30 protein-coding genes and 1 tRNA gene are annotated in these 50608 nt (G+C 59.3%); 14 read left to right on the forward strand and 17 right to left on the reverse strand.

Going from position 1 to position 50608, the window contains the following annotated elements:
• Window positions 1-197: 197 nt before the first annotated feature.
• A tRNA-Arg gene (locus NZK35_RS08290) sits at window positions 198-270 on the reverse strand.
• 235 nt (window positions 271-505) lie between these two features.
• On the opposite strand from NZK35_RS08290, the gene NZK35_RS08295 reads away from it, so the two are divergent.
• From NZK35_RS08295 to NZK35_RS08305, 3 genes are all read left to right on the forward strand, one after another.
• Entirely contained in the window at window positions 506-8227 is a 7722-nt protein-coding gene (locus NZK35_RS08295; RefSeq protein ID WP_259632065.1) for a tetratricopeptide repeat protein, read from the forward strand.
• 498 nt (window positions 8228-8725) lie between these two features.
• On the forward strand, window positions 8726-11686 hold the full coding sequence (gene purL / locus NZK35_RS08300) for a phosphoribosylformylglycinamidine synthase subunit PurL (protein ID WP_259632066.1): 2961 nt from the start codon (window positions 8726-8728) through the stop codon (window positions 11684-11686).
• 4 nt (window positions 11687-11690) lie between these two features.
• Window positions 11691-12764 carry an ATP-binding protein gene (locus tag NZK35_RS08305; RefSeq protein ID WP_259632067.1) on the forward strand — a complete coding sequence of 358 codons (1074 nt, stop codon included), beginning with the start codon at window positions 11691-11693 and terminating at the stop codon, window positions 12762-12764.
• A gap of 1 nt (window position 12765) precedes the next feature.
• Here the strand turns inward: NZK35_RS08305 and leuS are convergent, their stop codons facing one another.
• Window positions 12766-15600, reverse strand: a complete 2835-nt coding sequence (gene leuS, locus NZK35_RS08310; RefSeq protein ID WP_259632068.1) for a leucine--tRNA ligase — start codon at window positions 15598-15600, stop codon at window positions 12766-12768.
• A gap of 498 nt (window positions 15601-16098) precedes the next feature.
• Between leuS and NZK35_RS08315 the strand changes: the two genes are divergently transcribed.
• Window positions 16099-18726 (forward strand): DNA gyrase subunit B, encoded by a 2628-nt coding sequence (locus NZK35_RS08315; RefSeq protein WP_407699778.1) that lies wholly within the window; start codon window positions 16099-16101, stop codon window positions 18724-18726.
• A 207-nt stretch (window positions 18727-18933) separates the two neighbouring features.
• On the opposite strand, the gene NZK35_RS08320 is transcribed toward NZK35_RS08315, so the two are convergent.
• Both NZK35_RS08320 and NZK35_RS08325 read right to left on the reverse strand, forming a co-directional pair.
• Window positions 18934-19629: a CPBP family intramembrane glutamic endopeptidase gene (locus NZK35_RS08320; RefSeq protein ID WP_259632069.1), complete on the reverse strand. Its 696-nt coding sequence runs from the start codon at window positions 19627-19629 to the stop codon at window positions 18934-18936.
• Between the two features lies 1 nt (window position 19630).
• A complete protein-coding gene (locus NZK35_RS08325) occupies window positions 19631-20809 on the reverse strand; it encodes a ribonuclease D (RefSeq protein ID WP_259632070.1) in 1179 nt (392 codons plus the stop codon).
• Window positions 20810-20934: 125 nt separating this feature from the next.
• Here NZK35_RS08325 and NZK35_RS08330 point away from each other — a divergent pair, with 125 nt between their 5' ends.
• The gene (locus NZK35_RS08330) at window positions 20935-21765 is read left to right on the forward strand and encodes a (5-formylfuran-3-yl)methyl phosphate synthase (protein ID WP_259632071.1); all 831 of its coding nucleotides are present in this window, start codon (window positions 20935-20937) and stop codon (window positions 21763-21765) included.
• Between the two features lie 7 nt (window positions 21766-21772).
• On the opposite strand, the gene NZK35_RS08335 is transcribed toward NZK35_RS08330, so the two are convergent.
• Window positions 21773-22000: a hypothetical protein gene (locus tag NZK35_RS08335; protein ID WP_259632072.1), complete on the reverse strand. Its 228-nt coding sequence runs from the start codon at window positions 21998-22000 to the stop codon at window positions 21773-21775.
• Between the two features lie 304 nt (window positions 22001-22304).
• Here NZK35_RS08335 and NZK35_RS08340 point away from each other — a divergent pair, with 304 nt between their 5' ends.
• Entirely contained in the window at window positions 22305-23234 is a 930-nt protein-coding gene (locus tag NZK35_RS08340; protein WP_259632073.1) for a TraB/GumN family protein, read from the forward strand.
• A gap of 145 nt (window positions 23235-23379) precedes the next feature.
• Here NZK35_RS08340 and NZK35_RS08345 read toward each other — a convergent pair whose 3' ends face one another.
• Together NZK35_RS08345 and NZK35_RS08350 are read right to left on the reverse strand one after the other, a co-directional pair.
• The gene (locus tag NZK35_RS08345; RefSeq protein WP_259632074.1) at window positions 23380-24075 is read right to left on the reverse strand and encodes a lysophospholipid acyltransferase family protein; all 696 of its coding nucleotides are present in this window, start codon (window positions 24073-24075) and stop codon (window positions 23380-23382) included.
• A 114-nt stretch (window positions 24076-24189) separates the two neighbouring features.
• A complete protein-coding gene (locus tag NZK35_RS08350; protein ID WP_259632075.1) occupies window positions 24190-24492 on the reverse strand; it encodes a hypothetical protein in 303 nt (100 codons plus the stop codon).
• Between the two features lie 200 nt (window positions 24493-24692).
• On the opposite strand from NZK35_RS08350, the gene NZK35_RS08355 reads away from it, so the two are divergent.
• Window positions 24693-24965, forward strand: coding sequence for a hypothetical protein (locus tag NZK35_RS08355; RefSeq protein WP_259632076.1), 273 nt, complete (start codon window positions 24693-24695; stop codon window positions 24963-24965).
• A 249-nt stretch (window positions 24966-25214) separates the two neighbouring features.
• Here NZK35_RS08355 and NZK35_RS08360 read toward each other — a convergent pair whose 3' ends face one another.
• The 4 genes from NZK35_RS08360 to NZK35_RS08375 all read right to left on the reverse strand — a co-directional run bounded on the left by NZK35_RS08360 (window position 25215) and on the right by NZK35_RS08375 (window position 31576).
• The gene (locus NZK35_RS08360) at window positions 25215-26027 is read right to left on the reverse strand and encodes a lysophospholipid acyltransferase family protein (protein ID WP_259632077.1); all 813 of its coding nucleotides are present in this window, start codon (window positions 26025-26027) and stop codon (window positions 25215-25217) included.
• 18 nt (window positions 26028-26045) lie between these two features.
• Window positions 26046-29738 carry an efflux RND transporter permease subunit gene (locus NZK35_RS08365; protein WP_259632078.1) on the reverse strand — a complete coding sequence of 1231 codons (3693 nt, stop codon included), beginning with the start codon at window positions 29736-29738 and terminating at the stop codon, window positions 26046-26048.
• Window positions 29725-31035, reverse strand: a complete 1311-nt coding sequence (locus tag NZK35_RS08370) for an efflux RND transporter periplasmic adaptor subunit (protein ID WP_259632079.1) — start codon at window positions 31033-31035, stop codon at window positions 29725-29727. The genes NZK35_RS08365 and NZK35_RS08370 overlap by 14 nt, the downstream gene beginning before the upstream one ends.
• A gap of 82 nt (window positions 31036-31117) precedes the next feature.
• On the reverse strand, window positions 31118-31576 hold the full coding sequence (locus NZK35_RS08375; protein WP_259632080.1) for a MarR family winged helix-turn-helix transcriptional regulator: 459 nt from the start codon (window positions 31574-31576) through the stop codon (window positions 31118-31120).
• Window positions 31577-31782: 206 nt separating this feature from the next.
• Between NZK35_RS08375 and NZK35_RS08380 the strand changes: the two genes are divergently transcribed.
• The 4 genes from NZK35_RS08380 to NZK35_RS08395 all read left to right on the forward strand — a co-directional run bounded on the left by NZK35_RS08380 (window position 31783) and on the right by NZK35_RS08395 (window position 37012).
• A complete protein-coding gene (locus NZK35_RS08380; RefSeq protein WP_259632081.1) occupies window positions 31783-32862 on the forward strand; it encodes a Gfo/Idh/MocA family protein in 1080 nt (359 codons plus the stop codon).
• 714 nt (window positions 32863-33576) lie between these two features.
• Window positions 33577-33972 carry a hypothetical protein gene (locus tag NZK35_RS08385; protein ID WP_259632082.1) on the forward strand — a complete coding sequence of 132 codons (396 nt, stop codon included), beginning with the start codon at window positions 33577-33579 and terminating at the stop codon, window positions 33970-33972.
• A gap of 35 nt (window positions 33973-34007) precedes the next feature.
• Window positions 34008-35144: a WD40 repeat domain-containing protein gene (locus NZK35_RS08390; protein WP_259632083.1), complete on the forward strand. Its 1137-nt coding sequence runs from the start codon at window positions 34008-34010 to the stop codon at window positions 35142-35144.
• A 113-nt stretch (window positions 35145-35257) separates the two neighbouring features.
• Window positions 35258-37012 (forward strand): hypothetical protein, encoded by a 1755-nt coding sequence (locus NZK35_RS08395; RefSeq protein WP_259632084.1) that lies wholly within the window; start codon window positions 35258-35260, stop codon window positions 37010-37012.
• 168 nt (window positions 37013-37180) lie between these two features.
• Here the strand turns inward: NZK35_RS08395 and NZK35_RS08400 are convergent, their stop codons facing one another.
• Window positions 37181-38965 (reverse strand): tetratricopeptide repeat protein, encoded by a 1785-nt coding sequence (locus tag NZK35_RS08400; RefSeq protein WP_259632085.1) that lies wholly within the window; start codon window positions 38963-38965, stop codon window positions 37181-37183.
• Window positions 38966-39112: 147 nt separating this feature from the next.
• Window positions 39113-39790 (reverse strand): CPBP family intramembrane glutamic endopeptidase, encoded by a 678-nt coding sequence (locus tag NZK35_RS08405; RefSeq protein ID WP_259632086.1) that lies wholly within the window; start codon window positions 39788-39790, stop codon window positions 39113-39115.
• Between the two features lie 122 nt (window positions 39791-39912).
• On the opposite strand from NZK35_RS08405, the gene NZK35_RS08410 reads away from it, so the two are divergent.
• Window positions 39913-41229, forward strand: a complete 1317-nt coding sequence (locus tag NZK35_RS08410) for a sulfatase-like hydrolase/transferase (RefSeq protein WP_259632087.1) — start codon at window positions 39913-39915, stop codon at window positions 41227-41229.
• A gap of 28 nt (window positions 41230-41257) precedes the next feature.
• Here NZK35_RS08410 and NZK35_RS08415 read toward each other — a convergent pair whose 3' ends face one another.
• From NZK35_RS08415 to NZK35_RS08425, 3 genes are all read right to left on the reverse strand, one after another.
• Window positions 41258-43273 carry a T3SS effector HopA1 family protein gene (locus NZK35_RS08415; RefSeq protein ID WP_323379623.1) on the reverse strand — a complete coding sequence of 672 codons (2016 nt, stop codon included), beginning with the start codon at window positions 43271-43273 and terminating at the stop codon, window positions 41258-41260.
• A 4-nt stretch (window positions 43274-43277) separates the two neighbouring features.
• Window positions 43278-43511: a hypothetical protein gene (locus NZK35_RS08420; protein ID WP_259632089.1), complete on the reverse strand. Its 234-nt coding sequence runs from the start codon at window positions 43509-43511 to the stop codon at window positions 43278-43280.
• A 79-nt stretch (window positions 43512-43590) separates the two neighbouring features.
• Window positions 43591-45645, reverse strand: coding sequence for a S53 family peptidase (locus NZK35_RS08425; protein ID WP_259632094.1), 2055 nt, complete (start codon window positions 45643-45645; stop codon window positions 43591-43593).
• A gap of 244 nt (window positions 45646-45889) precedes the next feature.
• Between NZK35_RS08425 and NZK35_RS08430 the strand changes: the two genes are divergently transcribed.
• On the forward strand, window positions 45890-47395 hold the full coding sequence (locus tag NZK35_RS08430) for an FAD-binding oxidoreductase (RefSeq protein WP_259632090.1): 1506 nt from the start codon (window positions 45890-45892) through the stop codon (window positions 47393-47395).
• 1 nt (window position 47396) lies between these two features.
• Here the strand turns inward: NZK35_RS08430 and NZK35_RS08435 are convergent, their stop codons facing one another.
• The gene (locus NZK35_RS08435; RefSeq protein WP_259632091.1) at window positions 47397-48413 is read right to left on the reverse strand and encodes a methyltransferase; all 1017 of its coding nucleotides are present in this window, start codon (window positions 48411-48413) and stop codon (window positions 47397-47399) included.
• Window positions 48414-48536: 123 nt separating this feature from the next.
• Between NZK35_RS08435 and NZK35_RS08440 the strand changes: the two genes are divergently transcribed.
• Window positions 48537-50450: a RiPP maturation radical SAM C-methyltransferase gene (locus NZK35_RS08440; RefSeq protein WP_259632092.1), complete on the forward strand. Its 1914-nt coding sequence runs from the start codon at window positions 48537-48539 to the stop codon at window positions 50448-50450.
• The last annotated feature ends 158 nt before the right edge of the window (window positions 50451-50608 follow it).

Here is a 50608-nt window from a genome sequence, read left to right on the forward strand (position 1 = left end):
AGCCGTCCCTACCGCGACAAAAAATGAGACGTCGGGTCAGGGAATTCGACAGACAGGAAAATGGGTGACAAGAAAATGGGTTGCTGAGACGACCGACGGCGGAACGGTCCTACCAATAGAAAGCGATGCGGGGCACGCGCACGCCATTTTTCTGTCACCCATTTTCTTGTCTTGCTGCCGACACCTGCCATCTCCAGTACCCACGGTTGGATTCGAACCAACGGCCTAAGCTTTAGGAAAGCTCCGCTCTATCCCCTGAGCTACGCGGGCGTGTTTGTCGTTTTACACGTTTTACCTTGGCCATCATGCCAGGAAAACCAGCCTCGGCAAACCGCGCCCTTTCTTTGCGCGGAATTCGCCCTGCCTTGCGCCCCCTCCGCCCGTGGGTCCGTCATACTGGTGGTGGATGCGATAACGATTCCTCGCCGGGAGATTAGAGAGCGTGATTGCAGAAACTTGTTCGCCTCGTGTTTGGGTTTTCTTCGTTTGCGCCCTGGTTTTTGCCTTGATTCATCCCGGGAACCCTCCCGCCCGGGCGCAGGATCCGGATCCTGCAAAACAGACGAGGCTGTCCGAACAAGAGCGTGCGACCGCCGAAAAGTTTCTGCAGGTGCTGCTACGCCGCCCACGACCGGGGACGGCGCTGGACCGGGTCTACGGATTCCACGTCCAAAACGGGACGCTGGACGAATTCATCGCCTCGCTCGACGTCCCCGATGATGCCCAAAACGCTGGCCAGCAGCGGATGATCTTGGGTTTGTTGCAGGCTCAGCGCGGCCGTCAGGCACTCGCCGCGGAGGCCTTTGCCGAAGCCGAATCCCTGCTGGGCGATGACTACGCCAGCAGCTACTTCCTGGGGCGGTCGCTGTTGGCGGTCGGCCAGACCGAAAAAGCGGCCGCGGCACTGGAGCGGGCGATCGAGCGAAAACCCGCTCGCAATGAAGCGCTACCCATCTTCACCGAACTGGGTCGGATCTACAGCCGTGCCGGACAAAACGAAAAGGCAATCGAGGTTTGGCAAAAGCTCGAAGCATTGTTTCCAGGTGACACACGGGTCGGCAGCCAGATCGCCAGCACGCTGGCTGACGAAGGCAACGTCCAGGCAGCCCTGCAACGATTCGAGCGTCTGGCCAAGTCTGCACGCAAAGACGACGAGAAGATCGCGTTCGCGGTCCAGGCCGCCGAAATGCGACGTCGACTCGGGCAGACCGAACAGTGCACCGAAGCTCTAGAAGCAATCCTGGCCAGGCTGCGTCCGGGCAGTTGGCTTTACAGCGATGTCCGCAACCGGATCGAACAAGGATTCCTGAAATCCGGTGACTACGATGCCTTGGCGGACTACTACCAACAAAAACTTGCCGGCTCGCCCGATGATCTCGCGCTGCAGGTTCGACTGGGACGCATCCTGGTTTCCGCACAACGCATCGATGAAGCGGCCGAGACGTTGAGCAAGGCAGTCGAACGCGCACCCGACGACGCCGACGTGCGATTGGCGCTGATCGACGTCTTGGTCAACAAGGCAGACATGGCCGCCGCGGCCGATCAATTCGAACAGCTTGCCGAGCAAGATCCCGACAACCCCGACTACTTGCTTCGCTGGGGACAGATACTGCTGGAAGACGACACGCGGCCACTGGCGGCGCGACGAAACGCCGCCGCCGCGGTGTGGCAACGGTTGGCTGATCGCCGCGACGAAGACGCCGTCACGCTGTCCCAGATCGCCGATCGGATGCGTGGAATCGATCGTAAGCAAGACGCCATCGGGCTGTACGAGCAAGCCATCGAGGTGGAACCCGATTCACCCCAGTATCGAGAGTACTTGGGCGAATACCTTTATCGTTTGGACCGAAAAGATGAAGCGATCGAGACCTGGAATTCGATCGCCGAGGGTGACCGTCGCAGCCGTGACTCGCTGGTCCGCCTGGCCGAAATCTTCGCCACCTTCAAGGAAGACGAACGGTCCCTGACGGCTTGGCGAGAGGCATCGGAACTGGATCTGACGTTTCCCCAAGAGTTGCGGTTCGCGCAAAAATTGCGTGACGCCGAACAATACGACGAAGCGATCTCTCGGCTTGACGCGGCAGCGAACATCGCCGAGACGCCCGACGAGCAGGAACAGCTGCTGAAGGATCGGATCGCGACGTATCAGCAAGCCGGCACGCTGGCACAACAAATCGCACAGCGACAATCCGCCGATCCGACCGTCCAAAACTTGCGCACCCTCGCGATGATGCACGCGGCGGCGGGCCAATTGGCCGATGCCGAGGCGGCGATCCGCAGCGCGATCGAACAACAACCCGATGACCCGAACGTGTTGTTGGTCGCCGCGGAAATCTCCGAACGCCAGAATCGTTTCGCCGATGCCGCGTCAACGTTTCAAAAACTGGCGCGCGTCGACGTTCGCTTTCAGACCAACTATCTGCAACGCGTCGCGGATCTACAGATGCGGTTAGGCCAGGTCGACCAAGCGATGCAGACCTGTGACGCGTTGATCGACGCCAATCCGGCAAGCCCGGAATCGTACCAGTTTCTGGCGCGGCTGGCGTTGCGAGCCGGACGCGACGACCAGGCCTTCACGGCGCTGCGGCGTGCGATGAACGTCGCACCACGCGACAACGGCCCACGCCGCATGCTCGCCTCGGCCTTTGCGGACCGCTACCGCACCGAAGAAGCGGTTGAGCTGTATTGGCAAGCGATGCGGTACGAATCCGAAGCGGACGCCCGAATCGCGTTGGTCAATCGATTGGCGCCACTCTACGACCGCCAGAACGAGATGGACGCGTTGATCGCGCGGATCGACCAAATGGCACGCGACGACGTCGACGAGCGTACGGTCCAACTGATGGTCGCCGCGGCGCACGAAGCGGTCCGGGATTACGGAGCCGCGCGACAAGCCATTGATCGTCTGCTGGCTGGCCAGCCGCGTGATGTCTCGCTGCTCGAAACGATGGTCCGCTTGAGCGACGCGGCCGACGAGGTCACGGTGGCCGCCGAATTTCAAGAACGCATCGTCGCGATCGCCGACACACCCGAAAACCGATTCAAACTGGTCCAACTGCAGCTCGACGCCGGCATGATCGACATCAAGTCGGCGCTCAGCGACCGAATCGCGCTAGCCGCCGATCCAACCCGGTTGGGATCGATGATCCGCTCGGCGGTTCGTCGAGGTGATCGGTCGACGGCGATCGCGGTCTGCGAAGAAGCCGTCCGCCGGGATCCCGGTTTGTGGGACGTCAAACTGATGCTCGCCCAGTTGTTGCTTTACGAACGAGGTGACGATGAAACGCTCGACGGCGACAAAGCAACTTACCCTGCGCCGCACCGCCGCGCGATCGAACTGGCCGACGAGCTTCGTCAGTTGGATCTGCCACTGGACGCGTTACCGCCGGCGGCAAGAACGCGGACCACCGGCACATCAACCAGCACGTCGCGTCCGCCAGGTTATGCCACCAGTCCGAGTCGTTGGACGGGCAGCTCTTACACGTTGGCGCGAAACTATCGCGTCGGCCGCTACGCGAGCAGCAATTATTCCAGCATGTCGTCCAGTTACGCGACCATCGACCCGTCCTCGTTCGGGCACGCACGGGTCTTGGCCGCCGCCGTGGAAATGGTCGCGATCGCCAAACGTTTTCCGGCCGATGAAGCGAAAGCGAAAATCGATGCCTTGATCGAACAAACTGTTGCACTTCCAGCGGTCGACCAAATCGAAGACGCCAACTTGATTTGGGAGCACCGGGCACTCCAGTCGATAGCGGGGCCGCTGGCCTCGACCACAACATCCAGACCAGCCAGTGGGGACGACAAAGAACTCGCAGAAAAGCTGAATTGGCGACTGGCGGAATTGGATCCCAAGGAGGGAGCGGTCTCGCTGCGCAGCATGTTGATGGGGAAGATCCGCTCGACTGCGCAAAACGAATCCAGCAGCGACGACAACGCGGCGGCCGCCGACACGGACAGCACGTTGACGGAGAAACAATTGCAGCTCGTACTGGATCTGTACGAACAAGCCCAGGTCGACGCTGCGGCAAGCGGCAACACCGGCAGGTCCACCTCATGGTCGACGCTTGCGGATTATCGCGTCATCCTGTCGAACCACTTCAACGCCGTGGGTGACACGCCGCGGGCGAAACAATACGCCTTGCAAGCGCCGCCAGCGGACGCGTCGCTCAACGAACTCGTCAGCGCGATGTCGTACTACTTAAACCTCAATCAAGTCGACCAGGCTGACGCCTTGGTGGAACGGTTGATGCCCGCGGTGCGTGACGACACGACGGGCAAATCAGTGACGTGGAGTACCGTCACGGGGACGGCCGGCCATCTGGTGACGTCCGGACCACACGGCCCCGACTTTGTCGAGCGTCATCGAATGGCGATTCTCGACGCGGTGCTCGCCCAAGCGATCGAGCACAATAGCGTCTCCGCGCGGCGCAGCACCGCCCTGTCCAACGGAACTCTCAGCACGTACGTTCGCAGTTCGCAGAACAGCTACTATTCGTTCCAGGTGAAAGCGCCCCTGTCGTTGCAACTGTTGAACCAACAAATCATCAACGAGCTTTCCAGCCTGATGCCCAGCTCGGAAAGCAACGGCCAGCCCCGTGGCATCAAGGTGAGCGACGAGGTGATCGCCCACTTGGATCGACCGCTGACGGGAGCCCCGGTGCAAGAACAAAAAGCACGCCGTGTACTGGCCGCGTTCGCCTGCTGGTGGACGAAGCGTCCGGAGGAATGCTATTCCCGACTCAGCCGGCTTTGCCGCGAATTCCCCGATGACGTCGACTTGCGAATCGAACAGGCCCGGCTCGCCAGTGAGCTTGCCCAACCGCGCGTCGCCCTGGAGACGCTCGACTCGTTCGATCCGCTCGACAGCGGGATGCTGGTTCGTAAAGAAATGGCGGCGCTGAACTTGGCGTCGCAACTCGGCGATGTGGAGCGCGCCAAGCAGGCCGCCGAGCGTCTGTTCGGGTTGCGGATGGATACCAAGACTCACTTGGCCTTGGCCGATCAGCTCCGCCGACTCGGAATGAATGACAAGGCCACCGCGGTGTTGCGGCGTCTACGCGGGGGGCGTGCCCGCGATGAGCGAACCGAATTGCAGATCGCAAGCGCGTTTTTGGCCAACGACGACCAGGAAGCCGCTGCCGAGGTCGCCTACACCGTGCTACGAAAGCTGAACAGCGGTCGGGGATCCTCCAGCAATTCGGCGTACTACCGGCGACAAGCCGTCTCCATTCTGAAAAACGCCAAACGCCTTGAACCGCTGATTGAACAAGCGAAACGACGCGTTGCTGCGGCCCCCGCCTCGGTGCGTGCCAGGATGGAGTTGGCCGAACTGTACACCGCCGCGGGCAAACAGCGGGACGCCGAAGCGCTGTGGGGTGAGATTGCGAAGTCCAAACCGAACGATCCGAACCAATTGCTCGCACGGGCGGGTGCACTCTACAAAGCGAATCAATTCACGAAGTCGGCAGAGTTGTACCTGGACGCATTTGAGAAGGAGCCGCAACTGCTCAACCGGCATGTCTACGAGATGACCCGCGCGGTGGAGCGGAGTAGCGATTTCGACCCGATGTACGAGCGATTGCTGAAGCTAGATCCCGAAGCCATCCAAAGCTACCGACTCGACACGCTGCTGAACGTCGGGCGACGCAAACCCTTCACCGACGCCAAGCGGAAGTTCGTCGCCCATGCCTTGAAGAACTCGCAGTTCAAACGAGACTTCTATCGGTACATCGATGCGATCCCGGTGCCGGACCGAGAGAAGATTCCTGAAATCCGCCAGGCCATGATTGATGTCATCTGCGGCGACGATGCGTTTCAGACGGGATCGACGACGTGGCGTGTGACCAGTCGCTCGTCCGGCGGAACGGCAAACGGTCCGTTGAAAGACATCTTGGCGTTGCTCCGAAGTGACGACGAAGCGCGAGAGCGATTCGATGAAGCCGCCAAGAAGGCGCTTCAAGACGAGACGCTCGCCCCCTCGTCGCGGTTCTTGTCGGCGCTGGTGGACGTGGCCGACGATGTCAAACGTGACGCGGCGGTCGAGTCGATTCGTGAACTGATCCACTCCGACGCGGTTGTCGCGGCAAAAGGTGCCGACACATTGGCGATCAGCGGCGGATTGTTGTGGCAGGGCGGCCAGGTGCTGGAGTCGATTTCCGAGATCGAAGACAAGACATCCTTGCTGGTTTCGATCTATCAGGCCGCCGCGGTCGATCCGAGTGTCTCCAGGACCGACATGCGGTTTTCCGTCGGCGCGCGACTGGTCAACGCCCTCGCAAAGGATGGTCAAAAGGCCCGGGCCCGAAACGTCTTGCTCGATGCCTACGCGAAAACGGACCACTCGGCCGAGGATCAATACAACCCCGGCTACGGCGACTACCAAGAGATTCAAGCCTACCAATCGATCGCCGAAAAGTTGAATGAGATCGGGTTTCCGATCGACGCGTGGATCATCTTTCAACAATTGATCGCGAGCCCGGAACGGTTCGCCAACGCCAAACGCTGGGGCGGCGGCCTGTCGATCGAGGATGCGAAAAAGGCGACCGAGCAGGTACGGAAAAAAATCACCCCCGCGTCGTCGGCCGAGTACCTGGACGTTCGCCGTGAATCACTCGACGCCCCCAACGATGACTTGGCCATCCGATTGCTGGATCTGCCGCTGGAGATGATGCTCATTGCCGATGCCGAACCGGGGTTGCAAATCGCCATCGATTCGGCAGCCCAAACCGACCCGGGCCGCGAGACACTCGAAGCGTTTTACCAGTCGTTGGAATCACTTTCGGCGAAACGAACGAAAGATTGGTCGATTCCCGCGGCACAGCTGTTGGTCGCGATGAAAATTCGCCCGGAAGACGTGGACGGGTTGCATGACACGTTGGACGAACGCTTGCCCGATGTCGCAACGATCCGGGAAGCGATGGACACGCCCCAAACCGCCACGCTTGAACCGCTGACGGGATTATTGCTCGTCGCATCGGCCGCATCGAAAAGTGACTCCGCCGGGGCCGAAAGAATCAGCAAGAACGTCGGCAACTACCTTCGCGTTTTGGCGAGTTCGCTTAAGAAACCCGGCCTCGATCTCGCGGTCGCCTCGCTGGGTGGGGATGACGCGTCGCTTGCGGCGATGTTGGATTCGATCGAGACGTTATCGCAGTCCGGGGTATCACTGTTGAAGCCCCAACTCAATGCGTGTTTGAAGATCGCGAGGATGGTCGCCAAACGCGGTGACATCCAAAATTCGGCCAGGGCGTTGAAACTGGCACTGCAAAACGGGCCGCCGATCAGCTCCATTGGTAATGGAACCGACGCGTTCGCGATCAATACCAATCAAAACGTTTCCTCCACCCCCGTCGATGACGGCGTCCATGAACTGACACCGCGATTGTTGGAACTGATCGATTTATATTCCGACCTCACGGGAGAGAAATTGGGGCGGCGTGACCCGAACGCCGAGCTGGCATTGGATGCCGATGAAATGGATCAAGCGATGTGGCAGTCGCTCGATCAAGCGTTACGTGCGGTCGTCTTGCCGAGCGGTCAGCCAGGTATGGTCTATCCGTATGCCAAGCGAATCGCGTCTCGCACCAGCTACGACAATTATTCCAGCAACGACGATCTTCGGCCCCACTCGGTCTCGATCGCGATGGCGCGGGTCGCCGCGATCGCCGGCACCTCGGACACGCTGCTGGACTTGATTGCGTCACGGCTCGAGTCCGCGGCTGACAAGAAAGAAGCAGCCTCCGTCCTGGTCGACGCGGCATTGGCGAGTATGGACCAAGGCGAGGGTGATTCTGCTGAACTGACTGAAGCGTTGGAGCGTTTTGCCGAGTCCGTCGACGCGATCCTGCCGAGCGCCGAAGCGCCGGCGATCGAACCCGAACGGTTGTCGACGATTTCAGGCCAGGTTCAACAAGAATCGTACCAGAAGAGTGACATCGTGGATCTGATGGTCCGCACGCTGGCCCCACTGATCGCGGCGACCGACGGCGTCACGGACGAGCATCGGGCCCAGGCGGAGGAGCTGTTCGAGAGAACGGCGCGGTTGATTGATTCGGACAGCTACACGACCAACCGGCATCGCGAAATCGCCCGGCGGATTCGCGAGAAGGTGCTGTCAGGGGCAGACAAACCAGACGGTCACTCGGATGTGCAGCAGACCGACTCAGAAACCGTGTTGGGCCAGCAACTCGATGCGATCAAACGATGGTTTTTGGGCGGTGGTGGATGAAGGCGAGGTAACGCTGTGACGCATTTTTTGGCGGAACGGCGCGAGCGGGTTGTCGGTTTAATCAGGATCTGCTGAGTCAATGGTGAGCCGCTGGCCGTAAGGCCTCGGGCGGGCGTCGCTGTGCCCGGCCGCTAACCCGCCCGCGGCTCACAAAAACGACAGACCGCGAGCCGTCCGGTGACGCCCCCCCAGGGGCGGCGCGGAAGACCGGAGGGCTCGCGCCCTGCCGCTCACAAGAGATAGAAAGGCCCTCTCTGGCGTTTGCTTGCTGCGCAAACGCCGTCTCTCCCAGAGGGAGAGAATCTAAACGGGTTGCCAAAAGCTGCCATCATCCAATCGATATCCCAGACGGAGGATGACTTCGAGAATTGCACGACCTCCGAAGCCGGGGGCGAAGCGGGCCAGTGTTCTCGGCAATCGCCAGTGATTTCGATACACTCCGTGGCAGGCTGAGTTTTCTTCCCCGCACCGCTTTCATCCCCGCACCAGGACACGACGATGCCGCTGTGGCAGATTGACATTTATCCCGCCGAGAACGAGATCGACCGCGAGGGCGCCCGCACCAGCGAGGAAATTCATGAATTGGGCATCGGCGACGACGTCCCGGTCGTTTTCGCACGCGGTTTTTTGGTCCAGGGTGAGATCGATGGCGAACAGGCTCAGCAGATCGCCCAAACCCTGCTGGCCGACGCGGTGACCGAGCGGACCGTCGTGGCGGTCGCCGGCGATGCGGTGTTGAGCCAGCCGCCGGGCGATTCGAGCGACATTCGACTGGTCAACGTGTTGCCCAAACCCGGCGTGATGGACCCGGTCGCGGCCAGCACGATCGGGGCCGCCCGCGATTGCGGTTTCGACGTCCAGTCGGTCCGCACGATGCGAAAGTATTGGATCAGCGGTGTCGACGAGCCGACTTTCCAAACGATCTGCCGCCGCGCGTTGTCCAACGACTCGATCGAGCAGGTGATCGCCGGGCCGCTGGAAATGGAGCAACTCGATGTCGGCACGGCCTACGAATTCGAGCTCGTCCGCGTCCCGATTCGCAGCTTGAGCGATGACGAATTGGAAACGCTTTCGCGCGAAGGCCAGCTGTACTTGACGCTGGTCGAAATGCAGACGATTCGCGACCACTTCGTCGCGCTCGATCGCGATCCGACGGACATTGAACTGGAGACGATCGCGCAGACCTGGTCGGAACACTGCAGCCACAAGACGCTGGCCGGTCGCATTCATTACCGCGGGGTCGGCGCCGACGGAACGCCCGGCGGCGACGAGCGGCAATATGACAACATGCTCAAAGAGACCATCTTTGCGGCGACCCAAACGATCCGCAAGAACTTGGGCGACGACGATTGGTGCGTCAGTGTGTTCAAAGACAACGCCGGCGTGGTGACCTTTGACGACCAATTCCATGCTTGCTTCAAAGTCGAAACCCACAATCACCCTTCGGCGCTGGAACCCTACGGCGGTGCGAACACGGGCATCGGCGGCGTGATCCGCGATCCGATGGGAACGGGCATGGGCGCCAAACCGGTCTGCAACACCGACGTGTTTTGTTTTGCACCGCCGGACACGCCCGCCGACCAGTTGCCTCCGGGCGTGCTGCATCCGCGTCGCGTGATGAAAGGCGTCGTCGCGGGTGTGCGTGACTACGGCAATCGAATGGGCATCCCGACCGTCAACGGCGCGGTCTATTTCGACAAACGCTACTTGGGCAACCCGCTCGTCTATGCCGGCAACGTCGGAATGATCCCCGTCGGCATGGAAGACAAGCAGGTTCATCCGAACGATCTGATCGTTTCGATCGGGGGCCGCACCGGACGCGACGGCATCCACGGTGCCACGTTCAGCTCGGCGGAATTGACCAGTGAATCAGAATCGCTGTCCGGCGGCGCCGTCCAAATCGGCAACGCGATCACCGAAAAGATGGTCTTGGATGTCTTGATGCAAGCCCGCGACCGGGGACTGTACAACGCCGTGACGGACTGTGGGGCCGGCGGGTTTTCCAGTGCCGTAGGCGAAATGGGCGAGGACGTCGGCGCGGAAGTTTGGCTGGAAAAGGCGCCGCTGAAATATGACGGTTTGTCGTACACCGAGATCTGGATTTCCGAAGCTCAAGAACGCATGGTGTTGGCCGTGCCACGCGAAAAGTGGGATGAACTTCGAGAGTTGTGCGAAAGCGAAGGCGTCGAAGCGGCGATCCTGGGTGAATTCAAACCGACCGGCCAGTTGCACCTGACCTATCACGGCCAAACGGTCGGAAACGTCAGCATGCAGGTGCTGCACGACGGACGACCGCCGGTGATTCGCGATGCGGTCTACGAACCGCCGGCCGTGGTGCCGCTGGATTTGCCCGCGTCCGCTTCAGCCGAGGCGAACCAGCAGACGCTGCTGAAGATCCTGTCCAGTCTGAACGTCGCCAGTAAACACTGGGTGATCCGTCAGTACGACCACGAAGTCCAAGGCGGCAGTGTCGTCAAACCGCTGGTCGGACCACAGTGCGACGGTCCCGGCGACGCCGCGGTGATCCGCCCGCTGCTGGGCAGCAACCGCGGGCTGGTGATTTCATGCGGGATGAACCCACACTATGGCGACTTTGACACCTACCACATGGCGGCTTCGGCGATCGATGAAGCGATGCGGAACGCCGTTGCGGTGGGCGCCGACCCCGCCAAGATCGCGATCTTGGATAACTTCTGTTGGGGGTACACCGATCGGCCCGAAACGCTCGGGTCCCTCGTGCGTGCGGCAATCGCCTGCCAAGACGTCGCCGTCCAGTTGGGCACTCCGTTCGTCAGCGGCAAGGACAGCTTGAACAACGAATTCAGCTATTTCGACGACAGCGGCGAAAAGCAAACGATCTCGATCCCGCCGAGTCTGTTGATCAGCGCGATGGGCCAAATCGCCGACATTTCGTTGGCCGTGACGATGGATGCCAAGGAGTCGGGCAACGCGGTTTTCTTGATCGGGACGACCAAAGACGAACTGGGCGGTTCGCATTATTGCCTTAGCGAAAACCGATCCGGCGGCCAGGTGCCGACCGTGGATGTGCCGGTCGCCAAGGCAACGTTTGCCGCGGTGCACGAAGCGATTTCCGCCCGCCTGCTACGAGCCTGTCACGACCTCAGCGAGGGCGGACTGGCCGTCGCGGCGACGGAAATGGCGATGGCCGGCGGCTTGGGCATGCAGCTCGACCTGAATGCCGTCGCTGACATTTCCGCCCCAGGACTCTCTGACATCTCGCTGCTGTTCAGCGAATCCAATTCGCGGTTCCTGGTCGAATTGCCGGTGGAGTTGGTGGATCAGTTCACGCCAATCTTCTATGCCCACGGCGTCCAGGCCGCTCGAGTGGGTACAATAACCGACGACGGAAAACTGACCGTCACGCGATCCGGGGCCAACGTGTTGGACATCGAGATCGCGGCAGCGAAAGATGCTTGGCAACGACCACTCGACTGGTAAACGGATGATTTCCCCCCGCTCTCAAGCCGATCCGAACAAGACCACCACCTGGACGGTGGTGGTTTCACGCGGACAATCTCGCAATCCCGCCAAACGGTCGCTGGAACAATCGATCGCCGATGCGGCCTCGACGCTCGAAGACGCCGACGTGTTGGTTGTCCCGCACCTGTACGATTTGTCCAAGGGCGGCGAGTCGCTGCAGAAACTTTCGGAAATCGAAGGAAATCTGATCGTCGTCTCGTGGATCTTTCCCCGCGCCGCTCACTGGGTGCTGGACCGAAATGGCATTCGAGGCCAATTCGTGCCGGTGGCGATCGGCGACGCGGAGGACGAGGACCAGGATGAGCCCGGCGCCGAGCAATCGGAAAACGCCGAGCAATCGGAAAACGACGTCGAGCGCGTCGCCGATTTGTACCCGCGGCCGGATCGTCAAATCCACTGCATCGACCTAAAGGCCGAAGAGAGTCTGGATCGGTTCACCGAGGAAATCCGGCGGTTGGTGCTCGGGGAAACCGACGGCGGCGCCGATACAAGGACAGCCGAATCCGGCACCGCAACGTCCCCTGATGAAACCTCCTTGCCGATCGTCGGCGGCCGGATCGTGCAAGTCGAAGAAACGACGGCACGGCGTTGGTACCCGGTGATCGATTTCAGCCGTTGCACCAACTGCATGGAGTGCGTCGACTTTTGCTTGTTCGGCGTCTATGGAGTCGACGCGGCCGAAACGATCCTGGTCGAACAACCCGACAATTGTCGCAAGGGATGCCCGGCGTGCAGCCGCGTCTGCCCCGAGAACGCCATCATCTTTCCCCAGCACAAGGCACCGGCGATCGCGGGTGCCGAAACGGGTGGAAGCGAAGGATTTAAGATCGACCTGTCCAAGCTGTTCGGCGCTCCCGACGGCGGAGACGATGCGATCGCGACGGCGGCTCGTGAGCGCGATGAACAGTTGTTGCTGGCCGGACGCACCGCGGTCGGCATCGACGAGCAACTTCAGCGTCGCCAACAAGACCTGGTCGCCCAACCCAAGGACGACCTCGATCGGCTGATCGATTCGCTGGACGAACTCGACTTGTAGGTCACCCTTTGACCACAAGGTTCACCAACCGGCCGGGCACGGCGATCTTCTTGACGACGTTCTTGCCCTCGAGCATCGATTGAACCCGTTCGTCCGCCATGGCGGCCTCGATCATCTGATCGGGTTTCGCATCGGGCGCGACTTGAATCTTGGTTTTCACTTTGCCGTTGAACTGCACCGGCACTTCGATCGAACTTTGGACCAGCGCCGACTCGTCCCACTTCGGCCAGCTCTGCTGCGCGATCACGCCGTCTTGACCGAGAATCTTCCACAGCTCTTCGCACAAATGCGGTGCATAAGGCGACAGCAGAATCAGGAAGGACTTCATCGCGCTGATCGGACGTTTTTCCGCGCGGGTGAAGAAATTGGTGAACTCCATCATCCGCGCGATCGCGGTATTGAAGCTCATCGCGTCGGTATCCTCGGTCACCTTTTTGATCGTCGCGTGGAGCATCCGATTCTGTTCTTCGTCGCAGGGCTCTTCGGTGAGCGCCGACTGCAGCACGTAGTCTTCCTCTTGATCGTCGACGATCATTCGCCAAACGCGATCGAGGAAATTTCGGACACCTCCGACGCCGGCCATCGACCAAGGCTTGGTCGCTTCCAACGGCCCCATGAACATCTCGTACAACCGCAGCGAGTCGGCACCGTACTCGCTGACGACGACGTCGGGATTGATCACGTTGCCGCGAGCTTTGGACATCTTGTGGGCTCGGCTGTCGACTTTGATCGACGGATCCGCTTTCAGCACAAAGCCCTCGCCCTTCTTCTCGACGTCCTCTTCGGGGACCGTCTTTGACACCACGACTCGACCGTCTTTAGATTGACGCCCACCGTCGGGACTCTTTCGCACCTCGGCGGCGGAAACCGGACTGCCGGCCTCGTCAAAGAAGGCGCTGTATTCGACATCGCCCAAGATCATGCCTTGGTTGACCAACCGGACGAAGGGTTCGGGCGTCGACACATGGCCTCGATCGAACAGCACCTTGTGCCAGAACCGGGAGTACAACAAGTGCAACACGGCGTGCTCGGCACCACCGACGTACAAGTCGACCGGCATCCACTCGGCCTGCTTTTGCGGATCGACCAGAGCGGCGTCGTTTTTGGGGTCGATGTATCGCAGGTAGTACCAGCAGGACCCGGCCCACTGGGGCATGGTGTTGGTTTCGCGACGATACCGTTTGCCGTCGATCTGAACGTACAACCAATCGTCGTCGGCCTTTCCCAGCGGCGGCTCGGGTTTTCCGTGGGGTTTAAAATCTTCCAACTCGGGCAGGCGCACGGGCAACTCAGCGGGGTCAACGCCACGCATCCGTCCGGTCGGATTTCCGTCGTCATCGAGCTCATGCAGAATCGGAAAGGGTTCGCCCCAGAAGCGTTGCCGGCTGAACAACCAGTCACGCAATTTGTAGTTGACGGCGGCTTTGCCCAACCCGTCCGCTTGCAGCGAGGCGGTGAGTTCCTGTTTGACCTCCTCGGTCGACTTGCCGTTCATCGGTCCGCTGTTGATGGCGATGCCGACCGCGTCGTAACACGCTTTTCCGGCCAGGATGTCGTCTCGGTTTTCGGCGTCCGCGGGTGGGTCGACGACGGCGATGACCGGCAATTCGTACTTGACCGCGAATTCAAAGTCGCGTTCGTCGTGCGCGGGGACGGCCATGATCGCACCGGTTCCATAGCCGGCCAAGACATAATCCGCGACCCAAACGGGGATCGGAGTGCCGTTGACGGGATTGATGGCATGGCTACCGGTGAACACACCGGTTTTTTCACGGTCGCCCTCGGTGCGTTCACGATCGGATTTGAACGACGCTTTCTCGCAGTACGCTTTGACGGCTTCGGATTGCTCTGCGGTGGCCAATCGATCCAGCATCGGGTGCTCGGGCGAAACCACCATGTAGGTCGCACCGAACAGCGTATCGGGGCGCGTCGTGTAGACACGCAGCGCCTCGTCACCGGGGTTGGCCGGCATGGGAGCCTTGGCCCGCTCGGATTTCCACGCTTCAAATTCCGCGGCGTCGCCGATGTAGAAGTCGACTTCGGCGCCGGTGCTGCGCCCGATCCAATCCGACTGTAACTTTTTGATCCCGATGGGCCAGTCCAACGCGTCCAGTCCGTCCAGCAATCGCTCGGCGTAGTCGGTGATCCGCAGCATCCACTGGCGCAGCGGGATGCGTTTGACGGGGTGCCCCCCGCGTTCGCTCTTGCCGTCGATGACCTCTTCGTTGGCCAGCACGGTTCCCAGCTTGGGACACCAATTGACCAGGGCGTCGTCCAGGTAGGCCAGTCGATGCGCGTCGATGTAGTCGGCGACCGCCGATTCACCTCGCGTTTGGATTGCGTCGGGGATCGGCAGTTCGGCGATCGGGCGACCTTTCTGCGCGTCGTGGTCAAACCAGGTATCGAACAGGACCAAAAAAATGAACTGGGTCCAGCGAAAGTAATCCTCGTCGGTCGTCGCCAACACGCGATCCCAGTCGTAGCTGAAACCGAGCATCTTCAACTGCCGCGTGAAGTTGTCGATGTTGCGTTGGGTTTGAATCCGCGGGTGTTCGCCGGTTTTGATCGCGTGCTCTTCGGCCGGCAACCCGAAGGCGTCGAATCCCATCGGGTGCAACACGCTTTCGCCACACAGGCGGGCATAACGGCAGACGATGTCCGTCGCGGTGTAACCCTCCGGGTGGCCGACGTGCAGCCCGTCACCGCTGGGATAGGGAAACATGTCCAAGACATAACGTTTTTTGGGACCCGGTTTCTCGGGCGTGGCAAACGTTTGATGTTCTTCCCAGTAGGCTTGCCAACGCGGTTCGATTTCAGCGGGATTGTATCGCGGCATAGGAGTCGAGCAAAAAAGGGGGAATTGGAGGCCGTCAAGACGGGGTGTGCGACGTCAACTCCATGGTGATCATTCGAATCGGGTCTCGAGTCGGACGCGGGCCGAGCGAAATTCTAAGGATTGACAGATTTGACGTAAGTCTTGGCTGGAAATTAAGTGGCAGCTGATCGGGGATCGCTGATCTGGGCGCCGGGATTCATCGCGGACGGCTTACGGACTGATTTCCAAGGCAACTTGTTCACCGGCAGGAAGATTTTATTGGCCTGGGCCGATACCAAACGGGGTGTTTCTTGTTAGCGGCAGGGCGCGAGCCCTCCGGTGTCTCCGCCGGACCTGCCGAAGCCCCACAGAACAAGCCTGGCAGCCGCCTTCCCGCCTCGCGAAAGTCGGCGGGAAATGGTAGAATTCCGCATTCTGCCGCAAGCGGTTCTGGGATGACCAGGATTGGGAACCATCCCTCGAAATGCGGCCTACTTTTACGCCCCGTTTCAGGTCTCAATGAGCGACGCCCCCTCTTCGGATCTCCCGGAATCTGACGCCCCTGACTCGCCCGATCAGGGCGCTCAGGAAAAAGGCTCCCAGGAAGAAATGGACGCCCCGGAACTTGGCCCCGACGTGCCGGTTTCCTCGATTCCCGCAGCGAACCAGAAATACACCGACGCGGACCTGCAGCACCTTTCGGACTTGGATCACGTCCGAAAACGCCCGGGCATGTATATCGGTGACACCTCGACACGCGGATTGCATCACTTGGTCTACGAAGTCGTCGACAATTCGATCGATGAAGCGATGGCGGGTTTTGCCAACAAGGTGTCCGTCGTCGTCCACACCGACGGCAGCGTGACGGTCGAGGACGACGGCCGCGGCATCCCGGTGACCAAGCACCAAGAGCTTTCGGCCGAACTGGATCGCGAAGTCAGCACGCTCGAGGGGGTGATGACGGTCCTCAAATTCGGCGGCAAGTTCGAAAAAGGCGCCTACCAAACCTCCGGCGGCCTGCACGGCGTCGGCGTCACCGTCGTCAACTTCCTCAGCCAGTGGGCCGAAGCCGAAGTCAGCCGAGACGGATACACCTGGAGCCAAGAGTACGAACGCGGCGTCGCGACCGGACCGGTCAAAAAAGGTCGCACGACCAGCAAGACGGGCACCAAGACCACCTTCAAGGCCGATGCGCAGATCTTTTCGGTCACCAAATTTAATTTCGACACACTCTACAAACGCCTGCAAGAACTCGCGTTCCTCAACAGCGGTGTTCGCATCACGTTCCTGGACGAACGCAACGGCGAGGGCGGTGATTTCAAGTACGAACGCGGGATCACCGAATTCGTCGAACACCTCAACCGCGCCAGCGATCCGCTGCACAGCGACGTGATTTCGATCGTCGGCGAAAAAGACGGCTGCCAATTCGAAATCGCTCTTCAGTACAGCACCGAATACACCGAAAACGTTCAGTCCTACGTCAACAACATTCACACGATCGAAGGCGGAACGCACGTCTCCGGGTTTCGCTCGGCACTGACGCGGACTTTGAATAATTACGGCAAGAAAGAAAACCTGCTGAAGAATGCCGCCCTGGGAGGGGACGACATTCGCGAAGGCATCACGGCGGTGATCAGCGTTCGCGTGCCGCACCCCCAGTTCGAAGGCCAAACAAAAACCAAACTCGGCAACAGCGAAGTCGAAGGCATCATCAACACCGGCGTCGGCGAGCAGCTGTCGAAGTACCTGGAAGAGAACCCGCGCGTCGCCAAGTCCATCGTGCGCAAGGGACTGCTCGCCTCGGAAGCTCGCGAGGCGGCTCGCAAGGCCAAGGACTTGTTGCGAAAACGAAAAGACGCGCTCGGCGGTGGCGGATTGCCCGGCAAACTGCGGGATTGCATCAGCAAGCAGATGGAACGCTGCGAACTGTACCTGGTCGAAGGTGATTCGGCAGGCGGTTCAGCCGAAGGCGGGCGAATGCGCGACTTCCAAGCGATCCTGCCGCTGCGTGGTAAGATCATCAACGCCTACAAGAGCCGTGAAGACAAGGTGCTGGCCAACGAAGAAGTCCGTTCGATGATCCAGGCGATCGGAACGGGCATCGGCGCCGACCAAGACATCTCCAAGCGGCGCTACAACAAGGTCGTGATCATGACTGACGCCGACGTCGACGGCAGCCATATCCGTACCTTGCTGCTGTGCTTCTTCTATCGCCAGATGTATCAGCTGGTTGCCGACGGGCACGTTTACGTCGCACAGCCGCCGCTGTTCCGCGTCACCCATGGACGCAGCCGCTACTACGTCCAGACCGATGAAGAAATGAAGGGCCAGTTGCTCGATCGCGGGCTCAACGACACCGTCTTTGAAGCCGAAGACGGGCGACGGATTGAAGGCGAGGACATGCGAAAGCTGTGCGGTTCGCTGGCCTCGATGGAAGACGCGATCGTGGCCCTGGAACGTCGTGGCGTCAGCTTGCGCGTCCACGCCGTGCGGATCGACCCGGTCACCAACAAACTACCCTCCTGGTTGCTGACCTACGGGAACGAGGAACACTGGTTCCACAGCACCGATGAAGTCGAAACGCATCTCAACCAGCACAATCTGGTCCTGGATGACGAGGCGGCTGCCGACGAGATCGACGAAGCGCTCGACGCCGCCGAGGACGCGATCGATGCACCGCCGTCGCTAGCGGCCAGCACCGAACCGCCCAAGACGATCGCCCACCTGGCTGAATTGCACGAAGTCCGAACGATCAATAGCGGACTGAAAGAACTTTCCGAACTCGGGTTCTCACTCGAAGACCTGATTCCGGCCGACCGAACCGGAATGACCACCCCACGCTTCGAGTTGGTCCGGGGCGAAGACACCCGCCGGCCGATGGTCGACCTGCGTGACCTGTTGCCCGAAGTCCGGGCGGCCGGTGAAAAGGGGCTGCAAGTGACTCGCTTTAAAGGGCTGGGCGAAATGAACGCCGAAGAGCTTCGCGAAACGACGCTCGATCCGGCCAACCGAACGCTGATCAAGGTCAACATGAAAGACGCCGGAGCGGCCGATGAAATGTTCCGGCTGCTGATGGGCGACAAAGTCGAACCGCGACGCGAGTTCATCGAGAAGCACGCCTTGGACGTTCGGAACCTGGACGTTTAAACGCACCACTCGTTCCCAGGCTCCGCCTGGGAACGGTCTTCGCGCGAGGCTCCGCCTCGCGATCGCCGTGAACGATTGGTTAGCGGCAGGGCGCGAGCCCTCCGGTGTCTTGGCAAAGATGCGGAACCGGAGGGCTTGCGCCCTGCCGCTAATACCTAAATAAATCGTTCACGGCGTAGTGCGGACCCCACGAACGAGGCCATGGCGCTACGCCCCCGCCTCCTCCGCCTCGATCTCACGCTTGGCGATCAAGAACTGCGCCGCATCGTAAACCGCGTGTGCGACGATCGGGACGAGCAAGCTATCGGTCGCGATCATCAGCGCCGCAAAATAAACGCCCATCAGGGATGCGATGAAGACGTAGAGCTTGGTGATCGGATGCAGCAATCCGAAACCGATCGAGGAGACCAGGACTGCCGCGGCAAGCACTCCCGGAACGGCCACGCTAAAACTATCCCCGACCTGGAACGGGTTGTCGATCTGGCCGGTCGCGTCCTGCACCGCCGTCAACCACGGCAGCAGGCAGCCGCGAAAGGCGAGCTCTTCACCGATGCCTGCGCAGATGCTGACCGTCAACAACTCTGCGGGAGAGAGCGACAACAACGCCTTCATCGTCGGTGCATCGCTGAGTCGCTTGAGGGCGTCGATCGCTTCGTGTCGAATCTTCATCAGCAGCGAAATGGCAATCAACATTGGGATCGACGCCAGTGCACCGATCCCCAATTCGATGGCCACGCTTTTCCACGCCAGTTTGTCGATCCGCCCCAAGTACGCACGCGCATCGACGCCGAGAAACCACGCGAGCAGCAGCCCGGCGAGACCGATGGCGAGCTCGAATCCGCAGGCCCAGACGAACAAGAAATCGTCCGGGACGTCTTCAGGGGGTGGCGTTTCTTCGTTCAAGTCAATCCAGCTCGACGAATTCTAGCGGCTGTTCTTTACGGACGTCCGCGACACGGATGGCGGCGTGACCGCTGAGTAGCTTTCGAAAGGTCTTTCCAACAATCTCGCCCCGCCATCCGGTCAGCAACGAGGGTATCTTGTCGCCTTCCTTGGGGTCCAATTCAAAACCGAGCACTTCCTTGACGTCGTCGGCGTTGCCGACGATCGACGGAGCCAGTTTGTTCTGACGACTGATGCAGGCCATGGAAGTCGACAGAAACTGGCTGAGCATCGGGGAGATGACCCCGCGTGATTTTCGGGTCCGCCGCGGGAGCTGGTCGTCGGGAACCTCAAGCGCTGCCCGGATCGCGGCCGAGATGTCGTCGTAGTGTGCGCTGTAACCGCGCCAATCCATGCCGCGGATGTTGCGGATTTTTTTAATCTCGGCCGACCCGCGTTTGGCGAGTTCGACCATCAGATCGTCACGCATCACGCGTCGCACCGGCCGATCGAGCGTCGCGGCGCGCTGGTCACGCCAACGCCACAGGTGGCGGATGATCTCCAGTTGCCGCGGCGTCATCCCGGCACATCCGCTGACGCGCCGCCAGTTTTCGCTCGTTTCGTGTTGGATGACTTTCTGTTGGCGGAGCTCGGTTTCCTCTTCCAACCAGGCATGGCGGTTCAGCTTTTCGATCGCCTCGCGCTGCATCCAATACATCGCTTCCAGGTCGGTCACGTCTTGCAAGGCATAATTCAGCTGGTCACGTGACAGCGGCCGATGCCGCCAATTGGTGCGTGACTCCCCCTTGGCAAGCGTTTTACCGGTCAGCCGATTGACCAGATTGCCGAGCGAAATGGGGAACTCCATGCCGCTGAATCCGGCCGCCAGTTGCGTGTCGAAAAGCCCCGCGATCGGCTGATTGGTGAACTGGTAACAGAACCGACACTCCTCACGCGCCGCGTGGGCGATCACCGTTCGTCCGGGTTGGACCAACAGATCCCAGAACGGGGCGGTGGTGTGCATCGCCAAGGGATCGATGATCGCCAACCGCTCTCCGGCGGCGACTTGTATCAAACACAACTGAGGTCGATAACGGTCTTCGGAAACAAACTCGGTGTCGAAGGCAATGATCGGCGCATCAGCCAGTTCATCGCAGAATTGACGAAGATCGTCGATCGCACTGATCGATTCGTATTCCAAGGGTCGTTAGACTCTCTGCATCAAAATGGGAGGGACGATCGCCCCGGGTTGCCCATTGGCCACCCCCGACGTTCTTTCTTTTCGGCCATCACTCTAACCGCCCGGCACCCGCGCGACCATCCTGCATGCCACCGAACGCACCACCGAACGCACCACCGAACGCACCACCGAGCCAACTCCGGGACGCCGCCAAAACGCCCCGCGCGATCGCGAAACGTCGATGGCTGGTCAGCGTGCGTGATCTGGCCGAGGCCAAGCGAGCGGTCGAATTTGATGTCGATATCCTGGACCTCAAGGAACCCGGCCACGGCGCCTTGGCTCCCGTTGCCGTCGAAATCTGGCAACAGGTCGCCCGCCAGGCTGCGTCCTGGTCGCCCCCCGGCAAGAACGGCCCCATGCTATCGGCTGCACTGGGGGAATCCGATCAGGCGGTGGGGCTTGCCGATCAGGTCCCGCCCCAATTCGCCTTTGCCAAAGCCGGCCCGAGTGGGTGCAGCAATCCTGACCAGATCAGGGGCTTGTGGGACGCCGTCGGAAAACGGATGCCGGACCGGGTGGAATTGGTCGCGGTCGCTTATGCCGACCACCGGTCGGCCGACTGCCTACCGGCCGAAGCGATCCTGGATCTGGCCGCCCGCCAAGGTTTTCGACGCATTCTACTGGATACGTTCGAGAAGAACGGCCGCTCGTCGATCGGCCTGATGAATGCCCGGCGGCTATCGGATTTCGGCCGCCAGGCCCACCGGCGGCGACTTTGGTGGTCGCTGGCCGGTTCCATCACGTTAGGACAGGTCACTCGGATCGGCGAGCTGATTCCGCCCCCCGAGTTTCGGCCTGATTGCTTTGCCGTCCGCGGAGACGTTTGTGACGGTGATCGTACCGGAACACTGAGCGCCGACAAGATGCGGCGGTGGATGCAGGCGTTCGGCGAGTCCGCCGGCTACGTTCAATCTTGACCCAATTCTACAGCCATTCGAGTCCGGTCAGCTTCTGAAGTCGCTCCTCAAAGTTGCCGATCAGCCCCCCCACGAGTGTCCATTCGCCTTTGTTGCGAAGTTCGATTTCACCGAATCGGTTGATCCGAATGATCGAGTCGCTCGTCACGCCCGCTTGACGCAGTTCGTTGAAATCGACTTCCCCCTCGTTGATCACATCAAGTAACGTTTTTCCGGTCAGTTCAATGAATTCCATGACTTCCTTCTCAGCCCGTGGCTGGACTACATACGATCGACGCCCGCTCCCTTTCTAAGCGGTTGACGAATCTTCGACAACCATAGCCAACGACACGTTCGGGAACGCGATTGGGAGGCCAAGAATAGGCCGCGCACGCCGAATCACTTCTGCTCAACCGGCCAGTTTGCTCGGAACGCTGGCGCAGTTCAAGTTGCCGCCATCTGGATTGAGCGCTATGCTACGGTAGGTTCGTTTGTGCTCAACGAGCTTGTCGATTGTGAGAATCGAGCTACAAATCGCCTCCAACCCAGGCACCCCCACTATGCGTTTGCTCCTCTTCGCCCTGCTTGTCGTCCTCGCGTTGGCCAACCAGTTTCTCGAAGCGGCCACCAGCGTCGCTCAATCGGCAACGGCAGAGTCCCAACCCGCGGCCCAAGCCGACACGTCGGAACAGGAAGCTTCTGATGCGTCCTATCTGCGGATCAAGAAAGACGAAAACGGCCGTAAAGTCGCCTTGCAGACCGCGATCGTTCGGTATCGCGGCAAACCCGGCACGCGCTACGACGGTGCCATCGTCGACTTGGTGGGCGTCGTCCACATCGGCGAAAAAGAGTACTACTTAGATTTGAATCAGCGGCTGTCGAAATACGATTCGGTGCTGTACGAACTGGTCGCCCCAGACGGCACCCGGATCCGGCCCGAAGATTTGAAAGAACGCCGATCGTTGGTCGCGTCGATGCAAACCGGCATGAAGGACATGCTAAAACTGGAATACCAACTGGAATTGATCGACTACATGGCGACCAACTTCCGACACGCCGACATGAGTCCCGAAGAGTTCAGCGAGGATCTGCAGCGCCGCGGCGACAGCGTGCTGAAGATGATCGCCCGAATGATGGGCGCCGGTTTGGCGACGCAATCGAAAAGCGGTGGCGACCTCGGAGTGCTGATGGCATTGTTCAGCCAAGATCGCTCGACCGCGATGAAAAACGCGATGGCCAATCAGTTGATCGACATGGAAGCTGTCACTGCGGGGATCAACGATGCCAACGGCGAGAACACGCTGATCAAGGGACGCAATGCCAAGGCGTTTGAAGTGTTGCGTGAAGAACTGGCTGCGGGGAAGCAAACCCTGGCCGTGTTTTATGGTGCCGGCCACCTGGCCGACATGGCCGAACGGTTGGAAAAAGACTTCGGCATGAAAGCCGAAAACACCATCTGGCTCGACGCCTGGGATCTGGACGGCAAGTAGTAGATGCCCTTCGCTCCCGTTCCAAGGCTCCGACTGGGAACGCAATGCAACGAAGCGGGGTAGGCTTGTAGCCTGTCGATGCCGAAATGACAGGCTGGAAGCCTATCCCACTCTGGTCGATTCGATACTTACTTTCCGCTCGATCCTACGCCGCCCGCGTCATCGACTCACGTTTCTCAGCCAACACCTGTTGCAACGCGGCGTGAGTCTTCGCGGCTTCGGTCGGATCGTAGGTTGCCTCCAGACGCAACAATTCGTCCTGGATTCTCTGGGTGAACTCCGCGACGGACTCTCCGTCACGCGGGTACATCGGATCGCCGAAGATTCCGTCAATCCGACAGAACGGAAGCGGAATCTGGGTGCGATCCCAGGTCTGCGACAAGACGATCCGCTTGGTGGGAATCAGTGACATCGGTATGACAGGAGCGCCGGTTTTTTGCGACAACATCGCGATTCCAGGACTGGCGATCCCGCGCGGCCCCTTCGGCCCGTCAACGGCCACACAAGCCGGCCGGCCGCTGGAGACATGGGCGACCAACGCCCGCAACGCCGCGACACCACCTTTGCGGCTCGCACCGCTGCTGCCACGGATCGGAATCACCCCGGTCTTCTCAAGCGTTCGGGCGATCAAATCGCCGTCTTTGCTGCGTGACACCAACGCGCCCGCGCCCTTTTCGGCGTGAACCACCATGGCAATTTGCTGGCCGTGCAAGCCGGCATAGAGGTACGGCTGTCCGGCCGCACGCAACCGATCTCGAGAATCATTGACCGCGCGGACGCTGCACGTGGTTCGTAACAGCCAGATAAACCCTGTCACCAAAAAGGGCAGCACTCGATTCATTCCCAGATTCCATTCTGTTTGCAGTCAAAACGTTTCGCACGTCGTGAAACTCCGCAGCCCCCTAAATAGGCTCGCCAGCCCCGTACGGCAAGATCGATTGCACCAACAGGCCGCTCAATCGCCGCCGGCCGGGTTCTCGATCCAGACCTGAAAACAGGGCGAACACAGCAGCAATCGCCGGCGACAGTGCACTTGGTTCTCCGCATCGACTTGCGGCGTCGATTCGAGTTGCTCGATGACCTTGCCCCATTGAGCATCCATCTCCTCACGATCGAGCGTGGAGGGGGAGTCCAGGATCGGAGGCGACGAATCGACGGTGGCCTGGATGTCGATTTCGTAAAACTCGCCCCGACCACCGACCAGTTCCCTCAAACAGCGATCACACAAGCCGGGAGTATCCGATTCAAAGGCATCCATCACGCTGACTCAATGTACGAAAAGGAAGTGACAAGAGGGTCACGTCGGAATCCCCAGTTTAACGCATCACAGGCGTCCCCGTTCCCGTAAAAGGTGTCCGACACCTTTTTGGCAAACTGGGGCAGTCACGCAATCTCGCCAGCCTGCTGATCGACGCGGAAAAATACACAGAAGCCACTGCGGTTCTGGATGATCAGATCATGAATGAAGGGGATGACACCGATGTGTTCGGCTTGCTGGGGCGGGCATTTTTGCAGCAAGGCATCGACATGGATTCCGCCATCTTTCATCTCACCCGCGCAATCGAAATCGAAGAGGCTGCTCCACAAACGAGCGCACCCCAATGGCGCGACATTCAACGTCGAAGTCTGTCGCATCTGTACTCACTCAGAAGCGAAGCCCACAACAGCAACGAGGACTTCGAAGCCTCACGCCGTGACAACGAAACGGCGAGAGAACTGAATCCGCGCTAGCCGTTGTCGGTGCCCTTCGTCAAGCCGGGGATCGCACGAGGATCTGGGCTTGCGGAATGGTGGGCCGGAAGGGGGCAAAGAATAGGTTGGTCAAAAAATGAAGACGGCTGGTGAACGACTGCCCGCGACACTCGCATCTTTTGACCATTCCATCTTTTGACCATTCCATCTTCCAGCCAACCTATCTTTGCCCCATCTGTTTGCCCCGCCCCTCGGTCACTCAGGTCGTCGCGGAAACGGTTCCCCGTCCTACGTGCCGGCGTTCCAACGGTCCAACTTGGACGTGATAAAGTCGATCACGGCTTGGTGCTGCCGGTCGCCGCGGCCTTCGATGGCGATCGGTTCTCCGAACGCGAATCGCACTTTTTTGTGGGGGTCGATCGGGCCAAGGTCCTTGAACCACTTGCCGTTGCCCCACGCATCGGTCTGCAGCGCGATCGGCACCACGGGGACCTTGGCACGAGCCGCCAGTTTGACGCCGATCGAATTGAGCGAGTCCGGATCAAAGCTGTCGCTGCGAGTGGTCTGTGGAAACACGACGATCGAGATGCCTTGGGCCAGTCGCTCGGCCCCCTCCGTCATCACCCGCTTGAAGTCTTCACGTGGGTGATCACGTGAGACAGCGATGGGATTGCGTGTCCGCAGGATATGACGAAACACCGGATAGTCCATCAGGCTTTGTTTGACCACAAACGTCACGTCGCGAATCGGCTGGATGATGGCGGGCAGGACGATCGTCTCCAGCATGCTCATGTGGTTGCCGACAAACACGCAGGGGGTGGTCAAGTCTTTCACGTGCCGCAACCCCGTGACTTCGAATCGAATGCCGACCGATTCGAGAGATTGCATGACCTCGAAGCTGGTTTCGCTCCAGCGCTGGTTCCCATACTTTCCCTGACGGGCAACGCGACTGGATCGATAAACGTTCCACGCGAACTGGCGATAGAAGCTGATGGTCGGAAAACTCCCTGCCATCGAGCGTTTCTTACCATCGGCGGTCCGGTAATCACCGTCCTGATCGGACAGCAGTTCATTGCAGTGTGGCGTCTGTATTTCTGTCATGCTCATCAACGCGGGCGGCTATCGATCGTCCTGTGAAGCCGGGACCGATGAAGCGGGTTCGTGAGCCCGGTCTTTGGTCGGCAGATCACGCGATGAATCAGCAACATGCTTCGTCGGCTCCCCTGGCTCCACCAGTTGAACCGTTCGCCGCTGACTTGGCAACGCCGCCGACTGCCGTGCCGTCTCCGCCGGGCTGCCAAACAGCCGTCGCGTCAAACCGGCCTTGGCTTCCAACAACAGACTGAACAGTGTCGGCACCAATACCAGTGTGAAGACGGTGGACACCAACAGCCCACCGAGCACGACGCTGCCCAGGCCGCGGTACAGTTCGCTGCCCGCACCGGGGAACAAGACCAGCGGAAACAATCCGAGCACCGTAGTCAACGTCGTCATGAAGATCGGACGAATGCGGGTCCGCACGCTCTCCAGAATCGCTACCCGCGGCGACATGGCGTCCTCACGCATATGATTGAGCGACTGGTGCACAATCAAAATCGGATTGTTCACGACCGTACCGACCAGGATCACGAAACCGAGCATCGTCAGAATGTCCAATTGCTGCGTCAGCTGGCCGGTCATCGACAAATAGACGTTCAACAGGTTCAACCCCAGAATCCCCCCGACCGCGCCCAACGGTACCGTCAAGATAATCACCAACGGATACAACCACGATTCGAACAAGGCCGCCATCAGCAGGTACGTGATCAGGATCACCAGCACGAACTGGCTGGTCAACACACTGATCAGGCTGTCAAGATTCCAGCCCGACCATTGGCCCAGGAACGTCGCCTGCATCTTGCTCAGTTTGTCCGCCGTTCCGGCCAAGTTGACTTGATAGCCGCCTCCGAGTTGACCGCTTTCGGTCAGCGGTTGCACGATCTCACGCCTGATTTGTTCCATCGCATCTTCCAAGGCGATTTCGGGCGGCGGAGACACTTCGATGGTGATCGCGCGGACGCGTTCGCGGTGATTGACTTGTTCGGGACCGCTGGCCAACTCCACTTTCGCGAGGGCGGCTAACGGAATCAGTTGTCCTCCCGGCGTCGCGATCGGCAACGCTTCAATTTCTTGCGTCGTATCGGCGTATTTCAATTCACCGACGATCGTCAGGTCAATTTTTTTTCCATCCAGGTAGTAATCGCCGGCATAGGCACCGTCGATCAGACAGTTGGCCGAGAAACCGAGGTCACGACTGCTAACACCCATCTGGGCCGCCTGGACCAATTTGGGCGTGATGTGGATTTCCGGGCTGGACAAATCCAGGCTCGGAATCGGCCGTGCCTGGGCGGTCGGCATGATCTGTTTGACCTTGCCGATCGTTTGCCCCCCCAACGCGACCAACTTGATCAAGTCGGGTCCGGTGATCTCAATCTCGATCGTTCGCCCGGCGGTCAATCCTTGTTCGAACAGACTCGATTGCTTGGCGACGGCAAAGGTCCCCGGCATCGAAGCACCAACTTGCTGCACCAGCGGAACGAGCTCACCGGCACGCTGGCCATCGTAGGCCCGAATGCCCATGAACACCTGCCGCCCACGGGCGACAAAGAAAAAGTCGCCGATGGCGGGGAAGTCCAATGCGGCGGCTTCGGGGCTTTCGGGATCCACATCCCAGTAGGGACGCAGTGCGGTTTCTACGGTCTTGCCGGCCGCGGTCAACTGATCCAGGTTGTATCCCGGCGGCGGCAGCAGGATTCCGAACACGAGGTTGCGGTTTCCGGTCGGCAGATACTCAACCTTGGGCCAAAACGACCAACTGATTCCGAGTGCCAGCAGAACCAACGTGACAGCCACCCCTAGCCGCCGCAACATGCCGCGTTGGATCCAGTCATTGAGTCCGACAGTGCCCCGAACAAAGGTTTCCCCCAACGCATGGACCGGCCACAAGATGAATTGTGTGATGCGATGGGTGCTTTGCTGCGAGGACTGGCCCGACGGGTCGTCACGATCAGGTTGGGATTGAAACAGCCGCGATGCCGCGGTCGGAATCACCGACATCGAGATCAGCAACGACAACGCGACCGCGGCGCTGATCGCCAGTGCGATGTCGCGGAACAGTTGCCCGGCCTCTTCCTGGACAAACACGATGGGCAAGAACACGGCGACCGTCGTGATCGTCGAGGCGGCAATCGCGCCCCAGACCTCTTGGGTTCCCCGCACGGCAGCGGTGACCGCGGATTCGCCCGATTTAAAATGGCGGTAGACGTTCTCCAGCACGACCACGGCGTTGTCGACCAACATGCCCACCGCGAACGCCAACCCGGCCAAGCTGATCACGTTCAACGATCGGCCCAGCACGCCCAGGACCAGGAATGACGCGATGATACTGGTCGGGATCGCCAACGCCACCACCAACGCACCGCGGGCGAACCAAAATCCGGCGACCAGGATGATCGCGATACAGATCAAAAAGAACAGGGGCGACAGATAGGCCGCCGCCAACGAGCTTGCGATGATCAGCGGGATCGTCACGATCGTCCGTACGCCCAAGTGCAAGAACAACATCAACACGATCATCGTCAACGCACCGCCGATGAAGATGTTCTGTTGCACCAAATCGATCGACGAATAGATGTACTCGGTTTCGTCGTAGACCTGAGTCAGTTGCAGCCCCCGCGGTTTTAAGATGTTTTCGTCGATGTCACGCTTGGCGGCGCGCAAGCCATCCATCACGTCCAACACGTTGGCATCGGTTTCGCGCAAACAGTTGATCGCGATACTGGATTCGCCGAATCGTCGTACCAGTCCGTCGGGCTTTTTGTAACCCAATTCGACTTTGGCAACATCGCGGACGAAGACAGGTGCCCCGTCGGTGACCGACAACAACTGTTGCTCGACCTGTTCCGGGCTGCGAAATTGCCCCATCGCACGCACGACCCACCGCCGTTTGCCTTCCCAGAAATCTCCCGCCGATGTGTCTTTGTTTTGCCCCTGCAGGACGTTCCGAACATCGGCCAACGTCAACTGCCTGGCGGCCAGCATTTCGGGATCGACGATGACCTGCAATTCGTCTTCCAATCCGCCGATCACGTTGGACTGGGAAACGCCGGGGACACGTTCAAAGCGGGCTTCGATTTCGTCTTCGGCAAACCGTCTCAGCTTGGTCACGTCCAGATCATCCGGCGGCAACAGTTCCTCGACCTCGGGGTGTTCCTTGGCCAACAGACGCAGCCGCAGCATGACCAGTCCCACGTTGTGGGCGTGGCGTGCCGGTGCGATTATTTCGACCAGCTCGGGATGCCGGGCTTCAAATGCCTGGAACTGTTCGTCGGTCGGGCGACGCGTGCTGAAGATGAACCAGGCGATCGGCCGGTCGGAGGCGTTGGCCGTCGTGATCACCGGTTCGTCGGAATCCTCGGGATACTCGGGCACCTGTTGCAGTCGGCTGTTGACCTTCAACAACGCCTCCTCCATGTTGGTACCGACCAGGAATTCGAGCGTGATGGTGCCTTTGGAATCCGCGCTCTCGGACGTCATCTTCGTGACGCCTTCGACGCTCTTGAGCTGTTCCTCCTGCTCCATCGTGATTTCTTGCTCCACCTCCTGCGGGCTCGCTCCCGGCCAAGTCGTCTCGATGGTGATCGTTGGGATCTGGACTTCCGGCGTCAATTGCATCGGCATCCGCGTCAGTGCGACGACGCCGAACAGGGAGACCAGCAAGACGGCGACGCTGACTTTGACCGGGTTTTTGACGAAGGCTTCAATGAGTGCCATGCTCGTTGCCTCCGTTTGATTCGACCCGAGCAGGCTGTGATGGGGACTCCACGACGCGTGAGATCACGACACGTTGTCCCGGCCGCAGGCGTTCGTTCCCTTCCACGACGACCCGCTGCCCCGCTTCGAGCGGCCCTTTGGCTTGGATCAGATTCGGCATCGCGACGCCGACTTCGATCGGGACCGGACGCACGCTGCCGCCACGTTGATCGCCATCGACGACATAAACCAGCGGCTGCGGGCCGCCCAAGACCAACGCGTTCTTGGGAACCATGATCGCACTCTGCTTCGCGCCGATGGGCAATTCGACCCGGGCATACATCCCCGCCTTGAGCAGCGGCCCGTCGGCGGTGATCGTGTTCTTGACTCGAATCTTGACGGGGAAGGTTCTGGACTTCGCGTCGGCTTGGGGAATGACGGTGGTGATCTCACCGGTAAAGACCTCGTCTGGAAGCGCGGGCACATCGACGCGGACGGTCGCCCCCGGTTTGATGTGTGCGGCATGCTGCTCGACGACATAGGCCAGGACTTCGACTTCGTCCAATGCCACCACCTCCATCACCGGGTCGCCACTGCTGACCCACGTTCCTTCATCGACGTGCTCGATGACCACGTATCCGTCGAAACGCGACATGACGGTGTATTTTTTGATCCGGTCCTTGATGCGATCCACCATCGCTTGCTGAAAAGCGACCTGTGCCCGCGCCTGGGCGATCCGCTCCGACCGCGGCCCTTCGACGATCAGATCGTAGGCGGCCTTGAGCTCCAGATAGACCTGTTCGGACTGGCTGGCCCGAGCCTTGACCTGCTCATATTCTTCCGGCGATGCAGAATTCGACGTCCGCAGCTGTTGCAAGCGAGTCAATTGTGCCCGGCCAAACTCCATGTCCGCCTTGGCCCCCAACATCTTTGCCTTGGCTTGTTCAATTTCGTTCGGTCGCGAACCCGCCTCAAGTTCGGCAAGCTCTTGATTTCGCAAATCCAGTTCGGCCTCGGCGGCGGCGAGTTCCAATTCGATCGTTGCGGTCAGCAGCTTGGCCAGTGGCGCGCCCTCCGCGACGCGTTCTCCTTCGTGAACGACCAGTTCGACCACACGTCCGTCCACGGCGCTGCCCACGACGGCACGCTTAAGCGGCATCACGGTGGCAACAAAGGTTTGGCCGGCGGCGACATCCATCTGCACCACTTCGGCGACGGCCACCGGTGCGGGCGGTGGCTGTTGAGCGTGCGCGTCATGAACGGCGACAGTCACCGCGAGCCAGAAGAGTACAATTAAACAGACACGAGAGCGTTTCATTTTCATCAGCTCGGACAGTGCGGATGCGTCATGGAACATGGAAACATGGCGACGCCATTGGCGGTGGGGAATTCGTAGCCGGCTATCGGTCGAACAACTCTGCCGGCGGTTGCAGCAATAAATTTTCGTGGACCCGACCGAGTAGCTTCTTGAGCGTGGCTTGCTGCCGATCGGTCAATCCATCGGTGGCCCGTGCGCGAATCACTTTTGCACAGTCGACGATCTTGGCCCAAACCGGTTTCGATTTCGCCGTCGCACCGATCAACTTGCGGCGACGATCGGTCGGGCAGGGGCGACGCCGGATCAATCCGTCGCGTTCCATCCGATCGAGAATACGAACCAACGTCGGCGGCTCGATCATCATCTTGCCGGCCAACTCGGCTTGCGAAAGCTCGCCCTCCAATGCCAGCCAACCGAGCACTTGCGACTGGCGGAACGTGATCCCGTAGGGCACCAGGGCGTCATTGAACGCGCGGTGGTAACGCTGTGTCGTCACGGTCAGCCAATAACCGATACTCTCGTCAAAATCATAGTCCAACACGGGCCGACTCCGGAGCCGAGACAATTCGTTAGCCTGCTAACTATTAGCGTTGCGGCACAATCGCTTGTCAAGTCGTTGCGCCCCGCTTTGGAGGGATTCGATTCGGTCCGTGGAGGAGCCTTCGACCGAGGGCAGCCATCTGAATTGCCACGGTAAGCTACAATCCGGCCTCGAACGACACCCCACCGTCATTCAGGAGTACGACCATGAGCGACCGCTTGAAAGTTGTTGGAATCAATTTTGATCATTTTCACATGGGTGACCTGTTGCGGATGGCGCACGAGCATCCGGAGGCGGAACTGGTGGGGATCTGTGATGAACATCCCGAACGCATGCGGGATGCGATCAAGACCTTCCAGATACCGCAGGACAGGGTGCATAGCGATCCGCAAACGTTGTTTGATTCGACCCCGGCGGACTTGGCGATCCTGTGTCCGGCCGCTTCGAAACACGGTGATTGGGTGGAACGGATCGCGCCGTTCGGCTGCGACCTGTTGGTCGAAAAACCCTTCGCCGGATCACTGGCCGAGGCCGATCGGATGATCGCCGCGTGCCAATCGGCCGGCGTCCGTCTGGCGATCAATTGGCCCTTGGCCTGGGTCGCCTCGCACCGGATGGCCAAACGCTTGATCGACGAGGGGCGAATCGGTCAATGCATTGAGGTGCACTACTATGGCGGCAACCGCGGCCCGCTTTGGCACGTGGCCGATAAAGTCGAACGAACCGCCGAGCAGGTCCGGCAAGCCAAACCGACCAGTTGGTTTTACAAGCAGAGTCACGGCGGAGGATCGTTGCTCGATTACCTCGGTTACGGCACCACGCTGGGAACTTGGTACATGGATGGACGGCGACCGATCGAAGTCGCCGCGATGGTCGACCGGCCCGCCGGATTGGAAGTCGACGAACACAGCGTGGTCGTGGCTCGCTATGAAACCGGACTCTCCAAATTCGAGACCCGCTGGGGAACCTTCACCGACCCCTGGACGCATCAACCCCAACCCAAGTGCGGCTTCGTCCTGGTCGGCACCGAAGGGACGATTTCCAGCTACGACTATGACACGTCGATGCGGGTGCAAACACGCGATTGCCCCGAAGGCCGATTGATCCAGCCAGATCCGTTGGTGGCGCCCCTGCAAAATCCGATTCAATACATGGTCGACGTGATTCAAAACAACCGCCAAATCGACGGCCCCTTGTCGACCCGGATCAGTCGCATCGGCCAGCAGATCGTCGACGCCGCCGTGCTCAGCGCCCGCGAACAGCGTACGGTTCCCTTGTCCGAGTGATCCAAATCTCGCCGCAAGCCCTCGGGATGTCGATTTTATAAGTGACGGATTTGATCGTGGCGGAAGGCGCTAAGACTTTCGCAGCGCCGGCCCTCTCTGGCGTTTGCTTGCTGCGCAAACGCCGTCTCTCTCAGGGGGGATCTAAATTGGTTGCCAAAGCCTGCAGAAAATGAATCGACGTCCTCCGGGATACGGGATTCGCTGACGCTACTCCTTCCACAGTCAACGGGGTGTTGCTTGTTCGTCGAAGGGCGCGAGCCCACTGGTGTTTCAAGGTGTTTTCGCGCCGAAACCGGACCGCTACCGGGCTGTCGATTGAAGCCCGTACGCGTTAGCAAGGGGCCACTCGGCGTCACTGGCTAACGCGGCGCCACTCGGTAGCCCGTCGCACCTGACATGATCGCGTTGAATTCCTGAAGACCGACTAAATCGACAGCCCGCTCGTGCCGTTCCGCTCACACCTGGGACACTTTGGAAGGGGAGTCGAATTGCACGCGAAATCTTCATGTCAGGAAAGATCTCGATTTCGGCATCAGCCCACGACCCGCAACAAGAGAACGACGGCGTGTATTCCGCCGGTCTCTGAAACGGCATGATTCACGCATTGTTTTGATCGACCCACGCGATTTAAATCGTTCTGAACGCAAATCAATCGATTGACGTGGCGGAGTCAATTTTCAAACGTGAGAAAAGACGGAAGCAATGGAATTACTCATGCCGAAGCGCCGGTACGTTGACCGGCTCCCTGTGAAATCCAGTTCGCCGTCCCGAGTGGTGGCGTCACTGATTTGGCGATTGCTGGAATCCGGTCCCACCTCACTGGGGATCTGTTGCCTGCTGATCGCGTTTGTCTCGGTGCACGATGCAGCGTTGATCGTCACGAATCATGAAGTGATTTATGAGATGGAACAGAACCCGATCGGGGTCTGGCTGCTCGAACTGCAAGACGGCCAGGTATGGCTGTTCGTGACGGTCAAGTTGATCTGCACGGCGCTCGTTTGTGCCGTGCTGATCACGCTCTACAAACACCAGCGGCGAATGGCGATGACCGTTGCCGCAAGCTTGGTTTGTTTTCAGCTGTCTCTGCTCTGTTACTTATCGGTTGGCTGAGAGTGTCTAAACCGATGCGATTCCAGGAAACGTGGATGACTTGGAAACAAGTGATGGACTTCGTCGCGTTGTGGGGCCTGCTGCTCGGCGGAGTACTCGTGCTCGCCGGCGCCGAAGCAATCGTAATTTGGGGGAGCGGATTTCGATATCAGCCCGTCACCGAAACTCGGTCGGTGTGGTTCGAGGACCTGTCCTTTAACCGGCCTACCGGCATGGCGGCAGTCGTCGTGCGTTCCAAATTGAACGCACAGGCCGAGGGGATCAAGTCGGATATCGTCCTGATGAATCTCAAGACGCACGAAGCCATTTCGCTGAACGCGCATCATCTGCAACCGCTCGCAGTGGCTCTGTCCCCCGACGCATCAACGATCGCGGTGGTCGGTGCCGATGCGCGGGTTCGGTTGATGACCGGCGTGACGCCGATGGCCCATGCCAAGATGATGACGGAAATCAAAACCATCGATGCTGCAACGTTTCACGACCCCATTCAATTGCTGTTTTCACCCGACGGCGAAAAACTGGCGGCTATCAACGAAAATGACGTCTGGGTCTGGAGTTTGACCGAAAACCGTTTGCTTCATCAACACCAACATCACCGCGTGCCCCGAACCGGAACCCAAAAGGCACTGGCCTTTTCCGCCGATTCCCAACGCATCATTTCGGGGAATCCCGACGGAGGCATCTCGATTCGAGACCTCAAATCGGGCAAACTCTTGAAGCGGATCGCATCGAGCGAACGTTCGATTTTTGACGCCGCTTTCTTTGAACAAGGTCGATTGCTGGTGGTGATGAACAACGGCGCACCGTACGAGATTTTGCTCTATCCCGTTGATTCCGGGCCCGGCAACGCCGACACAAGCCGTTGGACCTGCAGGGCATCGGCACCGATCGTGGCGATCGACGAGCGGGGAGACTGGGCGGCGATCACCTCGTACCGTCACGGCAAGCATCTGATTTGCATCCTCGATCTGCAGACGGGAACCGAACAATCCGTTTTGCCAGGGCACACCACTCCGATCATGGGATTGGCAACAAGCGACCAAACGCTGTATTCCTGGGATTCAGGTGGGACGATCATCGAATGGGATATGAATGCCAAGACTCGAACACGGTCGTTCTCGATGCTCCAGTGGGTGTTGAATCCGATCGAAAACGCCTTGACCACACCGTGAACCCCGGCAACCGGCCCACCACTAGACCATAAACGGTTGCCCCGTCACCGAGCGAGTCTCCTCTGGACTACAATCGCCAACGAAAAACTTCGTCCGTCACGAGGAGATTGGTCATGGCGCAGAGGGATCGCAGCGGGATGAAATGGTTGATCAATGGCGTGACCATCGATCGACGAGTGCAATCACCGGGCCGACCCCTCGTTGCGACCTCGCGACGACGTCGACTCGTCGGCGAACCATTGGAGCCACGGCATCTGCTTGCGATCCTGGCGGTTGCACCGAGTGGCGACACCATGCCGGGGCTGGAATTCGAATCGGCCTGCGACGCGGCGCCGATCAACGCCTCGGGGATCGCTGCGACGGCAAACGCGACGACTCCTTTGGTGGAGTACTTCTTGACCGCACGGGATGCCGAAGATCAATTGCTTCCCGTGGTCAACGGCGAAGTCGAAGTGGGGGTCGGTATCGAGAACTCATTCTTTCTGGAAGTCGCGTATTCAGACCTCCGCACCTTCGGCGATGACACGGGAGCCTTTGGCGTCCACGTGAATCTGGATGTCAACCAACCCGGCTTGCTGCGACCTGTCCTGCGCGAAACACAACGCATCATTTTCGGCGCAGAGATTTTCAGTGCTTCATCGGGTTCGGTTGCGTTCACGATGGAGGGTGCGTCGCAATCCTACGTCGCCGATCTGGCGGACCTGTCCAACGAACCGTTCGAAGAAGTCAAGGCGGCGCTCCAACTGCTGGGATATCAACCGTCGCAATATCAGGTGACCGGACTGTCGTCGAGTGACTTGTTGATCGAAATTCGATTCGTCGATCCCGCCTTCGCGAATATGGACCTTCCCGACTTGATCGTCACGAGCCATTTCGACGTCGCGGTCCCGACGTCCGTCGAAGAGTTCAGTCCCCTGTTGGCCGACGGCGTCACGCCCAATTCTGAAGCGGTCCGTTTTAATCTTGACACGCGCAGCCGAACGTTCAACAACAATCAACGCTTCTACACGCTTCTCAATCGCGGCAATTTTGACCTGGCATCGGGGTTCGTCGATGTTGGCGGGACGGGCTTGATTCCGGGTGCGTCTGGCGGGATTCGAAGCCTGACAAACGATGGGCAATTCATTGAGCCGTTTGACGTCTTTCGCGTTGAAGTTTTTCTGGCCGAACCGCTCCGTTCACCGCTGGTCATCGACACGGCACCCAGCCAAGGTGCCGACGCACTGCTGCTGTTTGGTGAAGACGTGGTCATTCCTGCGGAAGCCATTCTGCTGGACGCCGATGCGAGCGTCACGCTGGTGACGGCCGAACCGACGGTTCAACAAATCGTGATCAACGATGGTGCGGAAAGTCGGTCGCAAGTCACGTCGGTCGCGGTGACGTTCGGAGAGGAGCTGGAGTCGGCTCTCTTGCCCTCCGCGTTCTCGCTCGTCAACACGTCCACGTCGACTGCCGTTGGCATCGTCCATGTGGCTGCCAGCGTGATGGACGGGATGACCACCGCGACGCTTACCTTTGACGGCGCGAGCACGGTCGACCGGGGTGGCACCGGGGCACAGGGGAATTCGCTGACCGACGGAAATTACCGGCTTCACATCGACGCCTCCGGCATCCGCTCCACCAGCGGCTTCGAAATGTTCAACGATGTTATTTTCGGCGAACAGCCGGTCGATGGCTTCTTCCGTCTCTACGGCGATAGCGACGGAGACCGCGATGTCGATGGCCAGGACTACGGACGCTTCGGATTGACGTTTCTCACGACCGCCGGCCAATCGAGATTCAACGCTCAACTGGATTCAGATGGCGACGGCGATGTCGACGGTCAAGACTACGGCAGGTTCGGACTGAATTTTCTGAAACGAATCTGACCCGCCCGCTCCATCGCCCGTGGTGTCACCGAAGAGGGCATCGGAATGCGTGTCATTGGAGGCCACAATGCATCCCGGATCGGTGGGCAAGACAATGGGGGCAAAACAATGAACGGCGAGGCACGCCCCCGCACCCCACCATTCTGCTACCCCATCGTTTTGCCCCCATCACTCCTGCGTCTTCTCCTGCAAACGCTGCAACCGCATCGCATGTTGACCGGCGAGCTTCGAGTGACGAGCCGCCAAATCGCCACGCCCGCGTGACTGATAGATGGCGGCCAGAAAACGGTGCGCGTTGACGTGTTGCGGAGCCAGCTCAATGGTCTTGCTCAACGCTTCAATCGCCTGCTCGGTGTTTCCCGAGTTCTGCTCCGAAACACCCAACTGAAAATAGTCAAACGGCTCGCTCTGCAACTCCGTGACTTCGCGGTAGTATTTCGCCGCTTCGGCAAAGTCGCGGCGTTGGTAGGCGAGATTGGCGAGCAGACGCAGCGATTCCAATCGCGGACGCGAGGGCACTCGCTCACGAGCCACCACTTCACTCGCCAGGTCTTGGGCGATCGCCGACTGCCCCTGCGAACGAGCCAACATGGCCAGGATGGTGGTCGCATCGGCGTCCGCCTGGCCCGCGTTCTTGACTTCAATCAGGGCTTTGGCGGCTTCGATTCCATAGTCTCGAAAATTCGGATTGCCCGGATCTTCTTGGGCGACCTGGAACTTGGCGAGCGCTTCGCAACGTTTGCGAACCATGCCCGGCAACTCAGCGACATCCAAGACCGGGCTCAATCCCACCGCCGGTTCAACACTCGTCGCTTGACCGCTGTGAATGCCGATGCGGTGGTGATGAAAAGCCGTGTGGGGAACCTCGGTGCCCTGGGCGGGCATGTGGCATTGGCTGCAGTCGTTCTGTGCGATCTCGACCCGTTTCGCATGCGGCTCACCACAGGACTGATCGTTGTGGCATGACAGACAGATCTTCCGATAATGCTCGATCGTCGATTCGGCCGGAACGGTTTGGTGCGGATTGTGACAGGTGATACAGGTCAGCGACTCGGTTTGTTGATAGCACTTGCTCATGTGCAACTGCTCCACGTGCCCGACCACGCGCATCGTGTCATCGCCCAATCGATATTGGTAATCGATCCGAAAGTCGGTCAACGGAAGTCCGGGGCGATAGTCCCATTCGTCTTTATTGGCCAACATCGCTTTACCCGCTGCCTGTAAATGACATTGCTGGCAGATGGCTTCGGAAAGCTCGCGAGAGAGTTTTGACGGATTGACAATCGTGTCGTCCGCCCCAGCAAACTTGGGGTTCTCGCGGTATCGGGCGACGTGTTTCTCACCCGGCCCGTGGCAACGCTCGCATCCGATTTTCTCTTCCAAAATCGAAAACTCATTCGGGTTGCCGTTCTTGCGATCGATGTCGCCGACGTGGCAAAAGAAACACTCCGAACTCAACTTGCGTCCGAATCCGGGATGGAAGGGCACATCGTAGCCAGGCGACATCGACCACTTGCCGGTATCCTGATACCAGGACAACGGAGACTGGCCGAAATGCGATCCGTCATGATAGACGTAGCTTTTTCCATGCGTTCCCGAGCCGAGGGTGAAAACGATCGGATGTTCGGTTCGGGCCAATTCCGCGCCGTCCGGACCGCGAAGGATCTCACGATGAATCAGGTCGTCGCCGCGACGCAACACCTGATAGTCGTTGCCAGACGATTCGTGATGAAAGCTTGCCGAAGACACCTCTTTGTCCGGATCGACACGCTCCATCGACTCGCTGTGCTTGGTGTCCAAGTAGGAGAGGTGTTGCGCCTCGTGGCACTGCACGCACGTTTTTGTCCCCACGTACTTGACCGTCGGATCGGTGTTGGCCGGAGGTTCGGCCAACCCACGGGCTGAAAGGCCAATGAATACGATGAACACGCCGGAGATGATTCGGGCAATCAAGGGTATCGATCCGCGGATGAAAGAAAAGCGACAGAAAAAGTAAACCGCAAGTCTAGCAGCTGGAAATTCGACATCTCAAGTTTTTTGTTGCCGACTTCGATGAAGTGTTCTGCCGCACCTGCCCGAGGAGACATCCGGGGACGGGGCCTACGGCCCATTGCCGGCATACATTTGCAACACCAGGATTGTGTCCATATATCCGTGCGCAAAGATGGTGACCCAGAGATTCCGCTGAACCACGACGTAGGAAATTCCCAATGCCAATCCCATGAAGCTGGCCTGCACCATTCCGGCGAGCCCCCAGTCCGAGTGGACCAGGCCGAACACGATCGAACTGGAGACGATGGCCAACCACCGGGCCGCCCTTCCGTCTGCCCCCAACTCGGAAATTCGCGTGATCAAGAATCCCCGATAAATGACCTCTTCAGCGAATGCCGAGACGATGTACACCGATGCCAAAGCGAGGATCGTCAATGTGAGATTGCCGCGGAGGTAATCGTACTGACTCATGTCTGCCCGCTCCGGAATGCCAAGTAGGTTTGCCATCAGAATCGCGGCAAACACAAAGGCTGCAATCGCGGCGAAAGACACGGCAATCGATTGCAGGAAGACACGGATAGCGGAACGCCAGCGGTAAAGACTTCGGTCCAGCCCAAAATGCACCCCACTTTGCCCACGCAATCGCAGTCCCCAGTACACGATGGCCAGCATCAACATATTGGCCGCCCAGACGCTGCCGATCGTTGCGACCCTTGCCTTGACGAAGCGGGCATTGTCCGTCGCCGCCGGTTTGAGCCCACCATTGTCACTGGTAAAGATGACCAATGTGTTTTCCCGCAGGTCGTGTTCTTGCAGCTTCTCGGAAAACGCCGCGCGGTATAATCGACTCGTCCGCGTCGTGACCTCCCGCCAGTCGCAAGCCTGCCGCTCGAGATAGGATTCTTTCAGTGAATGTATTCACTCATGCCTTTTGTTTCGCACTCGCCATCCTCGCCACGTTGCCAGGCACGGGAAAAACCGCGGAGCCTCCCGAACCGTCGATTCCTGGCCATCGTCGCGACGCCCCGCCTCCCAACATTTTGCTGCTCTTCGCCGATGATCTCGGTTACGAAGCACTCGGCTGTTACGGCGGTCAAGATTTCAACACGCCGCATCTCGATCGATTGGCCGAACAGGGAATGCGTTTCAGCCGCGCGTACACCAGTCCCGTTTGCACTCCGTCGCGGATGAGTCTCTACACGGGCGCCTACGTGTCGCGTCATGGTTATTGTGATGTGCTGCCCGTTCACCTTGGCACGAAGAAGGCTGTCGATTTCCGCCGCCGCTGGACGACGTATCCGCAACTGCTGCGAAACGCCGGTTATCTGACGTCCGTGACCGGCAAGTGGCAACTCGCGGCGTTGGAATTTCATCCTGAGCACTGTCGCGATGCCGGTTTCGACTCATGGTGCGTTTGGCAGATCTGGCGTCAAGGAGCCAAAACGACACGTTATTGGGTGCCGTGTTTCAATCACGACGGGCACGTCCGTGAAGACATCACCGACCGTTTCGGCCCCGACGTGTTGGCCGACTACGTGATCGACCAGATGCGTACGGCGGTCCAGGCCGATCGTCCGTTCTACATTCACCACAACATGCTACTGCCGCACTGGCCGATCATCCAGTCGCCCGACGACAAAGCCGGAGCCAAACGCGCATCACTGAGCGGCATGATCGCCTACATGGACAAACTGTGCGGCCGGATCCTCGACGAGGTCGACCGGTTGGGAGTTGCCGAAAACACGATGGTGATCTTCATGGGTGACAACGGCACGGACTCGAAGACGCCGCGAACGACGACTGCCGGCGAAGTCCATGGTGGCAAAACGGATCTCAACGACGCTGGTACCCACGTTCCGTTGATCTGCCGACAAACGGGCAGGATCGAGGCAGGCGTGGTGGTCGACGACCTGATCGACATGGTCGACTTTTTTCCGACCCTTTGCGAACTCGCCGGAGTTGAAGTTCCCGCCGGTATTCCGTTGGACGGAGCCTCCTTTGCCGGTCGACTCCATGGTGGACAGCCATCGCCGCGCCCCTGGGTGTCAGGCGGTATTCGCGGCACCATCAGCCTCTTCGACGGCCAATGGCGAGTGAACGCGGGCTCCAGCGGTATCCTCGACGCCCGCCATCTTCCCCGCGAGACGATGTTGGAAACCGCACCCGATGGCTCCGCCGACGCCATCTCTCGGCTGCGCGCCGCTGCCGTATCGATCTCGAAGTAAACCGTTGCTGCAGATGATCCGACGTTGGTCATCCGTTCGATCCAGGCCGTAGATGTGCCTGTTCCAGCTCGATTCCTGCGCACCGAAAATGTGTCTCGATGTGTTCCAACACCTTGGGGGCGTGTAGATCATTCGATGCGTCGGCGTTGATCAACGACTCAGCCAGCAACCGGCTGACGTTTTGGCCAAAGCTTTGACCGTCGCCGGGGTCTTCCGCGATCCCGATTCCGGGACGGATCGCTTTGGTGAACAATGGGATCCCCGGCGAAAGACGAAACGCGGATTGATCGACCAGATCATTGACGCAGCGAATCACGAAATCGACATGAGGCTTTTCAACATACAACACCAGTGCATCGCGTCGCCCGAACAACCTGGGGTGATTCAGGCATTTGATTCGGAACGGGACCAAGCTGCGATTGAGACAAAGCGTCAGCGCCGTGATGACATCGAACACCGAGTGTTGATCACAATGGAAATAGAACCGAACCTGGTTCCCATGCTCGTGTTGATTCGGCAACGTCTCACTGAAGGCGAAATAATAGTACGGCAGACACGTGCGATCTTCACGCGTGAGACCGATCACGTCCAACGGCTGCATCTGGCGTTCGTTTAACCCCTGCCAAACCGGCAAGCTCTGCCAGACCGGCCCCCATGCCGGTCCCGACGTTCCGCGGGTCTGATTGGCCCTCGACAGTCGCTCGACGAACCACGGGTCAGGCATCAAATCGGCCGGGACGCTATACGGTGCTTCGTCGGGGTCGCGACAATAGGCGGAAAAGTAGACCACCAGCGTCAGCGCATCGATCAGTTTCTCGCGCGGCGTCGCCGGGGAACCCTGCAAAGGCGAGGCAACAGCCGGATCGACTTGATGAACTTTCCCTGAGAACGCGAAGGCACAGTCAGAGATAATTTCGAGACGCTTCGCGATCGCAAGCAATCGATCCTGCAGACAGGGCTGGGCCTCTTCACCATGACTCTGTGAGCGAGCCGATGACCTGTCAATCACAGGTCTGGCAAAGGGCTGGCACAGCATGTTGCGACTCTTTTCAATCAACCGCAACGAAAAGACCCCGGGGGTGTTTAAATGGAAATCGCGTTCCATGGCGGTCTGAATCAATCGTGACGCACAAAAGCGGTTGACGCGTTCGGCAAATTCGGCGTCATGCGGGCCGCTGCAGTGCCGGGTATACGAATCAAAAAAAACGTCGGCGGCTTCACTTAGATCGGGCGCGTGATCGGATGCCGACGCGACTGATCTCTCGATGGAGCACGCGATGTAGGACTGCAGCACGCCGGCGACATCCCAGGCGGGATCCCCCGATGCGGCGAGTTCCCAATCGACGAGGGTGACGCGTGAATCTGAATCAGGTTCCACCATCACGTTGTCCCACTTCAGATCACCATGAATGATCGAAACGTCGCGCCACAGAGTTTGATTGCGCTGCAACTCCTCAAACAACGGCGTGTCGTGTCGGATCGTCCGGACGATTGCGGCGTAGGCGGCACCGGCTTGAGACGCATAACCCTCGGGAGCCTGCAGCCGAATCGCAACCGGCAATGTCGTGCGAAGACGCCTCCGTTGTGCGTCGTTGGCCGGATCGCGTCCACCGTTGTGGAGTTGTGCCAAGGCCTTGCCCATGGTCGATGACCAAGCGATCAATCGTTGAGCCCGGCTGTTGATCGGTCCAGCCGTGGACAGATCGAACAAGTTTTCCCCGTCGATGGACTCCATGATCAGAACATGGCGTGCGCGATCGACGTCGACCAACCGTGGAACGAATTCCCGTAGTGAAGCCCAGCTCTGCTGCCGATGAAACGAATCCAGGATCGAGGCTTCGACGTCCTGGTCGGCGATCAAGGTTGGGTCGAGCGAACGAATCTGCTTGACGAACAACCCCGATCCATTTTGGTTTCGAACGATGAAATTGCGGTTTCGCCCGACGGTTGGCGAAATCCAACCGCTTGTTTCGGACCCATCGCAAGGTTCCAGATGCCCACGGCGACGCAGGTATGCCGGAAGGGTGGAGGGCGAAAGCAACAACAGCTCACCAAACGGTCATCGGGTGCGGTCCCGGTTGCTGCTGCATGTAAGGGTTCTGACCAGGATATTGGTAGCCCATCGGAGGCCCCTGAGTCTGGCCGGGTGCGCCCCCCGTCCCGTGCTGCTGCGGTGCCCCGGCAGCGATCGCCGCACATTGGGCAGCCATTGCAGCGTGATGAGCGGCCATCGCGGCATGCTGCGCCGCATGTAATGCCGCCTGGGCTCGTTCGTCGCTCATAAAACACTCTCTCTATTTGGTTGGAAAGAAAATGAAACGGATCAGAAACGGTTTCGATAAACCATGAAGCCCCCGCATTCTAATCCGGCCGACGCCAAATTGGGGGGGAGAGCGGAGAAATTGCAAATTGAGCGAAGTGGGCGGCCTGCCGGGCGAGTCGAGCAGCTTGTTGAGCGAGTGCGGCGATGTCCGTCGTCTCCGTCGGTGGATCCTCCGATTTGCGATCCGGCCGCTTGGCCAACTCTCGTTTCACTCCCTCGAACAAGGCTCGGCCGACGGGCACGCCGTGGCCGGTGCATGCGTCCCAGCCGATGCCGGATTTGAAAAAGCCGTTGCTGCCTTCGGTGATATCGCGGAAGGCGTCGGTGCCGGCCAGTTGATACAAGATCGGATGGATGAATCCGACACGGCGTCCGAGACCTTGATTGATCCTCGCGATCAACGCCGCCCAAAGCGGCGCCGAGGCGCTCGTACCGCCGCTATAATCCCACCTGCCGGCAAGCAGCGTGTGGTAACCGCTGGCCAGCGACGCATTGGCAGCAACATCGGGCAAGCCTCGCCCATCAAATTCGTTCTGCTGGCTGGGCATACCGGGAAGCTTGAGCTTACTTTGATAGCCGGGACGTTCGAACTCTCGACTGCGGCCTCCGGCGGTGGCAAGACGGCATTGGTCGAGATCATTCCAGGCGTATTCCCTCACAATCTTGTCGTCGGCTGTTTCGATCTCCGTCCCTCCACAAGCCAGGACGTACGGTGAGCTGGCGGGGAAATTGACGTGCGGGCTGGTCGGCCGTGTTCGGATCACGTCAAAATCGCGCGATGCAGAACCGGCATCACCGGATGCCGCACAGATCGAGATCCCCATCAACGAAGCTCGTGCAAACAATGCGTTGGCCAACTGCATGGGGCGAGACGCCAAGGTGGCTTCTGCCGAACCATAGCTGATCGAAACCACGGACGGACGGTTTCGCGAATGCAACGCGTGGGTCAACGCCGTCAGATAGGGTTGCCGGGCGTTGGGGTGCAATCGAAAGACGACCAATTTCGCCCCCGGTGCAATACTACCGGCGACCTGCAGATCGAGCGTCAATTCGAGATCATTTGCATACTCGGCGATTTGTTGAGCGTTCCAAGTTTTGTCCGGCGGGCCAGGCGGAGAAGCGGCACGTGGATACTGCGGCCCGATCGACTCAACGATGATCTCCGGAGGCGTGATGCCCTGCACGCGGAAGTACGTGTCCATGTCAGATGAATGAAATTGTCCGCCCAACGAGATGATGCCGATCGTTTCGCCGGTTCCATCGAACTGCTCGGGAAAGTCATACAACCGCGCGATCTTTGACGGAAAGTAGACGTGATAGCCGGGCGGAATCGGTTCGTCGTTGGAGCTGCGCGGCGGGGTATAGTCGGGTCCGAATGGGTCGACACCCGCTTTCTCCTCTGATCGGTATTTCAGAGGCTCTTCGGCGCAGACCACCGGGGCATCGCCGCCTTCCTCGGGGCCCGCCCATGTCGCGTCGGGATCAACGCTCACGCTTTGGCTCGCAATCGATGAAACGCCTGTCGGATCGACCCAGGCCAATGTCTGCGGTGGCACGATGTCTGGCGGCGCGTCATCAGGCTCGGGCCACGCCGCCGGCAGTGCGTCCGGCGGCAGGTCAGGCTCCTCAAGTTCGACCTCCTTGATGTTCTCTTCGATGCGAATTCGCCCGAGAGTTCCAATGCTGTCCAGCCCACCAACGGCCTCGATGATCCCGTCCAAGGCTCGTGGGACGAAAACATCGCCGTGATGCCCAAAGAACTTTCCACGGCGACAATCAAACCGCTTCAATGTGACCTGAAATCCCTCGCTGCATTGCGCGACCGTGCCCTGGGCATGGACCACGCAGCGTCCTGGATAGGGATCGATCGAATCAAAACCGACACCTTTGCAGAAGTCCACGACGGCATCGATGTCCCCGTCGCTGGAACCAAATTGTTCTTCGAACTGTTCCAGCGAAAGCACTTCGTCCTCCAGCGTCTGAGCCCGGTCCTCACTCAGTGAGGGTGCATCTGTTCGAGGACGAACATAAATGGTGATCACCAGGGACCGACTCGGATCGGCGTCGCCCAATTCACGGACGTCCTGCGGCATCGGCACGGCGCTTCCTTTCAGCGGTACCCAATCTGAATCGGCGTCAGTTGAATTCGGGGACTCGTCGGCGGTGGTCAAAATAGGATTCCTCGTCCTGGAGGTGAAACGCTGATCAAGGCTACGTCAAAACCAATTCCGGAGCACCGCCCGCCGTGGTGAACGATTTGACGCACTATAGTAGAGCAAGACTCTGAATTCTAACGTTTAACAGAGCACGCCAACGCTTCCAGAAGGGTTTTTCAGAGTGAACGAATCGATCGATGCCGCTGTCGCTGCTTGGCGTGAGGCACTCGGACAGGCGAATGTGGTAACGTCGGCCGAGTCACTTGACCGGGCATCGACCGCCACCTTTCCGACCAATGCATCGGTTCTTGCGATTCTGCGCCCCGGCACTCATGCCGACGTTCAAGCTTCGCTGCGGATCGCAAACCGATTCGAGCTGCCGGTCTACCCGACCAGCCGCGGTTGCAATTGGGGGCTCGGCTCGTCCGTCCCCACACGCGACGCCGTACTGATGGACCTGTCTCGGATGAGCCGGATCGTGGACTTCGACCCGCGGTTGGGATTCTTGGTGGTAGAACCCGGCGTGACGTTCCAACAGGCAAGTGAATTCCTGCGTGATCAGCAATCAACGTTTTTCCTGCCGGTACCCGGAGGCCCGCCCCAGGGAAGTCTGATCGGAAACATCGCCGAGCGGGGAGAAGCCGCCGGGCCCTACGGCCAGCGAGCCGACTTTGTTGCCAACTTGCGGGCGGTGCTTCCCAACGGGGACTGCATTCACACCGGTTTTGGACGCTTTCCCAACGCGAGTGCAAAGCAGATTCATCGCCACGGTGTCGGCCCCAACCTGGAGGGATTGTTCACGCAGTCCAACCTGGCAGTGATCACTCAACTGACGGTTTGGTTGACGCCCTGTCCCCAGGTTCTCAAACCGTTCATGGCGTGCATCGGCAGGCCGGATCAACTGAATCAGGCGATCGACACGTCTCGCGAATTGTTACTCCATCGAGTCGTCGAGACCAACGGAATCGGTTTGTGGAACAGCCATAAAATGGCGTCGACGATGGGCGGTTATCCGTGGCAGGCCATGGATGGAAGAACCCCCGTGGACATCGAAAGGTTTCCGAGCGAACCCTGGCTGATCGGCGGAGCGATTTATGCCGCCAGCGCCGAAATCGCCGATGCAACCGCGGCATTTCTGCAGCAGAGACTGAAACCGGTAACCACCGATTGGCAATGGGGCGATGCGAATGATTCGCAGAACGTGTATCTGGGTATGCCCACCGAACACAACATCCGTTCGGCGTACTGGCGAAAGAAAAGCGGATTGCCGACGCAGATCAACCCGGATCGTGACCGATGCGGCCTGATCTGGATGTGCTTCGCCGTCCCACTGGTGGGTCAAGAACTGGTCGATGTCGTCAACGCCGTGGAACCCGTCGTCTTGCAACATGGTTTTGAACCCAATCTCGGGATGAACTGCGTCAACGGACGATGCGCCCACTTGTACCTCTCCATCATCTACGATCGCGAGATTGCCGGCGAAGATGAACGTGCGGTCGCTTGCCATGACAAGGTCATGACACTGCTGCGCGACCTGGGCCATCTGCCGTATCGCTTGACGCTCCTGTCTATGGATTCCTTGCCAAAGTCTCGGGATGATCATGACCGCTGCTTGCAGTCGATCAAGCGGGCGCTGGATCCCAAATCGATTCTCGCGCCAGGACGCTACGACGTTGTCCAAGACTGAATCAGGTCGACGTCGCATCGGTTTTGCCGGAAATCAGTAGCGAACCCAATATTTCGGGATCTTCCACGTCGCGAAACTGCACGTGACGAGGCGGTTGAAATCCGGCTCGGACCAACAGTCGAGTCGATTGAGGCACCGAGTAGGCGTCGCCTTCGTTCCACATGTGGAATGCAACCAGCGACCCCAACGCCGGTTGCGTGCGGCCACCGTCGGTGAACAGATCACGCACCACCAAACGTCCGCCCGCACCCAGCGCGGCGTGACAGGCGGAGAAGATGGATTGAACGGATGATTCGTCGAACAAGTGGATCGTGTGGGAGAGCAAGATCACGTCATAGGGTCCGCCGTAGCATCCATCGGTGACCGAACCCGACCGCAACATGATTCGATCGGCCAACTGAGCATCACTGACGTTCTGATGGGCGAAACGCAACGCATCATCCAGATCCAAAATGGTCGCGTTCAAATGCGGGTGCCTTTTGCACGCCGCGATCGCATAGCACCCGGGCCCGCCGCCCAAATCGAGCAGCGTCTGATCTCGATCAAGTTGCATGGCTTCGGCAATCCGATCGGCCGACAGATATGCCATCCGATCCATGGCTGCCATGTAGTGACGCCATTGGTCCGCTGTGGTGGCCGGTCGCACAGGCCCACCAAACCGCAAATGATTCAATAACAAAGAGATCGGCTTGCTTTCGAATTGGTCGGTGAAAAAATCGACGAATTCTCCGAAGGACTGGGCGTTGCTTCCGAGTAAGCTTTGACGTGCGATCTCGGCCAACTCGTACTCGTCACCCGTCCGCCGGACCAATTCCATCGTTTCCAACGTAGAAAGCAGCTTTCGCAGTCCGGTTGCCTGGACGCCGAGCGTGTTCGACAAACCCGTCACATCACAGGTCCTGTCGGCCAAAGCGGCAAACAGTCCCAATCGGTGAGCAATTGCCAGGCTCCGCGCACGCATCTGACCGGCAAGCAGGTCTTCGATGTAGCGACTTGGCGAAGGGGACGCGTCAGACATAATCCATTCTGGGCACGAAAAGCGATCGGATGTTTGGCAAACGGTAAAGTAGAATCATAGGTCGTCCATTAGCGATTCCGTTGCGATTTACAAAACTTCCGCCCCGCTTTCGAGATTCAAAGCATGTTGAATCCTCGCGTCGTGCTGGTGTCGATGCCGTGGCACAGCACCAACATGCCGTCGATTCAATTGGGGATCAACCAGGCGTTGCTGTCGGCGCACGGCATCGAGACATCGAGTTGCTCGTTCTATCTGGAATGGTCGCGGTTTCTCGTCCAGCGCGTTTCTCATCCCGAAGACGTGCTGACCGGAATCGAGTCGGTCAGTGACACGTTTCACGGTGTCGGTTTGGGAGAATGGATCTTCGGTGTGCCGCCACTGTTTCCCAGCGACCCACACTTCGACGCGGAGTATTACCATTTTCTTGTCCAGAAACGCATCCCGGCGAGAGTCATCGACAGCGCCTTTGCGGTGCGGAATTGGGTGCCCGAGTTTTTGAATCAGTGCGTCTCGGAGATCCTGGCCCGGTCGCCGGCCGTGGTAGGCTTCACCACGATGTTCAGCCAAAACATCGCCTCTCTCGTTTTGGCCAAACAACTTAAATTGCAGGACAGCAATCTGAAAGTTGTTTTGGGAGGGGCCAATTGCCAGGGCGAGATGGGAGCGGCACTGTTTCAACGCTTTCCGTTCATTGATGCCGTCGTTCGGGGTGAATCAGAAGGGGTTTTTCCAGAGCTGATCAAACAATGGCAATCCGGCAACAGCCCATCGGAGTTGCCGGGAATCTGTCTGCGGGAATCAGATGTCCAGCACATCACTCCTGCCGGCGGGAGCGCCTCCTTCACCATGGCCGACGTGCCTCGACCGGACTATGACGAGTATTTCCAGCGACTGAGCAGGCACCCACTTCGACCGATCATCGACCCACAAATTCAGTTGCCGGTTGAATCGTCACGCGGATGTTGGTGGGGCGAAAAATCTCACTGTACGTTTTGTGGGCTCAACGGTGCCACGATGTCCTTTCGGTCCAAGCCGGCGGAACAATTCCATGACCAGCTGATGGATCTTTCGCAGCGTTATCGTCGACTCCGGTTTTTCTCCGTCGACAATATCTTGGATATGAATTACCACCGTGAGCTGTTGCCACGGTTGGCGGAGTCGCCGATCAACTTTCAACTGTTCTTTGAAGTCAAAGCGAACCTGCGCAAGTCACAACTGCGGCTGATGCGTGACGCAGGAATTCGAACCATTCAGCCGGGAATCGAAAGCTTCAGCACGCCCATTTTAAAACTGATCCGCAAGGGAACGACGGCCCTGCAAAACATCCGGCTGTTGAAATACGGTGCCGAACTGGGTGTCGAGGTGGTCTGGAATGTGATCTACGGATTCCCCAATGAACCGATCGCTGAATACGAATCGATGGCGGCCGCCGTACCGTCACTTGTGCATTTGCAGCCACCGCGAATGGTGCGGTTAGTGATTGACCGCTACAGCCCTTACCATGCGGATCCGATTTCACACGGTTTGCAAATCATCGGGCCGGCGGAATTCTACGCGTACATCTATCGCGAACAAGCATCCGAACTGGCCGATCTGGCATACCATTTTGAAGCGGTGCATTCGGATGGTCGCGATCCGGAACACTACACGCATTCGTTGAAAGCGGCGATCGAAAACTGGAACCACCGATACGCGACGAATCCCGGTCGATTGACTTACCAACTCGGCCCCGGATTCATTCAAATTCACGATCATCGATTCGAACGCCCCTCGGAAATCATCCTGGAAGGAATCGAGGCGGCTGTGTATCAGGCCATCCAGCACGGGGGCAACGCGGAGTCCGTGCGTCGACACCTTCACGAAAGCCAGGATGTGCGTGTTCCGGCAACGCAAGTGCGCGACGTCCTGGAACGATTCCAGGCCCAGTCACTCGCGTTTGCCGACGACGATCGATTCCTCGCGTTGGCGGTCAACGTTCATGACAGGGTCGCCGACGATTCCGATGCCGGGTCGGCCGAGCCACCGTTGGTGTTTTAGCCTTTAGGCGATTCCCGGTCGCTGCATCGCAGCGACAATGGGCGGCTAAAGCCCAATACCGCTAAGTTAACATGAATGAGGGGGCCCGGACGCTGGCGCGAACCGGCTGATGTCAAACGAATATCAGCCGTTTGGCGCGAGCCTACGGGCCCTCATCT

Source organism: Stieleria sedimenti (assembly GCF_025060895.1).
Lineage (GTDB): Bacteria > Planctomycetota > Planctomycetia > Pirellulales > Pirellulaceae > Stieleria > Stieleria sedimenti.

Excerpts from the sequence above, each read along its gene's own strand:
- NZK35_RS08330 (WP_259632071.1), top strand. The coding sequence starts at position 20,935 with ATGCCACCGAACGCACCACCGAACGCACCACCGAACGCACCACCGAGC.
- NZK35_RS08345 (WP_259632074.1), bottom strand. The coding sequence starts at position 24,075 with ATGAATCGAGTGCTGCCCTTTTTGGTGACAGGGTTTATCTGGCTGTTA.
- NZK35_RS08360 (WP_259632077.1), bottom strand. The coding sequence starts at position 26,027 with ATGACAGAAATACAGACGCCACACTGCAATGAACTGCTGTCCGATCAG.
- leuS (WP_259632068.1), bottom strand. The coding sequence starts at position 15,600 with ATGCCGCGATACAATCCCGCTGAAATCGAACCGCGTTGGCAAGCCTAC.
- NZK35_RS08435 (WP_259632091.1), bottom strand. The coding sequence starts at position 48,413 with ATGTCTGACGCGTCCCCTTCGCCAAGTCGCTACATCGAAGACCTGCTT.
- NZK35_RS08395 (WP_259632084.1), top strand. The coding sequence starts at position 35,258 with ATGGCGCAGAGGGATCGCAGCGGGATGAAATGGTTGATCAATGGCGTG.
- NZK35_RS08315 (WP_407699778.1), top strand. The coding sequence starts at position 16,099 with ATGAGCGACGCCCCCTCTTCGGATCTCCCGGAATCTGACGCCCCTGAC.
- NZK35_RS08385 (WP_259632082.1), top strand. The coding sequence starts at position 33,577 with ATGCCGAAGCGCCGGTACGTTGACCGGCTCCCTGTGAAATCCAGTTCG.
- NZK35_RS08390 (WP_259632083.1), top strand. The coding sequence starts at position 34,008 with ATGACTTGGAAACAAGTGATGGACTTCGTCGCGTTGTGGGGCCTGCTG.
- NZK35_RS08380 (WP_259632081.1), top strand. The coding sequence starts at position 31,783 with ATGAGCGACCGCTTGAAAGTTGTTGGAATCAATTTTGATCATTTTCAC.
- NZK35_RS08425 (WP_259632094.1), bottom strand. The coding sequence starts at position 45,645 with ATGCCGCAGGACGTCCGTGAATTGGGCGACGCCGATCCGAGTCGGTCC.
- NZK35_RS08355 (WP_259632076.1), top strand. The coding sequence starts at position 24,693 with ATGAATGAAGGGGATGACACCGATGTGTTCGGCTTGCTGGGGCGGGCA.
- NZK35_RS08370 (WP_259632079.1), bottom strand. The coding sequence starts at position 31,035 with ATGAAACGCTCTCGTGTCTGTTTAATTGTACTCTTCTGGCTCGCGGTG.
- NZK35_RS08365 (WP_259632078.1), bottom strand. The coding sequence starts at position 29,738 with ATGGCACTCATTGAAGCCTTCGTCAAAAACCCGGTCAAAGTCAGCGTC.
- NZK35_RS08350 (WP_259632075.1), bottom strand. The coding sequence starts at position 24,492 with ATGGATGCCTTTGAATCGGATACTCCCGGCTTGTGTGATCGCTGTTTG.
- NZK35_RS08420 (WP_259632089.1), bottom strand. The coding sequence starts at position 43,511 with ATGAGCGACGAACGAGCCCAGGCGGCATTACATGCGGCGCAGCATGCC.
- NZK35_RS08340 (WP_259632073.1), top strand. The coding sequence starts at position 22,305 with ATGCGTTTGCTCCTCTTCGCCCTGCTTGTCGTCCTCGCGTTGGCCAAC.
- NZK35_RS08305 (WP_259632067.1), top strand. The coding sequence starts at position 11,691 with ATGATTTCCCCCCGCTCTCAAGCCGATCCGAACAAGACCACCACCTGG.
- purL (WP_259632066.1), top strand. The coding sequence starts at position 8,726 with ATGCCGCTGTGGCAGATTGACATTTATCCCGCCGAGAACGAGATCGAC.
- NZK35_RS08440 (WP_259632092.1), top strand. The coding sequence starts at position 48,537 with ATGTTGAATCCTCGCGTCGTGCTGGTGTCGATGCCGTGGCACAGCACC.
- NZK35_RS08335 (WP_259632072.1), bottom strand. The coding sequence starts at position 22,000 with ATGGAATTCATTGAACTGACCGGAAAAACGTTACTTGATGTGATCAAC.